We start from the raw sequence: 57,671 nt of genomic DNA on the forward strand, positions 1-57,671 counted from the left end.
TTAGAAGCTGTCTCAACTTTTGGAATTATGAAAGAAAATAATGCCAAATATATAAAGGATTTGATTGGAGTATTGGTTGCAGATGGTTATATAAAAGTTTCCGGCCTAAAATATCCAATTTTAAAGTTAAATGAAAAATCAAAGGAAGTTTTGTTTGAAAATAAGAAAGTTTTCATTAGAGATTTAAAAGAAGATAACATTAAAGAAAAAATTGATAAGTTCAATGGAAATTCTGATTATGACAAAGATTTATTCAATAATTTGAAAAAATTAAGATTAGAAATTTCCAAAAAAAGAAATATTCCTCCATTTATAGTCTTCTCAGATGCTTCTTTGATTGACATGGCAAGGCTAAAGCCAAAAAACGAAGAAGATTTTTTAAGAATAAAGGGAGTAGGGGAAAAGAAATTAAAGCAATACGGAAAATTTTTTATTGGTAAAATTATAGAATTTGAAAATTAAAAAAATAAGACTCTTGCAAAATCATAGGTAAAATTTTGCAAGAGTCTTTTTATTTTATAATAGAATAACTGATTTTTTCTTTAATTCTTCTCTGATTTCATCTGGCCAGTAGGAAACTTGAACTTCTCCTATATGGGCTTTTTGTAAAAAGAACATACAAAGTCTTGATTGACCGATTCCACCTCCAACTGTTTGTGGCAATTGGTTGTTTACTAACATTTTATGATATTTGTATGCTAATCTTTCTTCACAATCAGAAATTTTTAATTGTTCTTTTAAAGTTTTTGCATCAACTCTTATTCCCATTGATGATAATTCTAATTGGTCGTCTAAAACTGGATTGTAGACTAAAATATCTCCATTTAAATTCCAATCATCATAATCAGGTGATCTCATATCGTGAACCTCACCGTTTGACAAAACTTTTCCAATTTGCATTAAAAATACTGCCTTGTATTTTTTACAAGCTGCTCTTTCTCTTTCCTTGCTGTCTTTACATTCTGGAAATTCGTCTATTAATTCTTGACTTGTTAAAAATTTTATATTATTTGGCAACAATTTTACTCTTTTTGGAATTAATCTACAAAGATATTCGTCCAAGGCTCTTAGAGTATTAAAAATTGTAAGAACTGTTGATTTTAGATAATCTTCATTTCTATCTGTGTCTTTTATTACTTTTTCCCAATCCCATTGGTCAACATAAAATGAGTGAGTATTATCTGGAACTTCACATCTTCTTATTGCATTCATGTCAGTGTAAAGTCCCTCGTACATTGCAAAATTATATTCTTTTAAAGCATATCTTTTCCATTTTGCAAGGGAGTGAACAATTTCCATGCTGGCATTATTTGCTTCAGGTAATGTAAATTTTACAGGCTCTTCAACACCAGATAGGTTATCGTTTAGACCGGTAGAATTTTCTACAAATAAAGGTGCTGATACTCTTTTTAAATTTAAATTATTTGATAAATTTATTTGGAAAAAATCCTTAATTTCTTTTATCAACAATTGTGTCTTATATAAATTCTTATCACTTTGATAATTTTCTGGTATTTTTATTTCTTGCATTTTATCTCCTAACGCTTTGTTCTTTTTTTACTATTAAATTATATAGGTTTTAGAATAAATTACAAGAAATTTTAAAAATTAACCTAAACTTTACATTAGTCTAATCAATTTGAAATAATAATATCTTATTATTCATGATGAAGTTACAAATATTAAAGGAGTAAATAATGAAAATTAAAAATTCAAAAATTATAGTAGCAGCTCTTTCTCTATCAATGATTTTATCAGCTTGTGGAAATAAGGATGACAAAGCTAATGATGCAAGTGGATCAAATCCAACTGAAAATGCTAGCACAGCTAATGAGAAAAAAGATGGGGATACAGCAAATTCTGATCAAGAAGATTTTGATATAACTGTTGTATCAAGAGAAGATGGTTCTGGTACAAGAGGAGCTTTCATTGAACTTGTTGGTCTTGAAGAAGAAAAAGATGGTGAAAAGAAAGATACAACAACTGATGAAGCTGTAGTTCAAAATTCTACAAACGGTGTTATGCAAACTGTATCTCAAGATCCATCAGCAATTGGATATGTTTCTTTGGGTTCTGTAAATGATAATGTTAAAAAAGTAAAAGTTGATGGAGCAGAAGCAACAGAAGAAAACATTGAATCTGGTGATTATACATTACAAAGACCTTTCAACCTTGCTTTTAAAGAAGATAAACTTGATGATTTAGCAAAAGACTTCTTGGCATTTGTTTTAAGTAAAGACGCTCAAGATATAGTTGAAAAAGAAGGATATATTAAAGTTGAAGCAAAAGATTACAAGGGTAAAAAAATTAAAGGAGATTTAACAATTGCAGGATCTACATCAGTTACTCCTTTAATGGAAAAACTTGTAGAAAAATATAAAGATGTAAACCCAGATGCAAATATTGAAATCCAATCTACAGGATCATCTTCAGGAATCGAATCAACAATTTCTGATGTTAGCCAAATTGCTATGGCATCAAGAGAATTAAAAGATGATGAAAAAGATAAACTTCAAGTAGAAGTTTTAGCAAAAGACGGAATTGCTGTAATTGTTAATAAAGATGATTCTAAATTAAATGATTTAACAAAAGACCAATTAAAAGAAATTTTCTCAGGAAAAATTAAAAATACAGCTGATCTAAGCAAATAATTATTTCAAATAGGCTCTAGGAGATTTCCTATGAGCTTATTTTTTTATGAATTTTATTAACTTTACATAGATTTTACATAGGATTTATCAATTCAATACAAGGATTTAATAATATTATGTAAGAAAATAAAAAGGAGTTCATATGGTAAAAAAATTATTATTGTTTTTATCTACTTTAGTTTTGATAACTTCTTGCTCTGGCAAAAAAACTGAAGTAAAAGAAAGCAAAAATTTTGACCTTACTGTTACAAGTAGGGAAGATGGATCGGGAACGAGAAAAAGTTTTATTGAACAAGTTGGTTTGATAAAAGAAAGCAAAAAAGGAAATTATGAAGATATGACTACAGATAATTCTATGGTAATAAATTCTACAAATGGAGTATTAAAAGCTGTTGGAGTTGATAAAACAGCAATTGCCTACCTATCACTTACTGCTTTGGATGATTCAGTTAAGGTTGTAAAAATTGATGGTGTTAGTCCAAATAAAGATACAATTGAAGATGGATCATATAAATTGCAAAGACCTTTTGGACTTGCTTATAAAAAAGATTCAGCAACTGATCTTTCAAAAGATTTTTTGGAATATGTAAAAAGTAAAAATGCAAAAAAATTAATTGAAGAAGACGGACTTCTTGCTCTAACAAACGAAAAGGAATATAAGGCAAAAAATCTTGAAGGAAAATTAACCATAACAGGTTCTTCCTCTCTAAGTTCAATTGTAGAAAAGCTTGCTGAAAACTATGAAAAATTAAATAAAAATGTTGAAGTTGAAGTTTTATCTAATGAATCTTTGACAGGTTTGAAAAATGTAAAGGACAATGTTGTAGATATAGCCATGATTTCAAATAAATTACAAGATGATAGTCTTTCATCAGAAATTTTTGCAATCGATGGAATAGCAATTATCGTAAATAAAGACAACACTCAAATAAATGATTTAACAATGAAAGAGTTAAGAAGTATCTATACAGGAGAGATAACAAACACAGGAGAGTTAAAATAAAATGAAATCTTTTAGAGAAAAATTTGGAGAAATTGTATTTTTAATTTCTGCCATTATGTCCATTTTATTAATAATTCTAATTACCTTTTTTATTTTTAGATCAGGTATAGATTTTGTTAGCCAATATGGACTTATAAAATTTATCAGCGGAACAAAATGGGCTCCAACTGCAAAACCTGCATACTTTGGAATAGGACCAATGATTGTTGGATCAATTATTGTAACACTTTTATCAGCAATAATTGCAGTTCCCTTTGGTCTTGCCGTATCAATTTTTATGGCTTATTATTCAAAAAAATCTTACAATTTTTTGAATGGTCTTATAAATTTGATGGCAGCTATCCCTTCAATTATTTATGGATTTTTTGCCATGATGGTTTTGGTTCCATTTGTTTCAAAAACTTTTAAAACTGGTGGAATGAATATGCTCACTGCATCAATTCTTTTATCAATAATGATTCTTCCAACTATGGTAAACATTTCAAAAAACTCTCTCGAACAAGTTCCGGAAGTTTTTTATACAGGTTCTCTTGCTCTTGGCGCTACAAAGGAAGAAACTATTAGAAAAGTTATGGTACCTTATGCAAAAAGTGGAATTTATTCTTCAATAATTCTTGCTATTGGTAGGTCAATTGGAGAAACAATGGCAGTTTATTTGGTAATTGGAAATCAACCAAGAATGCCAGGCGGTCTACTTGATGGAGTAAGAACTCTTACAACAAATATAGTTTTGGAAATGGGATATGCGTCAGGTCTTCACAGAGAATCCCTTATAGCAACAGGTATGGTTTTATTCGTATTTATTCTTTTGATAAATATTGTATTTAACTTTATAAGAAACAAAGATCAAGCAAGAATGTAGAGGTAGTAATGAAAAATTCTTTTAAAATATTAATTTATTTGTTATCACTTTTGGGATTTGCAGCAGGTGGAGTTGTAATTGCCTATATTTTAATAAATGGTATACCAAATATTTCTCCTTCGCTTTTTGAATTAAAATATTCATCCGAAAATGTTTCAATAATGCCAGCCCTTATTACAACATTTTTATCAATTGTAATAACCCTAATGGTAACTTTGCCAGTTGGTATTTTTACAGCGATTTACTTGTCACAATATGCAAAAAATAAAATTTTGATAAAATCTGTAAGATTTGCTACAGAAATTCTTTCATCAATTCCTTCAATTGTTTATGGTTTGTTTGGATATTTGTTTTTTGTTGACGCCCTACATTTGGGATATTCTTTGATTGCAGGATGTTTAACAGTAGCAATTATGATTCTTCCAACCATAATTAGAACAACTGAAGAGGCGATTTTAAATGTAAATCCTCTCCAAGCTCACGCATCACTAGCTTTAGGAGCTACAAAAATTCAAACAATTTTTAAAATAGTAATACCAGAAGCAATTAATGGAATTTTGGGAGGAATATTTTTATCAACAGGAAGAATAGTTGGTGAATCTGCTGCCTTGATTTACACAATGGGAACAGTAGCAAAAACACCTACATCAATACTAGATTCTGCAAGAACAATGGCAGTTCATATGTATGTCCTATCGACAGAAGGTTTCCACGTAAAAGAAGCCTATGCAACAGCAGTATTACTTTTAGTTTTTGTAATACTATTAAATTTTGTATCGGCAAAAATTTCTAAGGCTATAGTTAAATAAGGAGAGAATAATGGAAAAAACAAAAGATAAAAATAAATATTTATCTAATGATAAAAAAAGAATAGAAACATTTTTTGGAAATAAAGAATCAGAAAATTTATCTAATAAAAAAACCATAATAAATGTAAAAGATTTAGATTTATATTATGGAGATTTTCAAGCTTTGAAAAAAATAAATATGGAAATAAAAGAAAATGAAATTACAGCTTTTATTGGACCAAGTGGTTGTGGAAAATCTACAACTTTAAAATGTTTTAATAGGATGAATGATTTAATTGATGATTGCAAAATCGAAGGTTTAATTGAAATTGATGGAAAAGATATAAATAAAAAAGATGTTGATGTAGTTAGTCTTAGAAGAAATGTAGGAATGGTTTTTCAAACACCAAACCCTTTTTCAAAATCAGTTTATGACAATATAACCTACGGACCAAGAATTGATGGAATAAAAGATAAGGATGAGCTTGATGCAATTGTAGAAAAGTCTTTGAAAGCTGCAAGTGTTTGGGATGAGGTTAAGGATAAACTCGACAGAAATGCTCTTTCATTTTCTGGTGGTCAACAACAAAGAATTTGTATAGCAAGGACTCTTTCTGTAAATCCAGAAATAGTTTTGATGGACGAGCCAACCAGCGCCCTAGATCCAATTTCTACTGCATCAATTGAGGAGTTATTAGAAGATTTAAGGGGTAAATATACAATAGTGATAGTTACTCACAATATGCAACAAGCAGCAAGAATTTCTGATAGAACAGCATTTTTCTTGACTGGAGATGTAATTGAAATGGATGAAACGAAAAAAATATTTAATGATCCAAGGGACAAAAGAACTGAAGATTATATAACAGGAAGGTTCGGTTGATATGAGAACAAGATATATTGAAGATTTAGATAATATTAGGGAAATGGAAAAAAACGTATCAGAATTGATTCAATTATCATATGATAGGTTTGTCTTATATCTTGAAAATGGTCAAAAAAATAATCTTGAAGAAATAATTGATCTTGACCATGATACAAGACAATATGCAGCAGATATAGAGAGATTTTGCTATGACCTTTTGGCTTTGCAACAACCAGTTGCAAGGGACTTGAGATTTTTGCAAATGTCAATAAAACTTGCATCCACTTACAAAAGAATTTCAAATCATATAGCTCAAGCTGCAGCAATTATTTTGGAATTTCCTTTAAGAGATGAAGAAAAAGAATTTGTAAAAACTTTTATAAAAAACCAAAAAAATATGAATTTAAATAGTATCCAAAGTTTTGAAGACAACGATAATGAACTTGCCTTAAGAACAATTGATGATGATGAAATTAATAATGAATTATTTGAAGATTGTATCCATTATCTCGTAAAATTAACAAAGTCAGACCAAATCACACCAATGGAATTGTCTGAAAAAGTGCTATTCTATAAATATTTTGAAAGACTTGGAGATAGGTTAGCTAAAATAGCTGATTATTCAACAAGGTTATGATTTATGTTGTAGAAGATGATAAGTCGATTAGAAATTTAGTTTTATACGCCTTATCAGAAAAAGATTATCAAGTGAGAGGCTTTGAGGATGGTCTGGATGTTGTAGAATCAGTAAGAGAAGAGAGTGTGGACTTACTAATTCTAGATATAATGTTACCTGAAAAAGATGGTATTGAAATTTTAAAAGAAATTAGAGAATTTTCAAATGTTCCTGTAATAATGCTTACAGCAAGAACGGATGAATTTGATAAAGTTTTGGGTCTTGAAAGTGGGGCGGATGATTATATAACAAAACCATTTTCAATTTTGGAATTAATTTCAAGAGTAAAGGCAGTTTTAAGAAGAAGCGAGAAAAAAGACAGGGAACATTTGACTTATTCAAACATAGAAGTGAATATCAAAAAAAGAACCGTAAAAGTTGATGGTGAAAAAATAGATCTAACCTACAAGGAATTTGAAATGCTCTTGTTATTTTTGACCAATATTGGTAATGTTATTACAAGAGAAGATTTTCTACTAAAAATTTGGGGTTATGATTACGAGGGAGAAACCAGAACGGTTGATGTTCACATAGCAAGTCTTCGTAATAAGTTAAAATCTGCAGGTGTGCACATAAAAACTGTAAGAAATTTAGGATATAAACTTGGAGAAATATGAAAAAAATAATTAATAAAAATATTAATATTATAACAAGTTTGTTAATTATTATTATTTTTGTATTATCTTCTTTATTTTCATATCAAAAAGAAAAAAAAGCTCAAGATGAATTTGTAGAAAATTCCTTGAGCTTTCTTACTTATAAAAAAATAGATGAAAAAAAGTTAGATAAATTTAAAAATTCTTATAATATTGACCTACTGTTAAAAGATACAGAAGGAAATGTATTATATAACTCTGGAATAAATAAAAATATAATAAAAAACTACGAATTTTATGATGTTGATATTGTTAAAAAATCTAAAAAAAATTACATAAATAAGGAAACAAAAGTTTTTGCAAAAAAATCCAAAAATAAAATTCTAGCCATAAAATTTAATAATCCAACTTTTATCATATATCTTTTTAAAAGAACTTATATTTTGATTATTGGTATAATTCTTGCCTTTATAATAAATAAATTTTTCACAAATTACCTATATGAAAGAATAACTAATCCCTTTAAAGAAAGAATAGATGATAAGAAAGAATTTTATAATTTTAAGGAAAATCCAAAAGATTATATTGAAAATTTAAGATTCGATAGAAAAAATTTACTTAATGAAAATTCGAATTTAAAAGCAAGGATTTTAGATATTGAAAAAGTGAGCTCAAATATGGAAGAGGGTTTTATTTATTTGGATAAAGAAGGAAATATCTTGATAATTAATAAGGCTGCCAAAGAATTATTAAATATTGAAAAAGACAAAAAATTAGAAAATTTAGTAGAAAATGATGGTTATAAACTTGCCATAAGAGAGACTAATCTTCTTAAAAAAGGTAAAAATATTGAACTTAATATTGATGATTTATCTTTAAAATTATATATTGACCCGATTATAGATAGGGAAATTGAGTCATATATAATTATAGTGATTGACAATTCAAAAAATAAAAAAGCTGAAATTATGAGAAGAGAATTTACAGCAAATGTAAGCCACGAATTAAAATCCCCTCTTACAAGCATTAATGGATACGCAGAATTAATTGCTACAGGCCTTGCAAAAAATGATGATATAAAAGAATTTGGGAAAATTATAAATGAAGAAGGAAACAGATTATTAAATATAATAGATGATATTTTAAAACTTTCAAAACTTGACGAAGAAAATTTAACTGAGGGAAGAACAATCGTAAATATAAAAAATGTAGTTGATCAAAGTATAAGTAGATTTAAGAGAAGTTCAGATAAGAAAAATATTAAAATCGAAAACAATATGGATGATTTATATATTAAAACTCACGAATCACTTTTCACCGACCTTATATCCAATATTTATGAAAATGCAATCAAATACAACAAAGTAAATGGAAAAATTTCGATAAATTATGAAAAAAACGACAGAGGAATTAAAATATTTATCTCTGATAGGGGTATAGGAATAAAAAAAGAAGATCTTTCAAGAATTTTTGAAAGATTTTATGTAGCAGATAAGCAAAGAACAAGAACATTAAAATCAACAGGACTTGGCTTATCAATTGTAAAACATATATGCGATTACTTAAATTATGATATAGAAGTTGAAAGTGAATATGGCTTTGGAACAAAATTTACAATCTTCATTCCAAGCTTATAATTTCTTTTTTCTCTTTTATTTGTTATAATTGTTATGAGTAATTATTAAAATTTATAAGGAGTAGATATGAAAATAGAAGTTTGTGCAGGCGCAAGATGCACCATGCTAGGATCGGACATAATTTATAACAGATTATCAAATTTTGTAGAAGAATTTAATGATAGACTCTATAAAGGTGATTTAGACATTCAAAATATTGAACTTGAAATCGAAATGATAACATGTAATAATGAGTGCAAAAAAAATAAAAAAAATGCACCAGTTGTACTAGTAGATGGAAAAGTATTTACAAATGCAAAAACAGAAGTAATAATGGAATACATATTAGATACGGCTTTTGAAGATAAATTTAATTAATATTTGAAAAGACTTGTAAGGAAGATAAGAATAATGAAAGAAACATACATAAATATATTAAATATTAGAAGAATGGCCTTTGAACATATAGCAAAAATTGCTTTTGAAAATAGGCCAATTTATGACATAGCGACAGAAGTTTTTGAAATACTCCCAGGAGAAGAAGCATCATATAGGGAAAATATTTTTAGAGAAAGAGCCGTAATGGGCGAAAGACTAAGGATGGGAGTAGGACTTCACGCAAGAACTGCAGACAATACGGGAGCAATTACTGATGGTTTGGATGATGAAGATTATGATATAAAAAAATATGAGCCACCTCTAGTTTCAGTAATAAAAATCGCCTGCGAGGCTTGCCCTGAAAATAGAGTAGAAGTTACAAATACTTGTAGGGCTTGTATTGCTCACCCATGTGTAAATGTCTGTCCAAAAAATGCTATTACCTACACATCAAAAGGATCAATAATTGACCAAGATAAGTGTATAAAATGTGGAAAATGCGTTCAAGCTTGTCCATATAATGCAATTGCTCACACAAAAAGACCATGTGCAGAAGCTTGTGGAGTGAAAGCTATAAAAAGTGACAAATTAGATAGGGCAGAAATTGATGATGATAAGTGCGTAGCATGTGGAAGATGTATAACTGCTTGTCCATTTGGAGCAATTTCAGATAAAACAGAAATTTACCAATTGGCAAAGGCTTTAAATACAAATGAACACGTTTATGCCATAGTTGCCCCATCATTTGTAAGACAATTTGGACAAATGGCAAGCCCAGTTCAAATAAAAGAAGCAATCAAAAAATTAGGATTTAAGGATGTAATAGAAGTAGGACTTGGGGCAGACCTTACAACCTTAAACGAAGCTCACGAATACGTTGAAAGTGTTCCAGAAAAAATTCCATTTATGGGAACATCTTGCTGTTATTCATGGAAATTAATGGTAAAGAAAAAATTCCCAGAAATAAATGATAAGATTTCAGAATCATCAACACCAATGATTTATTCAGGAAAACACATCAAAAAAATGGATGAAAAAGCTCAAGTAGCTTTCATTGGTCCATGCATTTCAAAAAAACTTGAAGCAAGAAGACCAGAAGTTGCAGAAACAATAGACTACGTTATAACTTATGAAGAGCTAATGGGAATGTTCTTGGCAAAAGACATAGATCCTGCAGAAATACAAGTTGAAGAAGATTGGCAAGATGCATCAGAAACTGGAAGAAATTATGCAGTAAGCGGAGGAGTAGCTGAAGCTGTAAAAAGAAGAATTGCAGAAATAAATCCTGATTTAGATGTAAAAGTAGAAAAAGCAGAAGGACTTGCTGATTGCGTAAAACTTGCCCAAATGGCAAAACTTGGAAGAAAAGACGGACTATTATTAGAAGGAATGGCATGCGTTGGTGGATGTGTTGGAGGACCTGGAACTTTAATTTCAGAAATTAAAACAGGAAAAGCAGTAAAACAATTTGCCAAAGAATCAATCTACAAATCCCCATACGACAACAAAAATATCCCAGAAGAAGATAAACCAAAAGACTGAAAAAACTAGGAGCATAGAAATATGCTCCTTTTTTCGTACAAAAAAAGATGCGAAAATCGCATCTTTTAAATTTTTTATTTATCTAAGTCTTCTTTGATTGCTTTGGCTAAATCTTCTAAAGTTTTTTCTTGATCATTTTTCATTGAAGAATTAATTATGAAATCTTCTCCAACATATTCGTGTTTTCCACTTTCAAGAATTTCTTTTGCTTGTTCAAGAGATCTTCCACCCCATGAATAATTGTGGATGAAGGAAATATGTCTATTTTGATATCCTGTACCAACTAGTTCTCTTAAAAGCGCATCCATTTTGTGATATAGACCTGCATTGTAATTCATTGCAACAAAAACTTGGTTTGAATATTTGTGGGCATCAGCAATTATATATGAAAAATCAGTATCAGATACGTCATATAATTTTATATCAGAAACTCCAAGTTCATCTAGTTTTGATGCTAAAATATCAGCAGCTAATTCTGTATTTCCATACATTGAAGAAAATACAATTTCTACACCTTTTGTTTCTGGTTTGAAGTTTGCCCATTTGTCATATTTATCAAGGATAAATTCTATAGATTCTTTGTCATCATAAACAGGTCCGTGAAGAGGGAAGATTGCATTAATTTCAAAATCTGAAACTTTTTTAATAAGATTTGTAACCATTCTTCCTTGTTTTCCAACTATATTTATATAATATCTTCTGTTTTCATTAACCCAAGCTTGCTTTTTGATATAGTGTTTTGCAGAAATGTGGCCTTCCAAAACATCAAATGAACCAAAAGCATCAGCTGAGAAGAATAAACCTTCTGTAGTTTCATAAGTCATAAAAACTTCTGGCCAGTGAACCATTGGAGCAAAAACAAATTTTAGATTTCTTTTTCCAATATTTAATTCATCACCATCTTTAATTTCTACAAATCTTTCTTCATCATATTTATCATTTGGATAAAATTGATGGAAAAATTTAATAGTTTTTTGGTTTCCAACAAATTTACAATTTGGATATTTATCTAAAATAAAATCAATTGATCCACAATGATCAGGTTCCATGTGTTGAACAATAATATAATCTAAATCTTCTCCATCAAGAGCTTTTTCTACATTATCAAGGTAAGTTCTTATTACAGAAGAATCAGATCCATCCATCAAAACATTTTTTTCATCTTTTATAATGTATGAATTGTAAGTTACACCATTTGGTAGGGTAAACATATTTTCAAATCTTTTTAGGCCCCTATCATTGGCACCAACCCAATAAATATTGTCATAAACTTTTTTTATAAATTGCATATAACCTCCAAAATTATTATTATCGCTAAAATTATTATACCTTATTAAATATAAAATTAAATACAAGATATAAGCCAATATTGTTTAAATTGTAATATTTAGTTTAGAAAACTTTTTCATAGATTTTAAATTTTTGATTTTAATTTAAATTTATAAATTTTTTGAAAAAATTTAAATAATTTTGATTAAATAAAGGATTTTAGGTTATATATTAAGTGTAGATGTTTTACATATTCATATATTGCAATTCAATTTTATCTTTATTAGTAATCTTTATAAAAATAAATTGAGTTGACAAAAAAACATTTTCAGTATAGAATTATATTGTAAAACAAAAATGGATATTATATTTTTTAGGAGGAATATATGCTTTTTAAAACAACAGATGAGCATGAAGCTTTACGTAAAAAAGTCAGAGAATTTGCTGAAGAAAAAGTAAAACCAATTGCTTTTGAGCTTGACCAAAACAACGAATTTCCTGACGAAATTGTAAAGGAAATGGGAGAATTAGGATTTTTAGGAATTCCTTATCCTAAGAAATACGGTGGTCAAGGCTTAGACGTAATGAGCTATGCAATCACAGTTGAAGAATTATCGAGAGTAGATGGTGGTGTTGGAGTAATTTGTTCTGCACATACATCTTTAGGTTCATGGCCAATTTTTGCTTTTGGTACTGAAGAACAAAAGAAAAAATATCTTGTTCCTTTAGCAAAAGGTGAAAAAATCGGTGCATTTGGATTGACAGAAGAAAACGCAGGAAGTGACGCTGGTGGAACAGAAACTACAGCTGAACTAGACTTAGACGGCGAAAGATATATTTTAAATGGTAAAAAAATATTTATTACTAACGCTCCAAAAGCAGATACATATGTTGTATTTGCAGTAACAACTCCAGGAATTGGAACTCATGGTATTTCAGCATTTATAGTTGAAAAAGGCATGGAAGGATTTACATGCTCTGATCATTATGACAAATTAGGTATTAGATCATCATGTACTGCTGAATTACATTTTGATAATGTAAAAGTTCCAAAAGAAAATCTTCTTGGAAAAGAAGGACAAGGATTTAAGATTGCTATGGCAACTCTTGATGGTGGTAGAATTGGTATAGCTTCACAAGCTTTAGGTATTGGCCAAGGTGCTTATGAATCAGCTTTATCATATGCTAAAGAAAGAGAACAATTTGGTATGCCAATTGCTCACCTTCAAGCTAATACATTTAAACTTGCTGATATGGCAACATATTTGAAAGCTGCAAGACTTATGATTTATTCAGCAGCTGAATTAAAAGAAAATCACGAAAGATATTCTGCAGATGCAGCTATGGCAAAACAATTTGCATCAGATCTTGCATCAAAGATTACTAACGAAGCATTACAAATGTACGGTGGATCTGGATTTATTAAAGGAATCGATGTTGAAAGATTCTACAGAGATTCTAAAATCACACAAATCTACGAAGGTACAAATGAAATAATGAGAGTAGTTGTTGGAGCTCATACAGTAGGTAGAGCACCAAAGGTTAAAGCTGTAGGATCAAACAAAAAATCTGGACCCATCGCAGGAGTCAGAAAAGGAGAAATCTATGAGGGAGATCCTAAAGAAGCAGTTAAAAACCTTGTGGCAGCACTTAAAAAGGACGGATATGACTTTACTGTAGGAATCGATCCTTATACTCCAATTCCTGACGCTGAAAGAATAGTTGTAGCAGGTCGTGGTATTGGTGAAAAAGCTAATATGAAATTAATTGAAGATTTAGCTTACCAAGCAGGTGCAGCTATTTCATCATCAAGACCAGTTGCAGAAACTTTGAAATATGTTGATATTAATAGATACGTTGGTATGAGTGGACAAACATTTAAAGGAAACTTATACATTGGTGTAGGTGTATCTGGAGCAGGACAACACTTAAAAGGAATCAAAAATGCTTCAACAATAGTTGCAATTAATAATTCTAAAAACGCTCCAATTTTCAACAACTGTGATTATGGTATAGTTGGAGATGCTATGGAAGTTCTTCCACTACTAATTAAAGAATTAGATAATGGTGAAGAAAAGAAACCAGCACCACCAATGAAGAAAATAAAAAGATCTAAACCAAGAAAAATGGCTCCTACAAATCCAATCTATGTAGATTTAGGTTCTGGATATGAATACAATCCTGAAGAAGGAGATCCAGAAAATGGAATTGAACCAGGAACACCATTTGACAAACTACCAGATTCTTGGGTTTCACCAGTTTCAGGAGAAGCTAAAGATCAATTCATTAAAATGGATGTACCAGAAGACAGAAAGTAGTAGGAGGAATATATGTATACAGTTAGAAAAGTTACAGACGACTTATATTATGTAGGTGGAGATGACAGAAGACTTGCTCTATTTGAAAATATTTTTCCTATAGATGGAGTTTCATATAACTCATACCTTTTAATGGATGAAAAAACAGTTTTAATAGACTCAGTAGACTGGTCAATTACAAGAGAATATATTTTAAATGTATCTAGAGTTCTTGGAGATCGTGACCTTGATTATATGATTATCCAACACATGGAACCAGACCACTGTTCAGCAATTGAATTAATGCTACACTACTATCCAAACGTAAAAATTATAGCAAGTGAAAAAGCAATTTTATTCATGAGACAATTCGGTTACCACGTTGATGATAGATATATAGAAGTTAAAGAAGGAGATTCAATCTCTTTTGGTAAACACGAATATACATTCGTAGAAGCTCCAATGGTTCACTGGCCAGAAGTTTTAATGACATACGATTTAACTGACAAAGTTTTATTCTCAGCAGATGCTTTTGGATCATTTAAATCTAATGATGGTAGACTTTTTGCTGATGAAGTAAATTGGGACAGAGATTGGTTAGATGAAGGAAGAAGATATTATACAAATATAGTTGGTAAATACGGTACTTTCGTTCAAGCAGTTCTTAAAAAAGCAGCTGGACTTGATATTAAATATATCTGTCCACTTCACGGACTAGTTTGGAGAAAAGATTTTGGCTATATTTTAGATAAATATGATAAATGGTCAAGCTATCAACCAGAAGAAGAAGGTGTATTAATTGCTTACGCATCAATGTATGGAAATACAGAATATGCAGCTCAAGCACTAGCTTCAAAACTTGCTGAAAGAGGAATGACAAATATTTCCCTAAGAGATGTTTCAAGTACAGATGTATCATACTTAATTGCAGACGCATTCAAATATTCAAATATAGTTCTTGCATCAGTAACATACAACCTTGGAATATATCCAAAAATGAAAGACTTTATCCATGATATGGCAGCTTTAAATGTACAAAACAGAGCAATTTCATTGATGGATAACGGATCTTGGGCTCCAACAGCAGCAGATAAAATGGAAAAATTCTTGGATGAAGAAATGAAATTAATCGATGTTCTTCCAGAACAAGTTAATATAGTTTCATCATTAAAATCTGCAAAAGAACCAGATATGGATGCTTTAGTTGATGGAATTTTCGAATCAATGAAGAAAAGAAGAGAAGAAGTTCAAAAAGCTAAAGACCAAAAGAAATAAAAATAAATTCAATTCTGCCACAGGAAACTGTGGCAGTTTTTTTGTAAATCTTATATAATAATATCTATAAGCGAAAAATTTAGAGGTTGTTATGAAAAAAAATTTAAAATTAAGAGCAGAAAATTTTAAGATAAAAGTTGGGGATGTATCTTATAATAAGGAAAAAATAAAAGAAATAGTAAAAAAAGCCAATGATGATTCAGTAAATATTTTACTTTTTCCAGAACTTTCTCTTACCGGAGCAAGTCTTTACCATGGATATAAAAATGATGATATATTAAATTCATCGCTTGATGCACTATTTGATTTAAAAAAATTCTCTAGAGATATTGATACCTTATTTTCACTTGGTCTTCCAATTAGAGAAGGAAGAAAAATAATAGATATGGTATTCCTAATAAAGGATGGAGATATATTAGGAGGATTTTTTAAGGATAATTTCAAAGATCATGAAAAATATGTATTTGATCTTCCTCAAGATGAATTTATTAATATTAAAGATGAATTTGTCTATCTTTATAATAAGTCTTTTATAGAAATTGATGGGGTAAAAATTGCCCTAAGTGTTGGGGAAAATGAGGATAAGATTATTTCTGATTCTCAAATATCAAAAACAAAAAATAATATAGATATAATTTTAAATCCATCAGCAAAAACAAGATATATTGGTTCAAAAAAAGCTATTGAAGATAAGATAAAATTCCTATCACAAGATACAATTTACCTATTTTCAAGCACAGGACTTGGAGAAAGCTCAACAGATTTTGTTTATGAGGGCTTAAATATTATTAGTCAAAATGGTCAAATAAAACAATGTGCTAGAGATAAGGCTGTAGATTTTATTTTTCCAATTGAAATAAGTAAAGAAGATTCAGCTGAAAGCTATAATTTTAAAAATGAATCAGCTTTAATAAATGTTGATAAATATCCATATATTTTAAAAGATAAAAAACTTTATGTGGAAGATACCTTTGATATAGTTACAAGAGCTTTAATTCAAAGAATGGATGCCATATCTTGTAAAAAAGTTATATTAGGTCTAAGCGGAGGGCTTGATTCGACTATGGCGCTTTTATTTATAGTGGATGCCTTTAAAAAAATGGATTTTCCAAAAGATAATATTCTTTTATATACCATGCCAGCCTTTGGAACAAGTAAGAGAACAAAATCAAATGCCTTTAAACTGGCAGAAGCTTTTGGCCTTAAATTAAATGAAATTGTTATAAAAGATGCAGTAAATGTTCATTTAAAAGATATAGGTCATGACGGAAAAACTCAAGATATAGCTTATGAAAATGCTCAGGCTAGAGAAAGAACTCAAATTTTATTTGATATAGGAAATATGGAAAATGCTATAGTGATAGGAACTGGAGATAAATCAGAAATTTCCCAAGGCTTTGCAACTTATAACGGAGATCATATGTCTTCATACGCAGTTAATGCATCATTGACCAAAACTGAATTAAGATATATTGTTTCCTATCTTGTAGAAAATACAGAAAATCAAAAATTAAAAGAAGTTTTGGACGATATTTTAAAAACTCCAATTTCACCAGAGCTTAAAAATGAAAATGAAGAAATAATTAGCCAAAAAACTGAAGATATAATAGGACCTTATGAATTAATTGACTTTTTTACCTATGAATTTTTGGAAAATTCTTCAGTTGAAGAAATTTACGAAAAAGCTAAAGCTGCATTTAAGGATGATTATGATAGTAAAACTATAAAAAAATGGCTTAAATCATTCTATAAAAGACTATTATCAAGTCAATTTAAAAGATCGGTTTCAGTAGATGGGCCGGCTCTTTCAAAAAAATCTTTCTCACCAAGAAGAGGCTATTTGTTGCCATCAGATATGTCTTCAGAAATTTTTATAGAAAGAATAGAAAAATTAGATGATTAAAATAGTAATTCCTATAATATTGATTCTTCTTTTACTTCTTTTCTCATACATTTTTTATCAATGTAAGTGGGCAAAGGAAGTAAAAGTGAATATTTATAGCAAAAAAATAAAAAATGATATAAGAATAACCCAAATTAGTGATTTTCATTCAAATATATTAAAAAATATGGAATATTTTAAGAAAAAAATTTTAGAATTTAATCCGGATTTTATAATTTTGACTGGAGATATCAACGATTATGGGGTAGAAAAAAAGTTTAATAGGGCAATAGATTTTCTAGAAAAGCTTTCAAAATTAAAAATAAAGACATTTTATATAACAGGAAATCATGAAGAAGCAGGCCCAATGCTTGATGATTTTATTAAAAAAATTGAAAGTTTGAGAATAAAATATTTAAAAAATGATGGAGAATTTATAGAAATTAAAGATAATAAAATTTACATTTATGGGCTATCTTTTTATAATTATTCATTTGAAAATTACAAAACAAATGATGCAAATTTAAATATAATTTTAAGTCATTATTCAAAAAATGTAAGAGATAATCTAGATGATACCATGGATATAATTTTTTCAGGTCATACACATGGAGGCCAGGTAAGATTTCCTTTTATAGGAGCCTTATTAGCACCAGGAGAGGGATATTTTCCAAAATTTGATAAAGGATTATTTAAATATAAAAATTCACAAATATATATAGATTCAGGACTGGGAAACACCCTAATGGATTTAAGATTTTTAAATAGGATACAATTTTCAAACATTACAATCAAGCGCCAATAGTTTAATGGTAAAACAAAAGTGTCCGAAGCTTAAGATAGGGGTTCGATCCCTCTTTGGCGTGCCAAAAAGGCTGTTGCAAATTTGTATATTTTATTTGCAACAGCCTATTTTTTTATTTATTTTCTTTTATATACAAAATCAAATCTTCTATCAAGTCTTCTTTTTTCTTGTAAATTCTTGGTTTTTTAAATTTATTTCCGTTTTTATCAACGTAAGAAAGTCCTGTTACAAGTTTATTTATATACATAAAATCATTTTGGAATATATCTTTTTTCATTGGAGGGAATTTGTCTTCTTTGTCGTTTCCTTCTAGTCTTATGTCTGTATAGAGTTGAAAAATTGCAAGGCCTTTTTCGAAAGCTATTCCCATTTCTGCTGCAAGGCCTAAATCTTGTGTGTCCATCAAGCCTACTAATATATCTGAATTTTTTAATCTATCGTAATCTGCCAAAAGTATATCGTAATTTGTTGTAAAACCTGCTGATTTGTCGTTTATTTGTAAATTTTTTGCGGGATTATAAATTTCTATGTCAGAAAATTCTTTTTCAAGGGCTTTTTGAATTTCTTCTGCTTGCCATCTTTGTCCTTCTGTAAATAAATCGCAACCTAAATAAATTTTCATATTACCACCTTTTTTATTTTATTATAACACAAAAAAATAAGGGGCTTGCCCTTATTTAAATTCTACATTGATAGTATAATCTTCAAGATTATTGTCTATGTTTACTATATCTTTCACTGCTTTTTTGCATTTTTTATCAGCTTCTATTAAAATTCCTCTTTCGATAGCTTTTTTTTCTACTGATTTTTTTTGTTTTTTTGCAAATTCATTATAGTCTTCTACCTTTATTGGGTTAAAAATTGAAGTTTTTTGATCGAAAATTTTTAGGGAATCTTCATAAATTTCGTGGGATAAAATTTTTGATTTTGGTAGTTTTATGTTTATATTTTTTCCACTTATTTTTACATCCATTTTATCAAGATCGACTCCACATGAAATAACTCCATCGTAGGAAACTATAAATTTCTTTTGGGTAAAGGGAATGTCGTAGCCATAAAATTTATTTGAATTTTCAAATTGTCCCATATTTGTATAGGAATATTTTAAACTTGTAAGTTCTTTTACACCTTCTATCCTATTTTGGATTAATTTATTGTCGATTTTGCTTTCATTTTTTGTTTTATAATAATTTAGTCCTAATAATATGCTTATTGCTAAAAGAATTATTATTAGAACATTTTTGATTAGGCTTTTCTTTTTAAACATTAAAGCTCCTTTCTTTTATAACTAATATTATCTTATTATAAGTTTTATAAATTACAAGGCATAAATTAAAGAAATAAAATTTTATCAAAAAACTTTCTTGACAATTAAAAATTACCTTGGTATTATGAACTTGAACGAAGAATATGGCTCATAGAAATGGGCGAAAGTGTACCTAGGGATCTGTTTATTCAAGACCGAGCGGTACGGATATTTTAAAGTATTACACCAGAGGGACAAAAGCCCAGGAGGATAGGTTTCGTAGCCTGTCCTTCTGGGCTTATTTTTTGTCAAAATTTTTATTTTTAAGGAGAAAAAAATGAATACAATCTACGAAGGTAAGACAAAGAATTTAGTTGAAGAAAATGGAAAATACTATTGTCTATTTAAGGACACAATGACAGGAACTGACGGAGTTTTTGATACTGGTGGAAATCAAGTGGCTGGTGAAAAAGAAGGTGCTGGTCAAGAATGCTTAAAAGTTTCTAAATTTTTCTTTGAAAAAATAAATGAAGCTGGTGTAAAAACACATTATCTCGGAGCTGATCTTGATAAAAACCTAATGGAAATTGAAAAATGTACAGTTTTTGGAAAAGGTTTAGAAGTTATTACTAGATTTAAGGCTGTAGGTTCATTCATGAGAAGATATGGACTTTATGCAACAGAAGGTCAAGATCTTGATGCTTATTCTGAAATTACTTTAAAAGATGATGATCGTGAAGATCCACTTATTACAGAAGATGCTTTAGTTGAATTAAATATTTTATCTCACGATGAATATAAAGAAATAATCAAGGAGAATAAAAAAGTTGCAAAACTTGTAAAAGATATTTTAGCTGAGTACGGTCTTGATTTATATGATATAAAATTTGAATGGGGAAGACTTGCTTCAACTGGAGAAGTTGTTTTGATTGATGAGGTTTCTGGTGGAAATATGAGAGCTTACAAAGATGGAACTTATATTGAACCAATGGAATTGTCAAAATATTTAGGACTTTAATAAGGAGTTTTTATGAAAGTTTCTATAATTATGGGTTCTTTATCTGATAGCCCAATCGCTGATAAGGTTGTTTCAAAATTAATTGAGTTTGGAATTGATTATGAAGTTAAGGTTATTTCTGCTCACAGAGCTTTAAAAAGTTTAGAGGAATATGTAGAAAAAAGCGAAGATGAAAGTGAAGTTTACATTGGAATTGCTGGAAAAGCTGCCCACTTATCTGGAGTTATTGCAGCTTTAACAACAAGACCTGTTATAGGAATTCCTGCAAAATCAACTCATCTTGGTGGACTAGAAGCTCTTTTATCTACAGTTGAAATGCCAAGCGGTGTTCCTGTTGCAACTGTTGCAATAGGTGGCGGAGAAAATGCAGCAATTTTGGCTGCAGAAATTTTAGCTGTAAAATATGATTCTTTAAGAGAAAAATTAAAGGATATGAGAAAAAAGATGAAAGAAACTATAGATAATTCTGAATACGAATATAAGGCAAATAAATGAGTGGAATTGTAGGAATATTTTCAAAAAAGAAATATAAAAATATTTTTCCAGACCTTTATGCTGGCCTCTATGCTATCCAACATAGGGGTCAGGAAGCTATGGGAATTTCTCTTCTTAGTCATGAAAAATTATCAGAGATAAGAGGCGAGGGAGAAATTGCCAATAATATTAGCTTTGATAATATTTCAACTCTTGCAGGAAATGTTGGTCTTGGTCATGTGAAATATAGGTTTGAAGAAGATGATAAAACACTTTTGCCTATGCCTTGGTTATTTTATCCAAAAAATTCTAATTGTAAAAATTTAATTGCAATTGATGGAAAATTTTTAGATAATACAAGCCCAGAAGAAATTGTAAATAAATTAAATTCTGATAATATTGATGAAATTATAGATTTTGTAAATAATTTAAAGGGAGCCTATTCTATTTTGCTTGTTAGCGAAAATAGGATGATTGCAATAAGAGATTCTTATGGAATTAAAAATCTTTGTGTAGGAAAAAAGGATGATTCATTTATTGTGGCTAGTGAGTCCTGCGCTATTGAATCAATTGATGGGGAACTTTCTCATGAATTAAAACCTGGAGAGATTTATATAGTTGATGATAATGGAGAAGAATCTTATTTTGCAAAAGAAATTTCCAATTCTCCTTGTATATTTGAATTTGTTTATACAGCAAGACCTGATTCTTCAATAAATGGAGTTAGCGTTTATGATGCAAGGATTAAAATGGGAGAAATTCTTTACAAGGAACATCCTGTAGATGCTGATATAGTTGTAGGAAGTCCTGATAGTGGTTTGATTTCTGCTGTTGGATTTTCCAGAGCTTCAAATATAAAATATGAAAGAGCAATTGTAAGAAATAGGTATATAAATAGAACTTTTATCCTACCAACAGATTCAATGAGAAAAAAAGGAATAAAAATAAAATTAAATCCAATTAGACATCTTATTGAAGGCAAAAAAGTTGTTCTTGTAGATGATTCGATTGTAAGAGGAAATACTATAAAAAGAGTTATTGAAATATTAAGAGAATCTGGCGCGAAAGAAGTTCATATTAGAATTGCATCTCCTCAAGTAATAAAAGAGGAAGAATTTACCTTCGATGTTCCAGATAAAGATCATCTAATAAGCAATAACAGAAGTGTTGCAGAAGTAAAAGATATGATTGGAGCTGATTCTTTGGGATTTATTTCCCTAGAAGGATTAAGACAAGCTTGTGGAAACAAAACATATTATGAAAATTGTTTTGATGGATATAACCCTTTAGAAAGGAAGTAAAATGCCAATAAATTATAAAGATGCCGGTGTTGATGTAGAAAGTGGGCAAAAAGAAGTTGAACTTATCAAAAATTTGGTAGAAAAAACTCAATCAAAAAACGTTTTAAGTAAACTTGGTGGATTTTCTGGACTATTTAGCCTAGAAAATTTAAATGTTAAAAATCCAGTTTTGGTTTCCGGAACAGATGGAGTAGGAACCAAGGTTATGATTGCACAAATGATGGATAAGCACGATACAATAGGAATTGATTGTGTGGCAATGTGTGTAAATGATATTTTATGCCAAGGAGCAAGACCCTTATTTTTTCTAGACTATATTGCTTGTGGCAAACTTGTTCCAGAAAAAATGGAAAAAATTGTAAAAGGAGTCGCTGATGGATGTCTAGAAGCAAATTCTTCATTAATTGGAGGAGAAACTGCTGAAATGCCGGGTCTTTATAAGGAAAATGACTATGACCTTGCAGGTTTTTGTGTAGGAATAGTTGATAAGGAAAAAATAATTACAGGGGAAAAAATCAAAAAAGGCGACCATATTTTTGGCTTAAAATCTTCAGGAATCCATTCAAACGGATATTCTCTTGTAAGAAAAATTGTTTTGGAAAAAGAAAAATTATCCTTAGAAGAAAAAATTGAGGGACTTGATACAAGTCTTGGAGAAGAATTATTAAAACCAACTAGAATTTATGTAAAAGAAATTTTAGCCCTTCTTGAAAAAATCGAAATAAATGGCCTAAGCCATATTACTGGTGGTGGATTTTATGAAAATATTCCAAGAATGATTCCCGAGGGACTTTGTGCAAAAATTGATGTAAGAAATGTTCAAATACCAAAAATATTTACTCTTTTAGAAAAATGGGGAGAGCTTGATAAAAAAGATATGTATGAAACCTTTAATATGGGAGTAGGACTTGTTTTTGCAGTCGATAAAAAATATATAGATTTAGTTAAAGAAATAATTGATGAAGATGAACTTTTAGACCTTGGAGAAATAGTAGAAAATGATGAAAAAATCGAGCTCAAATTCTAAAAAAATTGCAGTTTTAATTTCAGGCTCAGGAACAAACCTTCAAGCCATAATTGATTCTTGTAAAAATAATGAAATAAATGGAAGTATTTCTATAGTTATTTCAAATAAAGAAAAGGCCTATGGTCTAGAAAGAGCGAAAAAAGAATCGATTAAAACTTTAGTATGCAAGGACAATGACTTTTTACTTGAAATTTTAAAGAAAGAGAAAATAGATTTGATAGTTCTTGCAGGTTATCTTAAAATTTTACCTGAAGAAATTATCAATGAATTTGAAGGTAAAATTATTAATATCCACCCATCTCTCATTCCTTCATTTTGTGGGATGGGATTTTATGGTAGAAAAGTTCACGAGAAAGTTTTTGAAAAAGGGGTCAAATTTACTGGAGCGACGACTCATTTTGTAACAAAAGATCCAGACCAAGGCCCAATAATTTATCAAGAAATTGTAAAAATCGACCAAGATGATACAGTTGATGATATTTCTTCAAATGTTTTAGAAAAAGAGCATGAAATTTTGACAAAATCAGTAAAAGATTTTTGTGATGATTTATTGTACATAAAAAATAAGAAAGTTTTCGTAAAAAATAGGAGTTTTTGATGAAAGTTTTAATTATAGGAAATGGCGGCAGAGAGCACGCTTTGGCATGGAAGGTTTCTCAGTCAAAAAAGGTTGATAAAATTTTTATGGCAAAGGGAAATGCAGGAACAGAATCTTTTTGTACAAACATCGACATTGACCCAATAGATATAAAATCTCTTGTAGAATTTTCAAAAAAAGAAAAAATAGACCTTACCATTGTAGGCCCAGAAGATCCTTTGTGTATGGGAATTGTAGATGAATTTGAAAAAAATAATCTTAAAATTTTTGGACCAAATAAAGAATGTGCAAGGTTTGAAAAATCAAAAAAATTTACTAAAAATTTCCTTGAAAAATATAATATTCCAACAGCAAAATATAAATCTTTTGACAATTTTGACCAAGCGAAAAATTCATTAAAAGATTTTTCCTATCCTTTGGTAATAAAGGCTGATGGGCTTTGTCTTGGAAAAGGTGTTATAATTTGTGAAAATGAGAAAAAAGCTCTTGAAACATTGGATGATATATTTATAAAAAAAATTTTTGGAGATGAGGGAAAAACTGTAGTTATTGAAGAATTTTTAAAGGGAGAAGAAGCCTCACTCTTGTGTTTGGTTTCAAATAATAAATTATTTCCTCTAGAAACTTGCAAGGACCACAAGCAAATTTATGATGGAAATAAGGGACCAAATACAGGTGGAGTAGGAACCTATTCACCAAACAAATTTTCAAAAAAAACGGATGAAAATATAGAAAAAATCTTAAAACAAATTGAAGATGGATTCAAAGATTCAAAACTTACTTATGATGGAATTTTATTTATTGGTTTTATGATTGATAAAGATTTGCCAAAAGTTTTAGAATTTAATGTAAGATTTGGAGATCCAGAAACAGAAACTCTAATGCCAAGATTAAAATCAGATCTTGTTGAAATAATTGAAAAAACTTTGGATAAGACTTTAAAAAATGAAGATATAAAATGGTCTGATGACTTTTCACTTTCTGTAATTTTAGTTTCAGATGGCTATCCTTTAAAATATGAAAAAGAAAAGGAAATAGATGGACTTGACCAAGTCAAAAACTCTGTGATTTTTCATAATGGTACAAAAAAATCTGATGGAAAAGTTCTTACAAATGGAGGTAGGGTTCTTACAATAAATGCAAAGGGAAAAACTTTGGATGAGGCGAGAAAAATTTGTTATTCTGATTGTGAAAAAATAAAATATGAAAATATATATTATAGAAAAGATATTGGATTAAATTAGCGAGTTTGATGTGAAGTCTAAATTTCTAATAGAAATTAGGATTTCACATTATTTTTTTATTTAAAATTTATGTAAAAATCAAAGCATTGTGCGAATATTGATGAAAAATAATTTGCAATGTGCTATAATTGAACATATAGTTTATTTTTTTATATAGAAAGGAAGATTTATGAGAATTAATACAATTTGGATTACGGGTGCTCATGGAAGGCTTGGATCTACAATTTTTAGATATCTAGATCCTTTAGAGGCTGAAATAATTGCAACCGATAAAGACGAAGTTGATATTACAAATCAAGAAGAAGTGAATTTATTTGTAGATAGAAACAGACCAAAAATAATTATAAATTGCTCTGCAATGACAAATAGGTTAAAGTGTGAAGATGATCCTGATAAGGCTTATTTATTAAATGCACTCGGTGCAAAAAATATAGCTATTGCATCAAACAGGGTTAGGGCAAAATTAATTCAATTATCAACTGCAGATGTATTTGATGGACAAACAATCCATCCTTACAAAGAAATTGACAAGGTAAAACCTAATACAGTTTATGGGAAAAGTAAATTTATGGGAGAAGAATTTGTAAAAGATTTTGCAAATAGATATTTTATAGTAAGAGTTTCAAGACTTTATTCAAAAGAAAATAATTTGGTTGAATCTATAATAGAAGAAGCGAAAAAAGGACTTGTTACAGTTCCAAAATCAAGATATGGTTCACCAACATCAGCTTATGAGCTATCAAAATTTTTAATTTCAATTATGGATACAAATGCTTATGGAACCTATCATGCATCTTGTGAGGGAACTTGTTCATTTAGAGCTTTTGCCCAAAAAATTTTGGATATAACAAAAATTGATGCAAAAATTGAAGAGAAAAGAGATTCTGATAGGATTGATTTTGAACCAGCCTTTAGAGGAATAGATAACTATTTTCTAAATCTTTTAAATATTAATACATTTTCAACATGGGAAGATGCCCTTGAGGAATACCTGAGAAGGGAGTATGGATATGAAAAGTAAATCTCAAAGAAAAATTGGATTAACGTCAAAAATTTTTATAGCCCTTATTTTAGGTATGGTTCTTGGAATTGTAATGCACTATTTTGTTCCACAAAGTCACATTAAAGAAGAAATAATCATTGATGGAGTTTTCTATTTATTAGGACAAATGTTTATAAGGGCCATGCAAATGTTAGTTGTTCCTTTGGTATTTTTCTCCATTGCAGATGGTTGTAGAAATATGGGGGATACAAAAACACTTGGTAAAGTCGGGGTAAGAATAGTTTTATTTTATCTTTTGACAACAGCTCTTGCCATAATTATTGCCCTATCTTTGGCATCAATCATAGGACCAGGTAAGGGAATGAATATGAAATTGGGATCAAATGAATTTAATATGGAAACTGGAGAAAAAACTTCCATGAAAGATACCTTATTAAATATGATTCCAACAAACCCAATCGAGGCTTTGGCAAAAGGAGATATGCTACAAATAATTATTTTTGCAGTTATAGTTGGACTTTTAATTGCATCCATGGAAGATAGGCTAGAAACTTTAGGAAATATAATTACAGAAATGAATGAATTAATGATGAGTATGACCATGGCTGTAATGAAACTTGCACCAATAGGAGTATTTTTCTTGATTGCAAGAACATTTTCAAATCTTGGATACGATGTAATTTTGTCCATGCTTTCTTATATGCTTTCTGTAATCTTGGGTCTTGCTTGTCAACTTCTAATAGTATATATGTTATTGTTGACTATATTTGTAAGAGTAAATCCATTTGCTTTTTTGAAAAAATATTTCCCAGTAATGACTTTCGCATTTTCAACTGCATCATCAAATGCGACAGTTCCTTTAAATATTCAAACTCTTGAAGAAATTGGAGTTGATAAGAAAATTTCCTCATTTACAATTCCTTTGGGAGCGACAATAAATATGGATGGAACAGCAATAATGCAAGGAGTTGCCGTGGTATTTATTTCAAATGCTTATGGAATAGATTTAACTTTAAATGATTATATGACTGTAATTTTGACAGCAACAATTGCATCAGTGGGAACAGCCGGAATTCCTTCAGTTGGTCTTGTAACCTTATCTATGGTTTTATCATCAGTAGGCCTTCCTGTAGAAGGAATTGCTATGATTATGGGAATTGATAGAATTTTAGATATGGCAAGAACTGCAATAAATACAACAGGAGATGCATCAGGAACAATTATTGTTGCAAATTCTGTAGGATTATTTAATAAAGAAAAATTTAATAGAAGAACATAGAATTAAAAAAAGATGAAAAATATAATTTGAATTTTTCATCTTTTTTTAATAAATTCTTATGCAAAAATTTACAAATGAATTTATTTATATAATTTTTTTTGGCATTCTGGGCAAATTCCTGTAAATTCGAAGCTGTGATTTTTTATTTTAAATCCTGTTTCTTTTTCTAATTGTTTTTCAAAATCATGGATTGGGCAATTTTCAATTATAAATTTTTTGCCACAGGAAATACAGCTTATAAAATGTTTGTGGTCTGTTGAATTTAATTGAAAATAAGAAATTCCATCTATATTAGTATTTTTTAAAAGAAGGTTTACCTCTTCTAAGGTATTTAAATTTCTATAAATTGTTGAAAGATCTATGTTGATTTTTTCTTTTTTAAATTTTTCTAACATTTCTTCGGCAGAAATTGGATCTTTATTTTCTATAATTTTATCTAAAATTAATTTTCGATTTTTTGTAACTCTAATCTTATTTTCCCTTAATAAATCATCTATTTTCAAAATCTCACCTCTTTTATTTATATTACCATATTGACAAAAAATAAAACAGTTATATAATAACTCTTGCAAATGATTTGCAATTAAGGAGGAAAAATGAAGAAGAAAATTTTAGCAATGTTTTTAGTTTTGGGACTTTTTGCAACAGGATGTGCAAAAAATGATAACAAAGCTAATTTAAATTCAAACAGTTCAAATGAAATAAGTCAAACACAAGATAGTGATAAAGAAACAATTTATGCTTCTTTTTACCCAATTTACAATTTGACTAAACAAATTGCTGGAGATAAATTCAATGTAAAATCTTTTACTAATTTAAATACAGAAGTTCATGATTTTGAACCATCTGCAAAAGATATGGCAGATTTATCAAATGCAAAAGTTTTATTTTTAAATGGAGCAGGCCTTGAATCTTGGAAAGATAAGGTTGAAAAAGCTTCAAAAATTGAAATGGTTGATACTTCAAAAGGTATATATTTAATAAAAACTGAAGATGAAGAAGAACATGACCATGACCATGAAAGTGAGGATAGACCTAAATCTTGTTGCGATGCACCTCATTATCACGAAAATTCTGATGAAAATGAAAAAGAAGATAAAGATCATCATGAAGATAATGAAGACAAGCTTAACCATGAGGATAGCGAAGATAAGCACGACCATGAAGATGGTGAGGAAGAAGAACATCATCATCACCACCACGGATTATATGATCCACACGTTTGGTTAAGTCCAAAAAATGGAATTATTCAAGCAAAAAATATTGCTGAAAAACTTTCAGAAATTGATCCTGATAATAAAGATTATTATATGGGTAATTTTGAAAAAATAAAAAAAGAGCTTGAAGATATTGATAAAAATTATGGAGAAAAATTAAAAAATAAAGAAAATAAAAAATTCTTAGTAGATCACGAAGCATTTTCATACCTAGCTCGTGATTATGGTTTAGAACAAATCCCTCTTACATCAATTACTTCAACTAATGAAGCTGATGCAAAAACAATGAAAAGTGCTATTGATTATGTTAAAAAAGAAAAAATCTCAGCAATTTTCTATGAAAAGGGTGGATCAGATAAAAATGTAACAACTTTGGCAAATGAATTATCACTTGACGCAAAAGCTATAAATACTATAGAATATGCTAGTGACGATGATTTGAAAAATGAAAAAACATATCAAGAAATGATAAAGGAAAATTTAGAATTAATGGAAAGCAGTTTAAAATAAATGAAAGTTATAGAAGTTAAAGATTTAGTCTTTTCTTATGGCAAGGATGAAATATTAAATAAGGTAAGCTTTGATTTAAATAAGGGAGATTTTTTGACTATTCAGGGTGAAAACGGCTCTGGTAAGTCTACTCTTATAAAATTGATTTTAAAAGATTTGAAGAAAAAATCAGGGCAAATAAAATTATTTGGAGAAGATATAGAAAATTTTAATGATTACACAAAAATTGGCTATGTTCCTCAAGTAAATGATGCAAATAAGCTAGCTTTTCCTGTTACTGGAAAAGAATTTGTTGTCTTAAATTTGTATAAAAAATTTAATATTTTTAATAGACCAAACAAAAAATGCTATCAAAAGATCAGTGATATTTTTGAGATATTAAATATAGAAAATCTTTTAAATGTTCCTTTTAATCAACTTTCGGGAGGTCAAGCCCAAAAAGTTATGATAGCAAGGGCAATGGTTAATGACCCTGAGGTTTTACTTTTGGATGAGCCAACAGTTGGTGTTGATGAAAAATCTAAAAGAGACTTTCTTAAACTTCTAGCCCACTTAAATGAAAAACATAAAATTTCAATTTTGATGATAAGTCATGAAATTGATGTTGTTAAGGAATTTTCCAAAAGAGAAATAAGGTTAAAAAATGGAAGGATAGTTGATGCTTAGTTATGAATTTATGCAAAGGGCTCTTTTAGTTGGCCTCATGCTTGCAATAATAATTCCAATGATTGGGATTGTTATGGTAAACAGAAGGACTTCTATGATTGGAGATGCCTTATCCCATACAGCACTCTCAGGAGTTGCTATGGGTCTTATTATTGGAATAAATCCAGTTTTTACTTCAATAATAATTTGTATTATTGCAAGTTTTGCAATAGAAATAATTAGGAAAAAATTTAAAAGTTTTGGTGATATGGCAACTGCTATTATAATGAGTCTTGGAATTGGACTTGCAGGAATTTTGTCAGATTTTACACCTGGTGGAACAAGTTTTGAATCATTTTTATTTGGTTCAATAACAAGTGTTACAAAAGAAGATTTACTTATTGTAAGTGTAATTTTTATTCTTGTTTTATTTTTTAGCCTTTACTTATATTATCCGCTTTTGTATAACTCAATAAGTCCTTTGATGGCAGATCTTTCTGGAATTAATTCAAAATTAATTTCTAATATTTTTACTTTTTTGACTGCTGTCACTGTTGCAATTTCTACAAAAACTGTAGGAGCTTTGATGATATCATCTCTTATGGTTTTGCCAGTTGCAAGCGGACTTTTGATTTCAAAATCTTATAAAGAAACTTTTATAAAATCAATTATAATTGCAATAATTTATATGATGGCAGGAATCAGTGCAAGTTTTTATCTCGGTATAAAACCGGGTGGAGCCATAGTGGTAATTGCAGTTTTTGGCATGATAATTTCTCTAATAATTCAAAAAATCTTAAAAAGATAGGTTCGCCTGTCTTTTTTTTGTGGAAATTTTCTATGATATAATTAATTAAGAATGAAAAACAGAAAGGTTTGATATGAAAATAATAATTTCACCTGCAAAAAGGTTTAAACATTTTGAAAATGAAAAAACAGAAGGACTTTTGTTTGAAGAAGAAACAAAAGAATTGGTTGATAAACTTAAAAATTATTCCATAAATGATTTGGCAAATATGTTTTTTTGTAACGATGATCTTGCTATAAAAGCCTATTATGACTACAAGGATTTTGATTTTGAAAATTTAAAAAATCCAGCGATTTTTTCTTATGATGGACTTGTTTTTAAGCAATTTAAAAAAGAAGATTTCAATGATTTATCTTATTTGAATGACCATGTTTATATTATTTCTGCTTTATATGGTTTGTGTAAGCCTTTTACAGGAATTTCTGATTATAGGCTTTATATGGATTCAAAAGGACTTGATATGTATGGATTTTGGAATGATAAAATTTATAAAAAGGCATTTCAAGATGAAAATTTTATTATAAATTTGGCAAGTGCTGAATATGCAAAACTTTTGAAAAAATACCTTAAAAAAGACCAAAAATTATTGACTTTGACTTTTAAAGAAAATAGAAATGGAAAAATTCGTTCAATTGTATCCTACACCAAGCAAATGCGTGGAAGAATGCTAAAATATTTGATTAATAATAAAATTACTGATATAGAAACAATTAAAAAGATAAGGCTTTGCGATTATATTTATGATCCATATAATTCAACCGACGATGAATTTGTGTATGTAAGGGAAAACTAATGAAATTACTGCATTTATCAGACCTTCATATAGGAAAATCCATTGGCTCATATTCCTTACTTGAAGATCAAAAATTTTGTCTTGACCAAATTTTAGAAATTATTAAAAATGAAAAAATTGATATTGTTTTGATTGCAGGAGATATATTTGATACATCAATTCCAAATAATGAAGCCATGAAGGTCTATTCTGATTTTGTTGATGAAATTATTTTTAATTTGAAGAAAAAAATTATTGCAATTTCTGGAAATCATGATTCAGGGAAAAGACTTGAAATTTCTAAAAGTTTTTTTGAAAAAAATTCTTATTATATTTTTGGTAATTCTTTTGATGAGAGATTAACTTTTGAAGATGAATATGGGAAGGTGAATTTTTATCCAATTCCCTATATTTCTCTTGCAAGGGCAAAAAATGAAATTGATCCAAAGATAGAAAATTTCACTGACCTTTATAAAATTTTACTAAAAAACATAGATTACAAAGACAGAAATGTTTTGATTACTCATTGTTATGCAAATGAAAAGCCTTTTGAAGATGAAAAAATTGAAGGGGAGAAGCCTCTTACAATCGGTGGAAATGATGCTATGGACGCTCATTTATTTAAAAATTTTGACTATGTTGCCTTGGGACATCTTCACAGAAAACACTTTGTTCTTGATGAAAAAATCAGGTATTGTGGGACATTTATGAAGTATTCATTTTCAGAAATTAACCAAAAAAAATCTGTGACAATTGCAGATTTAAAAGATGATTTAAAGATAAAAGAAATAGAAATTAAACCATTAAATGATTTTGAAAAGATATGTGATTATTTTGAAAATATAGTAAAAATGGAAAATTCAAATTCTTATCTTGAATTTATTTTAAAGGATGAAAATCCAATAGATTCTCCCATGGTAAAATTGAAAATGAAATTTCCTCATGCAGTTTCAATTAGCTATGAAAATTCAATTGATATAGAAAATGAAGAAGCTTTGGACATTGACCTTGAAAATTTATCTGTAATGGAAATTTTTGAAGAGTTTTATAAGTTTAAGATGGATGAAAAAATGGGAAAAAATGAAAAAGAAATATTTAAAAAGGTGATAGAATGAAACCTGTAAAACTTGAAATGTATGGTTTTATGACCTACAAAAATAAAACTTTTATAGATTTTACAAAACTTTATGATTCAAAAATTTTTATAATTTCTGGAGATACAGGAAGTGGCAAAACTTCAATTTTTGATGCCATAAGTTTTGCACTTTTTGGAAAAATTCAAAGGCAAGGCTTTGATTTAAATGATTTGAGGAGTGATTTTTTAAGTGGAGAAGATCCAATAAGCTATGTTGATTTTTCTTTTGAAATTGATGGAAAAAATTACAGGATTAAAAGAATTCCGAGTCAAAAAGCAAAAAAAACCAGGGCAAATGTTAATGTAAGTCACAGCGTTGAACTTTATAAGATAGAAAATGATAGGGAAATTTTAATTTCGGATAAGGTTAATGAATGTGAAAAAGAAATTATAAATATTATAGGTCTTGATTTTAACCAACTAAATAGGGTTATGATTCTTGCCCAAGGTGAGTTTTCTAAATTCTTAAAATCTTCATCTGATAAAAAGGCAGAATTATTATCAAAGATTTTTTCATCTTTTATCTATAAGAATATTGAAGAAAAATTAAAAGAAGCAAGCAAAGACTCAAAGAAAAATTTGGAAAATATTTCAAAAAGTCTTGAAAGCGAAATCACTAAAAATAATCTTTTAAGTGAAAATATAGACTCTCAATTAATAGAGCTTAAAAATTTTGAAGAAATTTTTAAAATAATAGAAAAAATAAATGATGAACTTGAAAAAAATATTGATAAAGAAAATAAAGAGAAATTATCATTAGAAAAAAACTTGGAAGAAGAAAATTCTAGGCTTAATTTTTACCAAAAAGAAAATGAAGAAATCAAAAATTATAAATATTTAAATGAAAAAAGACTTGAGCTTTTAGAAGATGAAGCATACTTTAAAAATTTGAAAAAAGACTTATTTTTTGCAGAAAAGTCAATTCAATTTAAACCATATTACCAAAGTCTTCTTGATTTAAAAAATAGTCAAAAAGATTTTGAAAATAAATTATCTAATCAAAAAGAAAAACTTTCAAAAATAGAGAAAGATTTAGAGGAAAATTTAAAAAATCTTGGTAATAGGGAAGAAAGCCAAAAAATTATTAGTGAAAAAAAAGAAAGTATAGTAAAAAATCAATCAGTCTTGGATAAATTTATAAATCTTGAAAATTTAAAAAGGGATTTGGACAAAAATAAAAAAGATTTTCAGGATGGAAAAACTTACAAAAATCAAATAGAAGATTTTAAAAATAAAAAAGATATGATAGATAAAAAAATAAGAGAAAAATCAAATGACTTATTAGATTTATCTTTTAAACTAGAAAAAATAAATGAAGATAAGCACAAGATAAGCCAAAAAGTTTTTGAATATGAAAATATTTATGAGAAATCTCTTTTAAATGATAAAAAAATTAAAGATTTATCAAAGTTAAAAATAGAATTAGAAGAGTCAAATAAAGATTTTGAAATAAGCAAAAATTTATTGGAAAGGGCTGAGTTGAACAAAAAAGCTCTTTTAATAAATGATTTTAGGAAAGATTTAAATGAAAATGGAATTTGTCCTGTTTGTGGAAGGATTTTTGAAGGGGAAATTGAATATTTAGATTCTTCCCAAATTGATGGCGATAGGGCAAGGGAAGATTATTTAAATCTTAAAATCAAAATTGATTTTTTAATGGAAAAAATAAGAGATTTGGAAAAATCTATAGATGAAAATTTGGAAAGATCAGATCATATTAAGAAAAATCTTGATGAATATAAAAATAAATTAGAAAATCTTAAAATTTCATATGAAGATCTTTACGATGAATTTGAAAATGAAAAAAGAAGTAAAGATGATTATGAAAAAAAATCTTTTGCTTTTGAAAAATCCATAGAAAATTTAAAAAATAAGTTACAAAAACTTGAAAATTTGGATGATATAGAAAATTTAGAAAACAAATACAAGATAAAAAAAGAAGAAGTCGATAATTTTGATAAAAAAGATATAGAAATTTCCATAAAAAATGATAGAGACTTTGTAAAAAAAGAAGAAGAAAGAATAAAAAATCTTGATGATAATATAAAAAATCTGGAAAAAGAAAAATCCTCTTTAAATTCCTTGATTGAAAGTTATAGGTCTTATATTGAAGATACTAAGGATAAAATTTCAAAAAATGAAAAGCTATTAGATGAAAGAATAAGTGAAAATTTTAAGAATTTTGATGAATTTTTAAAGTATTTGGAAATTTCAAAAAAATTATTAGATAAAAAAGACCAGATAGAAGATTATTTTGAAAATTTAAATAACCTATCAATAAGATTATCAAGCCTTGAAAAATACAAGGATAAAGAAGAATACCAGACAGAAAATATAAAAGAAAAAATAGAAAAAATCAAAATAGATTTGGAAAAAATTAATGATTTTCTATTTTCTTTAAAAATAAAAAAGACCAGATTAGAAGAAAGCAAAGACCAAATAATTTTAATTCAAAAAGAGCTTAGCAAATCAAAAAATGATGATGCAATTCTTTATAAACTTTCAAAAATTGCAGACGGGTCCATGTCCAAGGTTTCTGGTAGGGAAAAATTAAATTTTGAAACCTTTGTTCTTTCTTATTATTTTAAAAAAATATTAAAATTTGCAAATATAAGGCTTAGAGAGATGACTGATGGACAATTTACAATGATTAGAAAAACCCAAACAAGCGATAAGAGAAAAAATTATGGTCTTGATATAGAAATTTTGGATGCAAATACGGGAAAAATTAGAAGCGAAGCTTCTCTTTCTGGTGGGGAGAGTTTTATTGCATCACTTGCTTTGGCCCTTGGACTTTCTGATGAAATAAGCGGGGAAAATGGTGGAATAAAAATCGACACCTTATTTATTGATGAAGGTTTTGGAACTTTGTCTGATGATTATTTGGAAAAAGCTATTAGAACGATTGAAAAATTATCCTACGATAATAAATTTATCGGCTTAATTTCACACGTAAAAGAATTAAAAGATGCAATTGATGCAAAAATTGAAGTTTTATATTCAAAAACACAAGGATCAAGTTTGAAGGTGGTTGTATGATAAAAATTATAATGAGCAAATTTCCCAAGGAAAATTCATCATATATTTACAAAGAAATAGAAAAAAAATTGGATAATAAAGAAAAATCTTTTTTAATTGTTCCTGAACAATACACCCTAGAAAGTGATATGGATTTTATAGATTCAATAAAATATAAATCAGTTATGGATGCAAAAGTTTTATCTTTTTCATCTTTAATTTCTTATATTTCTCAAAGGTTAAGCTTAAAAAAGAAAGAAAATTTAAATCAAGTTTCAAAAGCAATCTTACTAACAAGCGTTCTTGATGAAATAAATGAAAATTTAAAACTTTTTTCAAACAAATCTTTTGATATAGATTTTGTAAATAATCTTTCTGATTTTTTTACTAACATAAAAGAATATTATTTTGATGATGATTTTTTTGATTCAATCAATAAAAATGAAAATCTAGATCCAATGACTAGGTTAAAATTTGAGGAAATAAAATTAATTTATGATGCTTATATAAAAAAGCTTGAAAATTCATATATAGACAAGGAAGACGAACTTGAAATTATAAAAAATATTTTAAAATATTGTGATTTTTTTAAGGGAGTAAATTTTTATTTTGATAAATTCGATCTCTTATCAGATTTAAGACTAGATTTTATTAAAGAGTTAATTAAAATTGGGGCGAAAATCACAATTTCAATTTCAATGGACTGGAAATATTATGAAAATAATATGGCAAATGATATGGATATTTTTAACCAAAGTATGAGATTTGTTGAAAGTTTAAAAGAAATCGACCAAATTAAAATCATAAATCTTGAAAAAAATAATAAGCTTTCTGATATTAAGCACCTTTATGAAAATTTTGAAAAATATAATCCAAAAATTTATGAGGAAAAAACTTCAAATATAAATATAATTGAATCAATTTCATCTCAAAATGAGATAGAAAATGCCTCCTTAATTATTGAAAAGCTTATAAGAAGTGGTCATTCTTTTTCAGAAATTTCTCTTGTAATGGCAAATGCGGATGAGTATGAAAATCTTATAAAAAGAATTTTTTCAAGGGCAGAAATTCCTATTTTTATTGATAAGTCAAAAAAATTATCTGATAATCACATAGTAAAAACTTGGTTTTCCTTGATTAGGCTTGTAGTTTTTAATTTTAGAAAAACAGATCTTGAGGCTTTTGTAAGGTCAAATGTTCTAGATTTTGGAGAAAATTCTTTTGAAAGAGTCTTGGCCTTTCAAAATTATATAAATACAAGAAAAATCAAAGGCACTATGATTTTTGATGATAAATATTTTACTTTAGATGAAAAATTTTATCAAAATGATGAAAAATTGAAAAATGAGAAAAAAGAAGAACTTGAAAAAGTAAATTCAATTAGACAGATTATAATCTCTTTGGTCAAAGACTTGTATGAAATTAGAAATGAAAAATTAAAAGCTATTGATTTTGTTAAAGAAATTTTTAAAATTCTTGATACCGATATAATTAAATCTGGTTTTAATCAATTCCAAGAAAATATTAAGGAAAATAAACTTGATATTTTTGAAGAAAACAGCCAAGTTTGGGATAAATTTTTGACGAATTTGGAACAAATTGCAGGAATTTTGGAAAATTCTTATACAAGCCTTGATAAAATTTATAAATTATTAGAAAAATCATGTGAAGCTTCATCAATTGGGATTATTCCTCCAGCAATTGACCAAGTTTTGATTGGTGATTTTTCAAGAGATAGGATAAATGATAGAAAGATTAAAATTTTTGTGGGAATGACTGATATTTATTTTCCTGGAAATAATAATAGCGATATCTTAATTTCAGAAAATGAAAAAACTGCTTTGGAAAAAGAGGGCTACGACCTTAAAATTTATAAGGAAAAAAAGGATGATAAGATTCTTTTGAATTTACTTAGGATGTTTACTTCATCAGAGAAAATATTTTTCTCCTATTCTCTTATAAATAAGGCCAATGATCCAATGAATATGGCAACAAGTATTTCTGATATTATAAATATTTTCCCAAATATAACTTATAAGAAAATCACTCAAAATAAATTTTCCAATATAAAATATTCGACTGATCTTTTAGATTTAAAGGCAAGCGAAATTTTGTGGAATATAAAAAATAAGAAAAATACAAGTGAAAATGAAAAAGAATTTGTAAAATCATATTTAAAATATAAAAAAGACCATAATGATAATTTTAATTATTCCAAAAATTCTTCATATAATTTATTTTTAAAAGGATTTACCTATTCAAATGAAAAATTTCCTTTAAGAGAAGATATTTCAAAAAAACTTTATAAGAAAAATAAATTTTCAGTTTCAGAAATTGAAACTTATGCAAAATGTCCTTACAAATATTTTGTAAATTATGGACTTAGGGCTAAAGAAAATAAAAATTTAGACGTTGATAATTTAGAAATTGGAAATATTGTCCACTATAATATGGAAGATATTTCAAAAAAATTGCAAGGAATAGATCTTGAAAAAATAGATGAAAAAGATTTAGAAAAAATTGTAAATGAAAGTTTTGAAAAAGCTATTGAAAATTCTCTTGATAGGGACAGGGCAGGGGATAAGAAAAATAAATTTATCCTTTCAAATATCTATGAGTCAACTCAAAAATCTTCAAAAAAAATCATGGACCAAATAAAAAACGGTAGGTTTCAAATTGATGGGGTTGAGGAAAAATATGGAAAGGGCGAGAAATATCCCCAAGTTCATGTTGATGAGAAAAATTATCTTGAAGGAAGAATTGATAGGATTGATAGGTTTAAAAATTATATAAGAATTATTGATTATAAAACTGGAGCAAAAGAAATCAAAATTGCCAATGTTTTAAATGGTTTTGAGCTTCAATTATTTGTCTATATGCTATCAATAAAAGAAAAAAAATCTGAAAATTTATCACCAATTGCAAGCTTTTATCTTCCTTTAAAAGATGAAGTGAAAAAGCTTGACAAGGCTTATGATGAGGATGCAATAAAAAAAATCTATGATGATAAGACAAAAATGAATGGCCTTATTGTAAAAATAAATGAGGAAGTCTTAAAACTTTTGGACAAGGATTTTGATGGGAAAAAATCTGATATATTTAAAATTTCTAGGGGAAATGCCAATATTTTTTCTCTTGAAGAAGAAGAAATTTTGGAAAAATTTATTAAAAATCTAATTTCAAAATATATTTTTGAAATTAAAAATGGAAATATAAAATTAAATCCTCTTAGAATAAACCAAAACACTTATGAATGTACCCATTGTCCTTACAAGTCAATTTGTAAATTTGATTATTCAAATGACCAAGATAAGTTTAAGGATGTGGATAATAAAATTTCTATTAATGATATAAAAAAGGAGCTATCAGATGAGTAAATTTAAGCCAACTGATGATCAAAAAAAAGCCATAGAAACTAGGGGTAAAAATATTATTGTGTCTGCTGCTGCAGGAAGTGGAAAAACTAGGGTTTTGGTTGATAGGGTAATTTCTTTGATGGTTGAAGAAAAAATTCCTATAAAAAATATGATTATTGTAACTTTCACCAACAAGGCTTCTGTTGAAATGAAAGATAGGATAAGGGAAAAATTAAATGATTTACTCAAAGAAGAAAAGTCTGACAAAATTTTTATAAAAAATCAAATTAAATCTATAAATGATGCTTTTATAAAAACTCTTCACTCATTTTGTGCAGATATGTTGAGGGAAAATTTTTATTTGTCCGATAATCTTTCCCCATCTTTTAAAATAGCAGCCGATTCCAAACAAGCTTTGTTGAGAAAGGATGCCATTGATGAGCTTTTTGAAAAAGAATACGAAAAAAACCATGGAGAATTTATAAATTTCTTGCATAATTTCGGATCAAATAGGTCAGATGATGATGCAAAAAAAATAATTCTAGACCTATATGATTTTTCAAAAAGTCAAATAGACCCTCACAAATGGCTGGAAGATAAAACAAGTTCGAATTTTGATTTTGAAAAATTTAAGGCTTATATAAAAAAGAGAATAGAAAATATTTTATCAAGTGCAAAGGATTTGGAAATTTTTATAAAAGAAAGGTCTATGCGAGATAAGTATGTAGAAATGATTGAAAGTGACTTAAATTTTTTTGAATATATAAAAAATTCAATAGATGAAAAATCTTGGGATTATATTATAGAAATCTTTGGGAAAAGTCTTTCAAGAATGGTTACAATGTCAAAAAAAAATGATGATCCAAACGAAAATTTATATGTTAAGGCTAAAAAAAATGCCTACAAAGATGAATTTAATTTGATAAAAGATTTGATAAGAAACACGGATTCTATAACTAGGGGATTTTTTGATCCTTTGGAAGATAAAATTTTAAAAGAATTAAAATATTTGGTTTTTTCCTTTGAAGAAATTTATACAAAGAAAAAAAGAGAAGAAAATTATTTGGATTTTTCTGATATGGAACATGAATTTATAAATTTATTGGAAAATGAAGAATTAACTAATAAATTAAAAAAACAATTTAAATATATTTTCTTTGATGAATACCAAGATTCAAATGATATTCAAAATTATATTGTAGAAAAATTAAAAAATGAGAACAATCTATTTTTTGTAGGTGATGTAAAACAATCAATTTATGGTTTTAGAAATGCAAGAGCTGAATTATTTTTGGAAAAATTAGATTCTTATGAAAAAGATGAAAATTCATTAAGGATAAATTTGTCCAAAAATTTTAGAACTGACAAGGACTTGATTGATTTTAATAATTATATTTTTGAAAGGCTTATGACAAGAGAAAATTCTGATATAGCCTATAAGGATGATAATCACAGATTAAATTATCATTTTGAATTTGATGAAAACTATCCAAAAGTTTCAATCAAGGCTCTTTCCAAAAATTTAAATGAAGAAGCTTATTTGGTAAAAGAGATAAATAATCTAGTAAATTCTGGACTTGAATACAAGGACATAGCAATATTATTAAGGGCATCTTCAAAAGCATATTTGTATGAAAATGAACTAAAAAAAGCAGGAATTCCATTTTCATCTGATATTTCAAAAGTTTCCTTTGAAACTGTAGAGGTAGAATTTTTTATAAATATTTTAAAATATATAGCAAATCCTAACGATGATATAAGCCTGCTTTCAGTTTTAAGAAGTGAGATATTTAATTTTTCTGAAGATGATTTGGCAGAAATTAGTCTTTCATCAAATAAATCTTATTTTTACCAAAAATTTAAGGATTACGAAGAAGAAAATGAGGGCGGTTTATCCCAAAAAATTTCAGATTTTAATACAATTTTTACAGATTTTTCCTATATTTTAAATTTTTCAAATATGTATGATTTTGCTAATTTTATTTTTGAAAATTCTGGACTTTATGACTTTTTAAAGGCAAGGGACAGGGCAGATGAAAGAATAAAAAACATCGAGGCTTTTATAGATTTGATGGATGATTATGATAAAAATAATGAAAATTCCCTGTTTGGATTTTTAACCTATATCGATAATTTGAAAAATCAAAAAAAGGATAATTTGAAAGCTTCAAGAAACCTATCTGATGATGAAAATTTAGTTAGAATTATGACCATTCATAAATCCAAGGGTCTTGAATTTAAAGCAGTAATTTTGCCGGATTTTTCCAAAAGATTTAACACTCGTGACAATTCAAAAGATATAGTTTTGGATAAAGATTTGGGAATTGGGATTAACATTGCCGATTGGGAAAATAAAATAAAAATTTCTTCAATAAAAAGAGATTTGATTTTGGAAAAATCAAACCTAAATGATAAAAAGGAAGAAATGAGAGTTTTGTATGTCGCCCTAACCCGAGCTGAAAGAAAAATTTCTATTATTGGGAAAAAAGACCTAAATGAAAAGGGCCTTGAAAATATTTTGAATGCAAATTCTCTTTTGGATTTATCATCATACATGGATTGGATTTTAAAAATATTATGCAATGATAAAATCATGAGTGATTTTGTTGACGTTGATTTTAAAACTGACGCATTTAATAAAGGATTTTTAGATATTGAATATGTAGAGGAATTTGAAGAAAATTCACATGAGGATTTAACTGATATAAATAAAATAATAAATTCAGATACCTACAATGAGAAAATTTATAAAAATATAGAAGAAATTTTTAATTTTTCCTATAAAAATAAGGAAAATATTAATAAATCTTTGAAAAAATCTGTAACAGAAATCGCTAAAAATTATGATTTATCAAATGAAGGCTACGAGAAATCTTCCTTTGATCAAAAAGAAATTTCCTATGATTTTAGAAGACCAAATTTTGAAGAAATAAAATTATCACCAACAGATAAGGGATCTTTGATCCACAAAATTTTCCAAGAATTAGAAGTGAAATCTTATGATTTACATTCACTAGAAAAAGAAATAAATAGATTAATTGACTTGGGAAAAATAAAAAAGGACTACCTTTCATATATAAATTTTGAAAATATTTTGGGATTTTTTAACTCAGAAATAATTAAAAATATAATAAAAAAATCACCAAAAATTCGTAAAGAAGAATCTTTCCTTAGAAAAATTGATAATTTTTATGTAAATGGACAGATTGATATTATGTTTGAATTCAAAGATGAAATTGTTCTTATGGATTTTAAAACAGATTCAATAAAAAGAGAAGGATTTTATGATAAGCAAGTTGAAATTTACAAGGACTCCATAGAAGAAGCTCTTGGAAATAAAGTTACATCATCTTATATTTATTGGTACAATTTTAAAGAATTTGAACAAGTTAATAAAAACCACCATTAATATCAAAAATTGATCCTGTAATATAAGAGCCTTTTTCAGATATTAAAAATTCAACGAGATTTGCAATTTCTTCGGATTTTGCAAATCTTTTTTCTATCAAATCTTCTTTCAAAGATTTTTTATCATCTTCAGATAAATCAAATTTAGTCATATCAGTATCAACAATTCCCGGAGAAATTGCATTTACTCTTATATTTGAAGGTAAGAGTTCTTTTGAAAGAGCTTTTGTTAAAGAATTAACTCCGCCCTTACTTGCAGAATAAGCAACCTCAAAACTTGCTCCTAAATTTCCCCAAATAGATGAAATATTTATAATAACTCCAGATTTTTGACCAACCATATTTGGAATTGCTCTTTTTGAAGTTAGAAAAATTGAAGATAAATTTGTATTTATAATCTCATTCCAAGATGCAAAATCCATATCTTGCAAAAGGCCGAAATAAGAAATTCCAGCATTATTTATTAAAATATCTACATGAGAAAAATTTTTTTCAGAAATTTCAAATAAATTATTTACATCTTCTTCGTTTTTTACATCACATTTTACGGCAATGACATTAGGATTTGTAAGCCTTAATTCATTTAATAAATTTAAAGCCTTATCCTTATTTTCCTTATAAGTTAAAACCAAATTGTAGGTAATATTTAATTTTTTTGCAATAGCAGCACCAATTCCTCTTGATGCGCCCGTTATTAATACAGTTTTCATATCATGATTATATCATATATTAAAGGGTAAAATTTAAGATAGGAGGGTAATATGAAATATTATAAACTAAATGATGGAAACAAAATACCGGCTATGGGTTTTGGAACTTATAGAATTACCGACAGAGAAGATATGGCAAATGCAATCGAGTCATTTTTTGAAAATTCTTATGAGTATTTAGATACAGCAAAAATTTACAATAATGAAAAGATGATAGGGGATGAACTTAAAAATTCTAACAAAAAAAGAAGTGAATACCAAATAGCTACAAAAGTTTGGCCAAGTGATTTTGGATCTGATAAAACAAAAAAATCATTGGATGAGTCTCTAGAAAAATTACAAACAGATTATTTGGATGTGGTTTTACTTCATTGGTTTGGAAAAGATTTTGATAAATCATGGAAAGTTTTTGAAGATTACAAAAGACAAGGGATTGTAAAAACAATAGGAGTTTCAAATTTTGAGCTATCTCAATTACAAAAACTTTTAGAAATTGGAGAAAAACCTGCAATTGATCAATTGGAATCTAGCCCACATTTTCAGAATGACGAAACCGTAAAATTTTTAAAAGAAAATAATATAATCCACCAAGCCTGGTCACCAATCGCTAGGGGAAGAAGTGAATTATTGGAAGAATTTGTGATAAAAAAACTTTCAAATAAATATAATAAGACCCCAGCTCAAATAGTTTTGCGTTGGCATATAGAAAGAGGATCAATGCCAATTCCAAAATCAACAAACCCAAAAAGAATAAAAGAAAATATAGAAATATTTGATTTTTCACTTGATGATGAAGACATGAAAGCGATAAAATCAATTGACCTTAAAAAAAGATATTCATCAGACCCAGAAGATGAAAAGTGGTTAAAAGACTTACTTGGAAAAATGTAAAAAATATTAAAAAAATTCTGCAAATTAATGCAGAATTTTTTTAATATGGGGCATATTGTTTGATTTTTTCTTATCTATTTTCAAAAATTTCTTTTATTTCGTCTTCATTTATTCCGACCATAGCTTCGCCAAGATCTTTTGAAACTTCTAAAATAATTTCAGGTTTATCAAAATTTTCTACGGCTTTTACTATAGCTTTTGCTCTTTTTTCTGGATTTCCAGATTTAAAGATTCCACTTCCAACAAAAACACCATAAGCGCCAAGTTGCATCATCAAAGCAGCATCGGCAGGAGTTGCAACTCCACCAGCAGAAAGATTTGCAACAGGAAGTTTTTTGTTATCCCTTACATATTTTAAAAGATTTACGTCAACTGCCAAATCTTTTGCATATGTGAAAATTTCATCATCAGTTAAAACAGAAATTCTTTGAATTTCTCTGTTTATTTCTCTCATATGTCTTACAGCTTGAACAACATTTCCTGTTCCTGCTTCACCCTTTGTTCTAATCATTGAAGCACCTTCAGAAATTCTTCTTAAAGCTTCAGAAATATTTCTTGCTCCACAAACAAATGGGGTTTTAAATTTCTTTTTATCAATGTGGTTGTAATCATCTGCTACAGTTAAAACTTCAGATTCATCTATATAATCAACTCCTAAGGCTTCAAGGATTTGTGCTTCAACAAAATGTCCAATTCTAACCTTAGCCATTACAGGAATTTTTACGGCATTCATTATCTCTTCAATCATTTTTGGATCGCTCATTCTAGAAACGCCACCAGCAGCTCTAATATCTGCAGGAACTCTTTCAAGAGCCATAACAGCACTTGCACCAGAAGCTTCTGCGATTTTTGCTTGCTCAACGTTCATAACGTCCATGATAACCTTTTTTTCAAATTTAGCATTTATATTTTTTTCAGTCATTTTTATCTCCTTAAGCTTTTTCTTGATTATATTATATGATAAACTGTAACTAATAAAAGTAACAAAAAATAAAAAAATAAGGGGTACAGATGTATTTAAATTTGCCAAGAAATGAAAAATATCTTTATGAAAAAATTTATCAAATAATAAAAAATAAAATAATAATAGGAGAAATCAAAGAAGGTGAGAAACTTCCTTCAATAAGAAATTTATCAAAAGATGTTAATGTATCAATAAATACAGTAAAAAAAGTTTATTATAAATTAGAAGAAGAAGGATATATTTATGCAAAAGATAAGAGCGGATTTTATTGTAGAAAAATTGATGATTTAATTATTTTAGATAAAAAAGAATTAAATAAAAATAAAATTGAAGATGAAAAAATAAAATATGATTTTTCTATTAGTGGTGTTGATTATGGAAATTTTCCCTATAAAATCATGCAAAAATATATGAAAGAGGCAGTAAATAAAAAAGATTTAAAAATTTTAGATAAGGGATCTTATAAGGGATATCCGCCTTTAAGAGAAGCTATAAAGACATATCTAAAAAATTCAAGAAATATAGAAACTAATGCCAGAAATATAATTATTTCATCATCAACTGAGCATTTATTTTCCATGATAAAAAAACTTCTCACCGACCAAACACTTTTTGCCTTTGAAAACCCAGGCTACGCCTTTGGCAATAAATTTTATACTTATGATCTTAAAAATCCAATTCCTCTTGAACTTGATGATGAGGGAGTAAAAATTGATAAGTTATCAGATTTAAATGCCTTGTGTTTATTTGTGACCCCTTTCAATCAATTTCCGACGGGCACAGTTATGTCGATTCAAAGGAGAATAGAAATTTTAAATTGGGCTTCTCTTTCAAAAGATAGGTACATTATCGAAGATGATTATGACAGCGAATTTAAATTTAAGGGATATCCAACAGAAAGCTTAAAGGCAATGGATGAAAATTCTGATGTTATTTATTTTGGATCTTTTTCTAAATTAATAGCTCCATCAATGAAAATTTCTTATATGATTTTGCCAGATTATTTGCTTAAAAAATATGAAATTAATTTTAAAGATCTTTCAAATACAGTTTCGAATTTTTTGCAAAAAGCCCTAGCTTCTTTTATAGAAAGTGGTGAATTTGAAAAACACATCAATAGGATGAAAAATATTTATTATAAAAAATTTGATTTTATTTTTAAAAAAATAAGTGAGATTGATGAAATTTCTTTTCTTTCAAAATCAAATTCCCTAAATTTATTAATAAAAGTTGATGATTCGATAAATATAAAGAAATTTACGAAAATTTTAATTGAAAATTCTGTAAGGCTAGTAAATTTAAATAAGTTCACATATAATAAGTTTGAGAAAGAAAATTATTTTATTATGGGCTATGCAAATTTAAGTTTGGATGAAATAGCTACAGGTTTTGATATTATAAAATATGCAATAAAAAATTCAAAAATAAATTAAAATCTCTCTTTGCAGAGATTTTTTTATTTTTTAAATTTTTAAAAAAAATAGTTGAACATTGTTCAGAAAGTTGTATCATATATTTGTAGCAATTAATGAACAGTGTTCATTTTAAAAAATTAGGAGTAGGTATAATGAGTGATCAAATAAATAAAAAAGAAAAAATCATGCAAGCAGCTTTGAAAATATTTGAAAAAAAAGGAGCGGAGAAAACTTCTGTTAGGGATATTATGGCCGAAGCAGGCTTTGGACTTGGAACTTTTTATCTGTATTATTCGGATAAAAATGATTTAAAGGAAAAAATGGTTTTGAATTTAGCAACAGATATTATTTTAAGTGCTGAAAAAACCTGTGTTCAAGAAGATCCTATAGAAAGATATATTTCTTTCGTGGATTACATTATTGATTATTTGATTTCTCATCCTTTTGAGCTTGATCTTTTGAGTAAAAATATAACTTGGACTCTTTATACAAAAATTGAAAATGATTATGGTTTAAGCGAGGCTGATTCTACCTTGCAATTTATTTTAAATAAATACGATAATTTATTTTTAACAAACCACACTGAGTCTGAAAAATTATATATTTTATCTCTTACTCTTGAAATCATGATGTCTACTTGTAAAAGCGCTGTTTTAGAGGATTCAATTTTAACGATTGGTGAAATGAAACCAGTTTTATTTGCTATTATTAGAAAAATTTTTAATAGAATAGGAGAGAATAAATGAAAAAAATAACGAAGTTTATTTCGCATCATCCTAGACTTGTATTATTAATAATGACTATATTATTAATACCTTCTTGGTTTGCTTATAAAAATACTGGTGTAAATTATGATATTTTGTCATACTTGCCAGCTGACTTAGAATCAACCCAAGGTCAAGAAATTCTTGATAAAGATTTCAAAAATGCTGCCACGGGCATGCTGCTTTTGAAAGGTGATGATTATGATGCTGATAAACTTAAAAATGAAATATTAAAAGTTGATGGTGTAGAGGATGTTATATCAAAAACATCTATTCTTGGAGATAGTGTCCCAAATGAATTTTTGCCAGATGAGATAAGGGATGTTTTTTATTCAAAAGATTGCACCTTGTTAATGGTAAAATTTGGTGAAAGTTCTTCATCTTTTAGGACAATGAAGGCTATAGAAAATATTAAAAAAATTGAATCTAAAGAGAAGTTTTTAAGTGGAATTAGCTCACTTGTAAAAGATACAAAAGATTTAATAGATCACGAAACACCAATTTATGTTGCTTTGGCAGTTGTTTTGGCCTTGGTTGTTTTATCTCTTACAAATGAATCAACAATTATTCCATTTTTATTTATCTTAAACATTGGCTATGCAATTTTATATAATTTTGGTACAAATTTATTTTTGGGAGAAATTTCCTACATCACAAAAGCTATAGCTGCAGTTTTGCAACTTGCTGTTACAACTGATTATTCAATATTTTTGTATCACAGATATGTTGAAGAAAAGAGAATCAATAAAGATAAAAATGATGCAATGGATGTAGCAATCCAAAAAACTATATCATCAATTTTTGCTTCTTCACTTACAACTTTTGCTGGATTTATAGTATTAATCCTAATGCGTTTGGGACTTGGAAAAGATATTGGCCTTGTTATGAGTAAGGGTGTTTTACTTGGACTTATGTCAACGATAGTTGTTTTGCCACCAATGATTTTGGTTGCAGAAAAATTAGTTGATAGGTTCAATCATAAAATATTTCTTCCTACATTTGAAAAAACTTCACATTTTGTCCTAAATCATAAAAATGGATTATTTATTGCCTTTTTGATTTTATTTATTCCTGCAATCTATGGAGCAAGAAATACTGACTTATATTACAATTTGGACAGGTCCTTGCCACAAGATTTGGATTCCATAGTTGCTTTAAATAAAATGAAAAAAGATTTTAATATGGCATCAACTCACTTTGTTGTAGTTGATGAAGATTTGAGCAAAAAAAATATAAATTCACTTGTAGATGAATTAAAGTATGTTGATGGAGTTAATAGTGTTTTAAGTGCAAATTCTTTGACAGGTTTAACCATACCAGATTCAGTTTTACCTGATAAATTAAAAGATAATTTCACTAAAAACGGCTATCAAATGATAATGATTAATTCAAAATATCAGACAGCTTCTGATAAGGTAAACAAGCAAGTTGACCAGATAAATAAAATTGTAAAAAATCACGATAAAAAAGGATATTTAACAGGAGAAGCAGTTTTAACAAAAGATTTGACAATTTTATCTGATAGAGATTTTAAAATGGTAAATATAGCTTCAATTATTATAGTTTTTATAATTATATCTATAGTATTTAAGTCATTTGCAATTCCAGTGGCTTTAATTGCTGTAATCGAGCTTGCAATTCAAATAAATATGGGAATTCCATTTTATTTTGGTCAAACTATTCCATTCGTTACATCAATAATTATTGGAGTTGTTCAATTGGGATCAACCATAGATTATTCAATTTTAATGATGGACAGGTTTATTGCAGAATACAAGGAAGTTAATGATGTAGACCAAGCTTTAAAATTGACAGTAAAAGAAACATCAAAATCAATAGTTACTTCAGCCTTATCATTTATGGCAGCAACTGTTGGAGTTGGTTTATATTCAAAAATGGAAATTGTATCAACAATTTGTATGTTTTTGGCAAGGGGTGCAATAATAAGTATGCTTGCAATAATCCTATTTTTGCCAACATTAATTAAAATAGCATTTCCATTTATAAGAAAAACAACAAAGGGATTAAATTAGGAGGAAGATATGAAAAATAAATTCATGAAAGGATTTTCATTAGTTCTTGCAAGTAGCTTGTTGATGACTAATGTTGCCTATGCACAAGAAGCAAATATTAGAAAAAACGAAACAATTTATGTTACAAAAGAAGCTGACAAAATTAAAGATAAAACAGGATCAATCTGGATAAACTCTGACAATAATATCAAAGTAAAAGATAAAACAAGTTTAAAAGATGTAAAAAATTTAAAAACTGATAAAAAAGTTGATCTTGAAAATGGATATATAAATTGGAATGAAGATAGCAAGGATATCTACTACCAAGGAAAAACAAAAGAAGATTTACCAGTTGATATTAATGTGAAATATATTTTGGATGGAAAGGAAATGACCTTTGATAAATTAAAGGGAAAATCTGGTCATTTAAAAATTGAAATAGAAGCAGTGAATAAAATAAAAACAAATGCAAAAATAAATGGCAAAGAAAAGGAAGTTTATTCACCATACCTCGCTCTTACAGAAATAAGTTTTGACTCAGCTAAGGTTAAAAATCTTACAACAGATGATGGAAAAATTGTAAAAGATGGAAAAAATCAAATAGTTGCAGGAATCCTTACTCCAGGTTTAAAAGAAAATTTCAAGGGTTTAATTGAAAACGACAGAATAGATTCTTTTAAAGATAAAATACAAATGGAAATGGATGTAAAAGATTATGAGCCTACAGAAATTTATGCCTTAATAAGTAACGAATTTTTCCAAGATGAAACTAAGCTTTCTTCAATCGATGAATTAGAAAATGGGATAAATGAGCTTGAAGATAATGCAGCAAAACTTGTGGATGGAGCAAATAAATTAGGAGAAGGAAGCAAAAAATTAAACGATGGAATTGGAAAATTAAATGAAGGAGCAGGACAATTATCCCAAGGATCAAGTAAAATTGTAAGCTCTTTTGACCAATTAGCAAATGGATTTTCAAGCTTACCAGGAAAAATTCAAACAGTAAATTCTGCAGTAAGTCAATTAAATAATGGTGGATCAAAACTTTATTCTGGAGTAAACCAATATACAGGGGCAGTTGGCGAAATAAATAAGAATATGGCCTTATTAAACCAAGGAGCAGAAAGCTTAAACAATGGTGCAAGTGAAATAGATTCATCACTTGAAAAACTAAATAAGGGAACAAGTTCATTAAGAAAAACTTTAACACAAAATTCAAATAATAATGATTTAGGAAAACTTACATCTTCAATGGGTGACTTATCAAATGGGCTAGATCAATTATCAAAAGGAATAAGTCCACTTGCAGATAGCCTAAGTCAATTAAGTGGGGGACTTGCAAAAATTGATCAGTCATCAAAAGCCTTAAATCAAGGAATAGAAAATCTAAATCAAAATGCTCAAAACCTACCAAGTCTTGACTCTGATATAGAAAATTTAAATGCACAAATAAATTCAATTGATCAAGTCATAGGAAATTTACAAGCAAAAAATGAAGATGGTTCTATGTCAGGGGAAATTGAAAATTTAAATGCAATAAAACAAGGACTTTATGCTGAGGCTCAAGCTTTAGGTGCAAAAAATCAAGGAAATTCTGCTATAAAAGTAGGTTTTGGTGAAATTTCAAAATCTTCATCTGACATTTCAAATGCAATCGGACAAGAAAACAAGGGTCTTGGTCAAGTAAGCGAAAAATTAAACCAATCAAAAGAAAAAATTCAAACATCATCAACTAAGCTTTCAGAAGCAAGCAAACAAATTTCTGATGGATTGTCAAAAGCTAATATCAAAAAATTACAAGACTCAGTTGTAATGATTGATGATGCAACAGGTAAAATTAAAGCTGGTTCAGAAAAATTGAAAGCTGGAGCTAATCAAAATCAAATTGGAGTAAATAAACTTTCAAATGCCATAAATGAGCTTGATTCAAATTCTGAAGAGTTAAGAAATGGGTCAGCAAGTCTTTCTAGTGGTTTAAATCAATTCCAAGAAAGATCAAAAGCTTTATCATCACTTCAAAATATAAACGAAACAGCAATAAATCCAATGGCAAATGGAATTAAACAATTAGATAGTGGAATAAATAAATTAAGTGATTCAACTGGACAATTGAAAAATGGAAGTGATCAATACGAATCATCATTTGAAAAATTCCAAAAAGGCCTAAGTGATTATAAAACAAAAGGAATAGATAAATTATCTGATAAATCAAAAGATATAACAAAAGCTAAAGATGTATTAGATCAAATGTCAAAATTGGCTAAAGAAAATAATTCTATTACAGGAACAAGCGATAATTTTGAAACAAAATCAAGAATTATTGAAAAAATAAAATAAGAAAATTGTAAATAATTTTTAGTATCAACCCAAACCTTAAAAAAGGGGTATGGGTTGATATTTTTTATGTAAAATTTTTTTTATAAAAAAGAGCTTTCTTATATATTCTTATAAAAAAAATCCGATATCACATATCATAATATAATTTGTGATATCGGAATTTTATTTTAAAATAAAAGTAAAAAAATTAATTATTTAGCCTTATTTTTTATATATTTGTCGATATTTTCAGCAGCTTTTTTACCAGCTCCCATTGCAAGAATTACAGTAGCAGCACCACTTACTGCATCTCCTCCTGCAAAAACTCCATCCTTACTTGTCATTGTAGAATCATCAATTATAATTCCACCCCAAGATTCGGTGTTTATATCATCATTTGTTTGTTTGATAAGTGGATTTGGAGATTGACCAATTGAAACTATTACAGAATCAAAATCTACTTCTTCATATTTTCCAGTAGGAACAGGACGTCTTCTTCCAGATTGATCTTCTTCTCCCAATTCCATAACTTCAAGTTTAACTTTTTTAACCCAACCATTTTCTCCTTCAATTTCTACAGGATTGTGGAGGTTCATAAAGTTAATTCCTTCTTCTTTGGCGTGGTGACTTTCTTCAGCTCTTGCTGGCATTTCTTCAAAACTTCTTCTATAAACAACAGTTACATCAGCGCCCATTCTTTTTGCACTTCTTGCTGCATCCATTGCCACGTTTCCACCACCAACTACACAAACTTTTTTACCTATATGAACTGGTGTGTCATATTCTGGGAACTTATAAGCTTTCATCAAATTCATTCTTGTTAAAAACTCATTTGCTGAATAAACTCCATTTAAATTTTCTCCTTCAATTCCCAAGAATTTTGGAAGACCTGCACCAGTTGAAACATAAACTGCTTCAAAACCTTCTTCAAACAATTCATTTATTGTTTTTGTTCTTCCAATTATTGTATTTCTTTGAAGTTTTACACCAAGACCTATTACATTTTTCAATTCTTTTTGAACTAAAGTTTTTGGCAACCTAAATTCTGGAATACCATACATCAAAACTCCACCTGCTGTGTGGAAAGCTTCAAACATTACAACTTCATAACCTAATTTTGCAAGGTCAGCTGCACAAGAAAGTCCAGAAGGACCAGAACCAACAACGGCAACTTTTTTATTTTGTCCAGTAACTTCAACAGGTTTTTTATAATCCTTGTTCATGTTATAATCTGCAACAAATCTTTCAAGTCTACCAATTCCTACTGGCTCACCATTTTTTCCTCTTGTACAAACTCCTTCACATTGGTTTTCTTGTGGACAAACCCTACCACAAATTGCTGGAAGGTTATTTGTTGATGAAATTATTTCATAGGCTTTTTCCAAATCACCTTCTACAACTTGGTGAATAAATTCTGGAATTCTTACAGAAACTGGACAACCATTAACACATGGTTTATTTTTACATTGAACGCATCTTTGAGCTTCCTCTTGGGCCATTTTTAAATCATAACCAAGAGCTACCTCGTCAAAATTTTTGTTTCTAACATTTGGATCTTGCTCAGGCATACCAACCTTTTCTTTACTCATATTAAATTTTGCCATTTCTCATATCTCCTGTTAGTCTACAAATGTGTTCTCTTTCTTCTTGTTGGTAATTTCTTCCCCTGTTCATGGCTTCATCAAAATCAACTTCAAAAGCATCAAAATCTGGTCCATCAACACAGGCAAATTTCATTTCGCCTCCAACAGTAATTCTACAACAACCACACATACCAGTTCCATCAACCATAATTGAGTTTAAAGAAACTATAGTTGGTATATCATATTCTTTTGTTACAAGGGCAGTATTTTTCATCATAATCATTGGACCTATGGCTAAAACTAGGTCGTATTTTTTTCCGTTTTCAAGATTTTCTTTTAAAACTTCAGTAACAAATCCTTGTTTACCATAAGATCCATCGTCGGTTGTAATGTATAAATTGTCTGAAGATTCTTTTAATTCATCTTCAAGAATTACTATGTCTTTATTTTTAAAGCCCATGATTACATCTGTATGAGCTCCAATTTTATGTAAATATTTTGCTTGAGGATAGGCAATAGCTGTTCCCAAACCTCCACCAATTACACAAACATTTTTTCCTTTATATTGATCAAGTTCTGTTGGTTTTCCCAAAGGACCAACAAAATCCAAAAATCCGTCGCCTGCTTTTAATTCATTCATTCTTATAGTAGTTCCACCAACTATTTGAACAATAATTGTTACGTTTTCTTCGTCAGTTTCAGAAATTGTAAAAGGAACTCTTTCACCTTTTTCATCTATTCGTAAAATTATAAATTGACCAGGCTTAGCTCTTTTTGCAATTTCTGGCGAATTTACAACAAATTTAATGGTTGAATCATTAAGATTTGTTTTTTCAATTATTCTTGCCATATATCCTCCTATTTATATCTTCATTAATATTTTAACAATTACAAAGAAAAAATCAAGTGACTAAGTTTAAATTAATAGTAAAATACTATAGTATAAATAAAAAGGGGGAGAAATGGAAAAAAGAACTTATTCTGACAAAGAATTAATCAAAAAATTTATTCCTTATTACAAGGATTACAAAAATATTTTGGCTATAGATTTATTTTCTGCATTTTTGACGACTGTTTGTGAATTGATTTTACCAATTATTTTATCAAGTTTAACAGACCATGCAGCAAATTCTAGCCTGACTTATTCAATTATTTTAAAACTTACATTAATATATACTCTTACAAAACTTGTAGAAGTTGCCGGAAGATATGTAATGCAATCTTACGGCCATATAATGGGAGCTCACATTGAAAAAGATATGAGAAGGGATATTTTCAAACATTTTTTGACAATGTCCACAGCTTTTTTCAATGAAACAAAAATTGGACAACTTATGAGTAGGATGACGACAGATCTTTTCGATATAACAGAATTTTCCCACCACTGTCCAGAAGAATTTTTTATTGGTTTTATAAAACTTTCAATATCCTTTGTAGTTTTGATGACAATAAATATTCCTTTGACTCTTGTTTTGTATATAATTATTCCACTTATGGTTTATGCAGCAAGAATAAAAAGAAGAGCTTTTTCAAGATCTGTAAAAAGTGAAAAGAAACAAATTGGAGAAATAAATTCAAGTATTGAAGATTCTCTTTTGGGAATAGATGTAGTTAAATCTTTTGCCAATGAAAATTTAGAAAAAAAGAAATTTAAAAAAGGAAACGACAAATTTGTTGATATCAAAAAAGTAAAATATTACAATATGGCATCCTACAATATGATTAACCAATTATTTGCTGGAAGTATGTATGCAGTTTTGATAATTATGGGTGGAAATTTTGTAATAAAAGGAAAGATAAGCCCTGGAGATTTGGTAGCCTTTGTTTTATATTTAAATATAATTATTGCAACTGTAAATAGACTTGTAGAATTTACTGACCAATATCAAAAAGGAATTACAGGAATTGAAAGATTTAATGAAGTAATTAATATGAAATCTGATATTTTGGATAAGAAAGATGCAAAAAAACTTACAGATGTTAAGGGAAAAATTTCCTTTGATCATGCTTATTTTAAATATCCTGACCAAGACGAAAAAGATCCATGGATTTTGGAAGATATTAATTTTGATATAAGTATTGGAGAAAATGTAGCCCTAGTTGGTCCATCTGGAGCAGGAAAATCTACAATTACAAAACTTATTCCAAGATTTTATGAATTAAATAAGGGAAAAATTTTAATTGATGATAAGGATATAAATGATTTGACCTTGGATTCTTTGAGAAATAATATTGGAATTGTCCAACAAGATGTTTATCTTTTTGGAGCAAGTATCAAAGATAATATTTTATACGGAAAAGAAGGTGCAAGTGATGAAGAAATTATTAAGGCGAGTAAACTTGCAGGAGCCTATGATTTTATAATGGAACTTCCTGATGGATTTGATACCTATGTTGGAGAAAGAGGAGTAAAACTTTCAGGGGGACAAAAACAAAGAATATCTATTGCAAGAGTATTTTTGAAAAATCCTCCAATTTTAATTTTGGATGAAGCAACTTCATCTTTGGATAATACAAGTGAGGCTATAGTTCAAGATTCTTTGGAAAAATTATCCAAGGGAAGAACAACTTTAACAATTGCCCACAGACTTTCTACAATTATAAATGCAGATTCAATTTTAGTTTTAACAGAAGATGGAATTGTTGAAAGAGGATCTCACAAAGACTTACTTGATAAAAAAGGAATTTATTATAAGCTTTATAATTCTAATAATGAGGAGCTTTTTGGTTAGTAGACATATAAAAATAACTTGGGTATAATCATGATAGATTGGAGAAAAAAACGTGAAAAAAATATTTGGAAAATTTATCCACGGACTAGCAAGCGTATTAAATTCTATATTTAATTTTTTAATAAATATTTTAAATGCAATAGTTACAGTCTTTGAAGGTTTAAGCCAAGTTATAATGCTAATTGGATGCTCAGTAATATTTGCACTGCCTTTGTTTTTTATAGCTATACCGCCTGAACTTTTTACTGTTTTTTTGATAATTGCAATAGTTCCATTTCTAGGCAAATCATTTATTTCCCTTTTAAGATATGGAAATTATACTTTGATAGAATGGATGTATGACAAAGCTGATAGCCTAATTCTAGGTGAGAAAAAAGGCTTTGATAACTTATCAGATTATGCAAAAAAATATAAGCTAGACCAAGAAAGAGAAAGAAGAAGACAGGCTGAAGAAGAAAGACAAAGAAGACAAGAAGAAATGAATCAAAGATTTGAGGAATTTTTTCAAGGTTTTAATTTTTCAGGATTTGATTTTGACGAAAGAAATTTTAATGGGGGATATAATTCGGGATCCTACCAAAATGGTGGTTTTGTAAATGACCTTGGTTTTAAGGGAAAATATCAAAAAGCATGTGATACTTTGGGAGTAGGATATACAAGCGATCAATATGAAATAAAGCTTGCCTATAGAAAACTTGCCAAAAAATATCATCCTGATATAAGCACAGATCCTGACGCAACAGAAAAATTTCAAAAAATAAATGATGCCTACGAATTTCTTTCTTTAGATAATATTAATAAATACAAAAATATGTAAAATTTTTCAAAGTAACTTTCCTTCAATTTTGGAAAGTTACTTTTGTATTAGAAAAGGAAGAGATATGAAATACAGGGAAGATGATATAAATAAATTGCTTGAAATTACATCAAGAGCAGGAGCTATGATGTTAAAAAATGGAGCAGAAATTTATAGGGTTGAAGATACAGTTGAAAGAATAATTAGGTCTATTTATGAAGCAAGCGATATAGATGTTTTTGCAACTTTTAATGCTCTTATGTATTCTTTTAATGTTGATGGAAAGACCTATGCAAATGTTAAGAGAGTAAAAAACAGGGGAAATAATTTGATAGTGGTTGATAAGGTTAATTCATTTTCAAGAAAATTTTGCAATCATGAATTTAGCCTTGATGAGGCCTTAAAAGAACTTGATAAAATTAAAAAAACTTCCAAGGCGGATGTTAAATTAAAAATCATTGGAGCAACCCTTGCTTCAACTGCATTTCCAATGATAGTTAATTCAAAAACACCAAATCTTTTGGATTTGCCAGTAACCTTTGTAGTTTCACTTTTAACATATCTTGTATTTATTAGGATTGAAAAAAAAATGTATGGTTATTTTATAGAAAATTTTGCAGCTGGAATTATGGTTTCACTTTTTGCCCACATAATTGGAAAATTTATAGGTGGATTTAATATGGCAAATGTAATTATTTCATCAATGATGCCCTATGTTCCTGGATTTTTGCTAACAAATTCTATAAGAGATTTGATGAGTGGCGATTCGACAAGTGGCCTAACGGGTCTTGCCATGTCATTTTTCGTATCCCTTGCCCTTGCAATTGGAGTTGCCTTTCCAATGACATTATTTTAAGGAGGAAATATGCATTACATATTGGGATTTATATTTTCATATTTATCAGCAGTAGGATTTGCCTTGTT

The 57,671-nt window shown here is 28.2% G+C and carries 49 protein-coding genes and 1 tRNA gene (2 of these 50 only partly in view); 41 read left to right on the top strand and 9 right to left on the bottom strand.

Annotated elements, in window-relative coordinates:
- Nucleotides 1-462, top strand: the end of a protein-coding gene (gene recQ / locus L6653_RS00785; RefSeq protein ID WP_236784956.1) for a DNA helicase RecQ. 1,326 nt of this gene lie to the left of the window's left edge; 462 of the gene's 1,788 nt are visible here — the last part of the coding sequence; the start codon falls outside the window, past its left edge; it ends in the stop codon at nucleotides 460-462.
- A gap of 54 nt (nucleotides 463-516) precedes the next feature.
- On the opposite strand, the gene asnA is transcribed toward recQ, so the two are convergent.
- Nucleotides 517-1,530: an aspartate--ammonia ligase gene (asnA, locus tag L6653_RS00790; protein WP_236784957.1), complete on the bottom strand. Its 1,014-nt coding sequence runs from the start codon at nucleotides 1,528-1,530 to the stop codon at nucleotides 517-519.
- Between the two features lie 167 nt (nucleotides 1,531-1,697).
- Here asnA and L6653_RS00795 point away from each other — a divergent pair, with 167 nt between their 5' ends.
- The 10 genes from L6653_RS00795 (at nucleotide 1,698) to L6653_RS00840 (ending at nucleotide 10,977) form a co-directional block, all read left to right on the top strand.
- On the top strand, nucleotides 1,698-2,651 hold the full coding sequence (locus tag L6653_RS00795; RefSeq protein ID WP_236784959.1) for a substrate-binding domain-containing protein: 954 nt from the start codon (nucleotides 1,698-1,700) through the stop codon (nucleotides 2,649-2,651).
- Nucleotides 2,652-2,793: 142 nt separating this feature from the next.
- Nucleotides 2,794-3,654 carry a substrate-binding domain-containing protein gene (locus L6653_RS00800; protein WP_236784961.1) on the top strand — a complete coding sequence of 287 codons (861 nt, stop codon included), beginning with the start codon at nucleotides 2,794-2,796 and terminating at the stop codon, nucleotides 3,652-3,654.
- Between the two features lies 1 nt (nucleotide 3,655).
- Nucleotides 3,656-4,516, top strand: a complete 861-nt coding sequence (gene pstC / locus L6653_RS00805) for a phosphate ABC transporter permease subunit PstC (protein WP_058990761.1) — start codon at nucleotides 3,656-3,658, stop codon at nucleotides 4,514-4,516.
- Between the two features lie 8 nt (nucleotides 4,517-4,524).
- Nucleotides 4,525-5,325 (top strand): phosphate ABC transporter permease PstA, encoded by an 801-nt coding sequence (gene pstA, locus L6653_RS00810; protein ID WP_236784962.1) that lies wholly within the window; start codon nucleotides 4,525-4,527, stop codon nucleotides 5,323-5,325.
- Nucleotides 5,326-5,335: 10 nt separating this feature from the next.
- Nucleotides 5,336-6,187 carry a phosphate ABC transporter ATP-binding protein PstB gene (gene pstB / locus L6653_RS00815; RefSeq protein ID WP_236784964.1) on the top strand — a complete coding sequence of 284 codons (852 nt, stop codon included), beginning with the start codon at nucleotides 5,336-5,338 and terminating at the stop codon, nucleotides 6,185-6,187.
- 1 nt (nucleotide 6,188) lies between these two features.
- Nucleotides 6,189-6,806, top strand: a complete 618-nt coding sequence (locus L6653_RS00820; RefSeq protein WP_060803022.1) for a phosphate signaling complex PhoU family protein — start codon at nucleotides 6,189-6,191, stop codon at nucleotides 6,804-6,806.
- Nucleotides 6,803-7,462, top strand: coding sequence for a response regulator transcription factor (locus L6653_RS00825; RefSeq protein WP_236784966.1), 660 nt, complete (start codon nucleotides 6,803-6,805; stop codon nucleotides 7,460-7,462). The genes L6653_RS00820 and L6653_RS00825 overlap by 4 nt, the downstream gene beginning before the upstream one ends.
- Nucleotides 7,459-9,078 (top strand): sensor histidine kinase, encoded by a 1,620-nt coding sequence (locus L6653_RS00830; RefSeq protein ID WP_236784968.1) that lies wholly within the window; start codon nucleotides 7,459-7,461, stop codon nucleotides 9,076-9,078. The genes L6653_RS00825 and L6653_RS00830 overlap by 4 nt, the downstream gene beginning before the upstream one ends.
- 66 nt (nucleotides 9,079-9,144) lie before the next feature.
- Nucleotides 9,145-9,435, top strand: a complete 291-nt coding sequence (locus L6653_RS00835; RefSeq protein ID WP_236784970.1) for a (2Fe-2S) ferredoxin domain-containing protein — start codon at nucleotides 9,145-9,147, stop codon at nucleotides 9,433-9,435.
- A gap of 33 nt (nucleotides 9,436-9,468) precedes the next feature.
- Complete coding sequence (locus L6653_RS00840; RefSeq protein ID WP_236784971.1) at nucleotides 9,469-10,977, top strand: 4Fe-4S dicluster domain-containing protein; 1,509 nt, start codon at nucleotides 9,469-9,471, stop codon at nucleotides 10,975-10,977.
- Nucleotides 10,978-11,051: 74 nt separating this feature from the next.
- On the opposite strand, the gene L6653_RS00845 is transcribed toward L6653_RS00840, so the two are convergent.
- Nucleotides 11,052-12,266 carry an FprA family A-type flavoprotein gene (locus tag L6653_RS00845; protein ID WP_236784972.1) on the bottom strand — a complete coding sequence of 405 codons (1,215 nt, stop codon included), beginning with the start codon at nucleotides 12,264-12,266 and terminating at the stop codon, nucleotides 11,052-11,054.
- Nucleotides 12,267-12,632: 366 nt separating this feature from the next.
- On the opposite strand from L6653_RS00845, the gene L6653_RS00850 reads away from it, so the two are divergent.
- The 5 genes from L6653_RS00850 (at nucleotide 12,633) to L6653_RS00870 (ending at nucleotide 18,569) form a co-directional block, all read left to right on the top strand.
- On the top strand, nucleotides 12,633-14,564 hold the full coding sequence (locus tag L6653_RS00850) for an acyl-CoA dehydrogenase family protein (RefSeq protein WP_236784974.1): 1,932 nt from the start codon (nucleotides 12,633-12,635) through the stop codon (nucleotides 14,562-14,564).
- Between the two features lie 12 nt (nucleotides 14,565-14,576).
- Nucleotides 14,577-15,818 (top strand): FprA family A-type flavoprotein, encoded by a 1,242-nt coding sequence (locus L6653_RS00855; protein ID WP_058990753.1) that lies wholly within the window; start codon nucleotides 14,577-14,579, stop codon nucleotides 15,816-15,818.
- A gap of 91 nt (nucleotides 15,819-15,909) precedes the next feature.
- A complete protein-coding gene (gene nadE, locus L6653_RS00860) occupies nucleotides 15,910-17,721 on the top strand; it encodes an NAD(+) synthase (RefSeq protein ID WP_236784975.1) in 1,812 nt (603 codons plus the stop codon).
- An 85-nt stretch (nucleotides 17,722-17,806) separates the two neighbouring features.
- Nucleotides 17,807-18,505: a metallophosphoesterase gene (locus L6653_RS00865; protein ID WP_236784976.1), complete on the top strand. Its 699-nt coding sequence runs from the start codon at nucleotides 17,807-17,809 to the stop codon at nucleotides 18,503-18,505.
- A tRNA-Arg gene (locus L6653_RS00870) sits at nucleotides 18,496-18,569 on the top strand. Before L6653_RS00865 ends, L6653_RS00870 begins: the two co-directional genes overlap by 10 nt.
- A gap of 48 nt (nucleotides 18,570-18,617) precedes the next feature.
- Here L6653_RS00870 and L6653_RS00875 read toward each other — a convergent pair.
- Both L6653_RS00875 and L6653_RS00880 read right to left on the bottom strand, forming a co-directional pair.
- Nucleotides 18,618-19,127, bottom strand: a complete 510-nt coding sequence (locus tag L6653_RS00875; protein ID WP_236784977.1) for a nucleoside 2-deoxyribosyltransferase — start codon at nucleotides 19,125-19,127, stop codon at nucleotides 18,618-18,620.
- 51 nt (nucleotides 19,128-19,178) lie between these two features.
- Nucleotides 19,179-19,772: a DUF4230 domain-containing protein gene (locus L6653_RS00880; RefSeq protein ID WP_236784979.1), complete on the bottom strand. Its 594-nt coding sequence runs from the start codon at nucleotides 19,770-19,772 to the stop codon at nucleotides 19,179-19,181.
- A 316-nt stretch (nucleotides 19,773-20,088) separates the two neighbouring features.
- Between L6653_RS00880 and L6653_RS00885 the strand changes: the two genes are divergently transcribed.
- From L6653_RS00885 to L6653_RS00920, 8 genes are all read left to right on the top strand, one after another.
- Entirely contained in the window at nucleotides 20,089-20,769 is a 681-nt protein-coding gene (locus L6653_RS00885; protein ID WP_236784981.1) for a phosphoribosylaminoimidazolesuccinocarboxamide synthase, read from the top strand.
- 12 nt (nucleotides 20,770-20,781) lie between these two features.
- The gene (purE, locus tag L6653_RS00890; protein ID WP_236784983.1) at nucleotides 20,782-21,264 is read left to right on the top strand and encodes a 5-(carboxyamino)imidazole ribonucleotide mutase; all 483 of its coding nucleotides are present in this window, start codon (nucleotides 20,782-20,784) and stop codon (nucleotides 21,262-21,264) included.
- The gene (locus L6653_RS00895; protein WP_236784985.1) at nucleotides 21,261-22,544 is read left to right on the top strand and encodes an amidophosphoribosyltransferase; all 1,284 of its coding nucleotides are present in this window, start codon (nucleotides 21,261-21,263) and stop codon (nucleotides 22,542-22,544) included. Before purE ends, L6653_RS00895 begins: the two co-directional genes overlap by 4 nt.
- Before the next feature lies 1 nt (nucleotide 22,545).
- The gene (gene purM / locus L6653_RS00900; protein ID WP_236784987.1) at nucleotides 22,546-23,571 is read left to right on the top strand and encodes a phosphoribosylformylglycinamidine cyclo-ligase; all 1,026 of its coding nucleotides are present in this window, start codon (nucleotides 22,546-22,548) and stop codon (nucleotides 23,569-23,571) included.
- Entirely contained in the window at nucleotides 23,543-24,169 is a 627-nt protein-coding gene (gene purN / locus L6653_RS00905) for a phosphoribosylglycinamide formyltransferase (RefSeq protein ID WP_236784989.1), read from the top strand. The genes purM and purN overlap by 29 nt, the downstream gene beginning before the upstream one ends.
- Nucleotides 24,169-25,413: a phosphoribosylamine--glycine ligase gene (gene purD / locus L6653_RS00910; protein ID WP_236784991.1), complete on the top strand. Its 1,245-nt coding sequence runs from the start codon at nucleotides 24,169-24,171 to the stop codon at nucleotides 25,411-25,413. Before purN ends, purD begins: the two co-directional genes overlap by 1 nt.
- 169 nt (nucleotides 25,414-25,582) lie before the next feature.
- The gene (locus L6653_RS00915; RefSeq protein WP_236784993.1) at nucleotides 25,583-26,434 is read left to right on the top strand and encodes an SDR family oxidoreductase; all 852 of its coding nucleotides are present in this window, start codon (nucleotides 25,583-25,585) and stop codon (nucleotides 26,432-26,434) included.
- Entirely contained in the window at nucleotides 26,424-27,695 is a 1,272-nt protein-coding gene (locus tag L6653_RS00920) for a dicarboxylate/amino acid:cation symporter (RefSeq protein WP_236784995.1), read from the top strand. The genes L6653_RS00915 and L6653_RS00920 overlap by 11 nt, the downstream gene beginning before the upstream one ends.
- Before the next feature lie 80 nt (nucleotides 27,696-27,775).
- On the opposite strand, the gene L6653_RS00925 is transcribed toward L6653_RS00920, so the two are convergent.
- Nucleotides 27,776-28,198 carry a Fur family transcriptional regulator gene (locus L6653_RS00925; protein WP_236784997.1) on the bottom strand — a complete coding sequence of 141 codons (423 nt, stop codon included), beginning with the start codon at nucleotides 28,196-28,198 and terminating at the stop codon, nucleotides 27,776-27,778.
- Between the two features lie 93 nt (nucleotides 28,199-28,291).
- On the opposite strand from L6653_RS00925, the gene L6653_RS00930 reads away from it, so the two are divergent.
- The 8 genes from L6653_RS00930 (at nucleotide 28,292) to L6653_RS00965 (ending at nucleotide 42,565) form a co-directional block, all read left to right on the top strand.
- Nucleotides 28,292-29,422 (top strand): metal ABC transporter solute-binding protein, Zn/Mn family, encoded by a 1,131-nt coding sequence (locus L6653_RS00930; protein WP_236784998.1) that lies wholly within the window; start codon nucleotides 28,292-28,294, stop codon nucleotides 29,420-29,422.
- Complete coding sequence (locus tag L6653_RS00935; protein WP_236785000.1) at nucleotides 29,423-30,088, top strand: metal ABC transporter ATP-binding protein; 666 nt, start codon at nucleotides 29,423-29,425, stop codon at nucleotides 30,086-30,088.
- Nucleotides 30,081-30,875 carry a metal ABC transporter permease gene (locus tag L6653_RS00940; protein WP_236785002.1) on the top strand — a complete coding sequence of 265 codons (795 nt, stop codon included), beginning with the start codon at nucleotides 30,081-30,083 and terminating at the stop codon, nucleotides 30,873-30,875. The genes L6653_RS00935 and L6653_RS00940 overlap by 8 nt, the downstream gene beginning before the upstream one ends.
- A gap of 73 nt (nucleotides 30,876-30,948) precedes the next feature.
- Nucleotides 30,949-31,668 carry a YaaA family protein gene (locus L6653_RS00945; protein ID WP_236785004.1) on the top strand — a complete coding sequence of 240 codons (720 nt, stop codon included), beginning with the start codon at nucleotides 30,949-30,951 and terminating at the stop codon, nucleotides 31,666-31,668.
- Nucleotides 31,668-32,762, top strand: a complete 1,095-nt coding sequence (locus L6653_RS00950) for an exonuclease SbcCD subunit D (RefSeq protein WP_236785006.1) — start codon at nucleotides 31,668-31,670, stop codon at nucleotides 32,760-32,762. Before L6653_RS00945 ends, L6653_RS00950 begins: the two co-directional genes overlap by 1 nt.
- Nucleotides 32,759-35,821: an AAA family ATPase gene (locus tag L6653_RS00955; RefSeq protein WP_236785007.1), complete on the top strand. Its 3,063-nt coding sequence runs from the start codon at nucleotides 32,759-32,761 to the stop codon at nucleotides 35,819-35,821. The genes L6653_RS00950 and L6653_RS00955 overlap by 4 nt, the downstream gene beginning before the upstream one ends.
- Nucleotides 35,818-39,177 (top strand): PD-(D/E)XK nuclease family protein, encoded by a 3,360-nt coding sequence (locus tag L6653_RS00960; RefSeq protein ID WP_236785008.1) that lies wholly within the window; start codon nucleotides 35,818-35,820, stop codon nucleotides 39,175-39,177. The genes L6653_RS00955 and L6653_RS00960 overlap by 4 nt, the downstream gene beginning before the upstream one ends.
- Nucleotides 39,170-42,565 (top strand): UvrD-helicase domain-containing protein, encoded by a 3,396-nt coding sequence (locus tag L6653_RS00965; protein WP_236785010.1) that lies wholly within the window; start codon nucleotides 39,170-39,172, stop codon nucleotides 42,563-42,565. Before L6653_RS00960 ends, L6653_RS00965 begins: the two co-directional genes overlap by 8 nt.
- Here L6653_RS00965 and ymfI read toward each other — a convergent pair.
- Nucleotides 42,546-43,274 (bottom strand): elongation factor P 5-aminopentanone reductase, encoded by a 729-nt coding sequence (ymfI, locus tag L6653_RS00970; protein WP_236785012.1) that lies wholly within the window; start codon nucleotides 43,272-43,274, stop codon nucleotides 42,546-42,548. The genes L6653_RS00965 and ymfI overlap by 20 nt on opposite strands.
- A 51-nt stretch (nucleotides 43,275-43,325) precedes the next feature.
- On the opposite strand from ymfI, the gene L6653_RS00975 reads away from it, so the two are divergent.
- A complete protein-coding gene (locus L6653_RS00975) occupies nucleotides 43,326-44,165 on the top strand; it encodes an aldo/keto reductase (RefSeq protein ID WP_236785014.1) in 840 nt (279 codons plus the stop codon).
- 70 nt (nucleotides 44,166-44,235) lie between these two features.
- Here the strand turns inward: L6653_RS00975 and pdxS are convergent, their stop codons facing one another.
- The gene (gene pdxS / locus L6653_RS00980; protein ID WP_058990729.1) at nucleotides 44,236-45,087 is read right to left on the bottom strand and encodes a pyridoxal 5'-phosphate synthase lyase subunit PdxS; all 852 of its coding nucleotides are present in this window, start codon (nucleotides 45,085-45,087) and stop codon (nucleotides 44,236-44,238) included.
- Between the two features lie 89 nt (nucleotides 45,088-45,176).
- On the opposite strand from pdxS, the gene pdxR reads away from it, so the two are divergent.
- The 4 genes from pdxR to L6653_RS01000 all read left to right on the top strand — a co-directional run bounded on the left by pdxR (nucleotide 45,177) and on the right by L6653_RS01000 (nucleotide 51,657).
- A complete protein-coding gene (gene pdxR, locus L6653_RS00985; RefSeq protein ID WP_236785017.1) occupies nucleotides 45,177-46,562 on the top strand; it encodes a MocR-like pyridoxine biosynthesis transcription factor PdxR in 1,386 nt (461 codons plus the stop codon).
- Nucleotides 46,563-46,696: 134 nt separating this feature from the next.
- Nucleotides 46,697-47,290, top strand: coding sequence for a TetR/AcrR family transcriptional regulator (locus L6653_RS00990; RefSeq protein WP_236785018.1), 594 nt, complete (start codon nucleotides 46,697-46,699; stop codon nucleotides 47,288-47,290).
- The gene (locus L6653_RS00995; RefSeq protein WP_236785020.1) at nucleotides 47,287-49,341 is read left to right on the top strand and encodes an efflux RND transporter permease subunit; all 2,055 of its coding nucleotides are present in this window, start codon (nucleotides 47,287-47,289) and stop codon (nucleotides 49,339-49,341) included. Before L6653_RS00990 ends, L6653_RS00995 begins: the two co-directional genes overlap by 4 nt.
- A 9-nt stretch (nucleotides 49,342-49,350) precedes the next feature.
- The gene (locus L6653_RS01000; RefSeq protein WP_236785022.1) at nucleotides 49,351-51,657 is read left to right on the top strand and encodes a methyl-accepting chemotaxis protein; all 2,307 of its coding nucleotides are present in this window, start codon (nucleotides 49,351-49,353) and stop codon (nucleotides 51,655-51,657) included.
- Between the two features lie 191 nt (nucleotides 51,658-51,848).
- Here L6653_RS01000 and gltA read toward each other — a convergent pair whose 3' ends face one another.
- The gene (gene gltA, locus L6653_RS01005; RefSeq protein ID WP_236785024.1) at nucleotides 51,849-53,240 is read right to left on the bottom strand and encodes an NADPH-dependent glutamate synthase; all 1,392 of its coding nucleotides are present in this window, start codon (nucleotides 53,238-53,240) and stop codon (nucleotides 51,849-51,851) included.
- Nucleotides 53,227-54,069, bottom strand: a complete 843-nt coding sequence (locus L6653_RS01010; protein ID WP_236785025.1) for a sulfide/dihydroorotate dehydrogenase-like FAD/NAD-binding protein — start codon at nucleotides 54,067-54,069, stop codon at nucleotides 53,227-53,229. The genes gltA and L6653_RS01010 overlap by 14 nt, the downstream gene beginning before the upstream one ends.
- A gap of 112 nt (nucleotides 54,070-54,181) precedes the next feature.
- On the opposite strand from L6653_RS01010, the gene L6653_RS01015 reads away from it, so the two are divergent.
- From L6653_RS01015 to L6653_RS01030, 4 genes are all read left to right on the top strand, one after another.
- Nucleotides 54,182-55,951 (top strand): ABC transporter ATP-binding protein, encoded by a 1,770-nt coding sequence (locus L6653_RS01015; protein WP_236785027.1) that lies wholly within the window; start codon nucleotides 54,182-54,184, stop codon nucleotides 55,949-55,951.
- Nucleotides 55,952-56,003: 52 nt separating this feature from the next.
- Complete coding sequence (locus L6653_RS01020; protein WP_236785029.1) at nucleotides 56,004-56,768, top strand: DnaJ domain-containing protein; 765 nt, start codon at nucleotides 56,004-56,006, stop codon at nucleotides 56,766-56,768.
- A gap of 64 nt (nucleotides 56,769-56,832) precedes the next feature.
- The gene (locus tag L6653_RS01025) at nucleotides 56,833-57,603 is read left to right on the top strand and encodes a threonine/serine exporter family protein (protein ID WP_236785030.1); all 771 of its coding nucleotides are present in this window, start codon (nucleotides 56,833-56,835) and stop codon (nucleotides 57,601-57,603) included.
- A gap of 9 nt (nucleotides 57,604-57,612) precedes the next feature.
- Nucleotides 57,613-57,671, top strand: the start of a protein-coding gene (locus L6653_RS01030; protein ID WP_236785032.1) for a threonine/serine exporter family protein. Its footprint extends 412 nt past the window's final position; 59 of the gene's 471 nt are visible here — the first part of the coding sequence; it begins with the start codon at nucleotides 57,613-57,615; the stop codon falls past the right edge of the window.

It is taken from the genome of Anaerococcus ihuae (assembly GCF_928368155.1).
Taxonomy (GTDB): domain Bacteria; phylum Bacillota; class Clostridia; order Tissierellales; family Peptoniphilaceae; genus Anaerococcus; species Anaerococcus ihuae.

Bases quoted from the DNA above. Each gene is read 5' to 3' on its own strand.
- L6653_RS00975 (WP_236785014.1), top strand. From the start codon at position 43,326: ATGAAATATTATAAACTAAATGATGGAAACAAAATACCGGCTATGGGT.
- L6653_RS00895 (WP_236784985.1), top strand. From the start codon at position 21,261: ATGAGTGGAATTGTAGGAATATTTTCAAAAAAGAAATATAAAAATATT.
- L6653_RS01010 (WP_236785025.1), bottom strand. From the start codon at position 54,069: ATGGCAAGAATAATTGAAAAAACAAATCTTAATGATTCAACCATTAAA.
- L6653_RS00840 (WP_236784971.1), top strand. From the start codon at position 9,469: ATGAAAGAAACATACATAAATATATTAAATATTAGAAGAATGGCCTTT.
- L6653_RS00800 (WP_236784961.1), top strand. From the start codon at position 2,794: ATGGTAAAAAAATTATTATTGTTTTTATCTACTTTAGTTTTGATAACT.
- L6653_RS00835 (WP_236784970.1), top strand. From the start codon at position 9,145: ATGAAAATAGAAGTTTGTGCAGGCGCAAGATGCACCATGCTAGGATCG.
- ymfI (WP_236785012.1), bottom strand. From the start codon at position 43,274: ATGAAAACTGTATTAATAACGGGCGCATCAAGAGGAATTGGTGCTGCT.
- L6653_RS00915 (WP_236784993.1), top strand. From the start codon at position 25,583: ATGAGAATTAATACAATTTGGATTACGGGTGCTCATGGAAGGCTTGGA.
- gltA (WP_236785024.1), bottom strand. From the start codon at position 53,240: ATGGCAAAATTTAATATGAGTAAAGAAAAGGTTGGTATGCCTGAGCAA.
- purN (WP_236784989.1), top strand. From the start codon at position 23,543: ATGATGAAAAAATCGAGCTCAAATTCTAAAAAAATTGCAGTTTTAATT.
- pstB (WP_236784964.1), top strand. From the start codon at position 5,336: ATGGAAAAAACAAAAGATAAAAATAAATATTTATCTAATGATAAAAAA.
- L6653_RS00885 (WP_236784981.1), top strand. From the start codon at position 20,089: ATGAATACAATCTACGAAGGTAAGACAAAGAATTTAGTTGAAGAAAAT.
- L6653_RS00920 (WP_236784995.1), top strand. From the start codon at position 26,424: ATGAAAAGTAAATCTCAAAGAAAAATTGGATTAACGTCAAAAATTTTT.
- L6653_RS00820 (WP_060803022.1), top strand. From the start codon at position 6,189: ATGAGAACAAGATATATTGAAGATTTAGATAATATTAGGGAAATGGAA.
- pstA (WP_236784962.1), top strand. From the start codon at position 4,525: ATGAAAAATTCTTTTAAAATATTAATTTATTTGTTATCACTTTTGGGA.
- asnA (WP_236784957.1), bottom strand. From the start codon at position 1,530: ATGCAAGAAATAAAAATACCAGAAAATTATCAAAGTGATAAGAATTTA.
- L6653_RS00850 (WP_236784974.1), top strand. From the start codon at position 12,633: ATGCTTTTTAAAACAACAGATGAGCATGAAGCTTTACGTAAAAAAGTC.
- L6653_RS00845 (WP_236784972.1), bottom strand. From the start codon at position 12,266: ATGCAATTTATAAAAAAAGTTTATGACAATATTTATTGGGTTGGTGCC.
- pstC (WP_058990761.1), top strand. From the start codon at position 3,656: ATGAAATCTTTTAGAGAAAAATTTGGAGAAATTGTATTTTTAATTTCT.
- L6653_RS00950 (WP_236785006.1), top strand. From the start codon at position 31,668: ATGAAATTACTGCATTTATCAGACCTTCATATAGGAAAATCCATTGGC.
- pdxR (WP_236785017.1), top strand. From the start codon at position 45,177: ATGTATTTAAATTTGCCAAGAAATGAAAAATATCTTTATGAAAAAATT.
- purD (WP_236784991.1), top strand. From the start codon at position 24,169: ATGAAAGTTTTAATTATAGGAAATGGCGGCAGAGAGCACGCTTTGGCA.
- L6653_RS00795 (WP_236784959.1), top strand. From the start codon at position 1,698: ATGAAAATTAAAAATTCAAAAATTATAGTAGCAGCTCTTTCTCTATCA.
- L6653_RS00875 (WP_236784977.1), bottom strand. From the start codon at position 19,127: ATGAAAATTTATTTAGGTTGCGATTTATTTACAGAAGGACAAAGATGG.
- purM (WP_236784987.1), top strand. From the start codon at position 22,546: ATGCCAATAAATTATAAAGATGCCGGTGTTGATGTAGAAAGTGGGCAA.
- L6653_RS00945 (WP_236785004.1), top strand. From the start codon at position 30,949: ATGAAAATAATAATTTCACCTGCAAAAAGGTTTAAACATTTTGAAAAT.
- L6653_RS00880 (WP_236784979.1), bottom strand. From the start codon at position 19,772: ATGTTTAAAAAGAAAAGCCTAATCAAAAATGTTCTAATAATAATTCTT.
- L6653_RS00830 (WP_236784968.1), top strand. From the start codon at position 7,459: ATGAAAAAAATAATTAATAAAAATATTAATATTATAACAAGTTTGTTA.
- L6653_RS00935 (WP_236785000.1), top strand. From the start codon at position 29,423: ATGAAAGTTATAGAAGTTAAAGATTTAGTCTTTTCTTATGGCAAGGAT.
- L6653_RS00940 (WP_236785002.1), top strand. From the start codon at position 30,081: ATGCTTAGTTATGAATTTATGCAAAGGGCTCTTTTAGTTGGCCTCATG.
- L6653_RS00930 (WP_236784998.1), top strand. From the start codon at position 28,292: ATGAAGAAGAAAATTTTAGCAATGTTTTTAGTTTTGGGACTTTTTGCA.
- L6653_RS00960 (WP_236785008.1), top strand. From the start codon at position 35,818: ATGATAAAAATTATAATGAGCAAATTTCCCAAGGAAAATTCATCATAT.
- L6653_RS00855 (WP_058990753.1), top strand. From the start codon at position 14,577: ATGTATACAGTTAGAAAAGTTACAGACGACTTATATTATGTAGGTGGA.
- L6653_RS01025 (WP_236785030.1), top strand. From the start codon at position 56,833: ATGAAATACAGGGAAGATGATATAAATAAATTGCTTGAAATTACATCA.
- L6653_RS01015 (WP_236785027.1), top strand. From the start codon at position 54,182: ATGGAAAAAAGAACTTATTCTGACAAAGAATTAATCAAAAAATTTATT.
- L6653_RS00995 (WP_236785020.1), top strand. From the start codon at position 47,287: ATGAAAAAAATAACGAAGTTTATTTCGCATCATCCTAGACTTGTATTA.
- L6653_RS00825 (WP_236784966.1), top strand. From the start codon at position 6,803: ATGATTTATGTTGTAGAAGATGATAAGTCGATTAGAAATTTAGTTTTA.
- L6653_RS00965 (WP_236785010.1), top strand. From the start codon at position 39,170: ATGAGTAAATTTAAGCCAACTGATGATCAAAAAAAAGCCATAGAAACT.
- L6653_RS00990 (WP_236785018.1), top strand. From the start codon at position 46,697: ATGAGTGATCAAATAAATAAAAAAGAAAAAATCATGCAAGCAGCTTTG.
- nadE (WP_236784975.1), top strand. From the start codon at position 15,910: ATGAAAAAAAATTTAAAATTAAGAGCAGAAAATTTTAAGATAAAAGTT.
- L6653_RS00955 (WP_236785007.1), top strand. From the start codon at position 32,759: ATGAAACCTGTAAAACTTGAAATGTATGGTTTTATGACCTACAAAAAT.
- purE (WP_236784983.1), top strand. From the start codon at position 20,782: ATGAAAGTTTCTATAATTATGGGTTCTTTATCTGATAGCCCAATCGCT.
- L6653_RS01000 (WP_236785022.1), top strand. From the start codon at position 49,351: ATGAAAAATAAATTCATGAAAGGATTTTCATTAGTTCTTGCAAGTAGC.
- pdxS (WP_058990729.1), bottom strand. From the start codon at position 45,087: ATGACTGAAAAAAATATAAATGCTAAATTTGAAAAAAAGGTTATCATG.